At 67.9% G+C, this 57,671-nt stretch carries 43 protein-coding genes (1 of these 43 running past the window's edge); 8 read left to right on the top strand and 35 right to left on the bottom strand.

Annotated elements, in window-relative coordinates; all coding sequences use genetic code 11:
* The 10 genes from bcsA to AC5P9W_RS17890 all read right to left on the bottom strand — a co-directional run.
* Nucleotides 1-2,221, bottom strand: the 5' portion of a protein-coding gene (gene bcsA / locus AC5P9W_RS17935; RefSeq protein WP_495219382.1) for a UDP-forming cellulose synthase catalytic subunit. Its footprint begins 404 nt before the window's first position; only the first 2,221 of its 2,625 coding nucleotides appear in the window; the start codon lies at nucleotides 2,219-2,221; the stop codon falls past the left edge of the window.
* Nucleotides 2,221-2,976, bottom strand: coding sequence for a cellulose biosynthesis protein BcsQ (gene bcsQ, locus AC5P9W_RS17930; protein ID WP_021204329.1), 756 nt, complete (start codon nucleotides 2,974-2,976; stop codon nucleotides 2,221-2,223). The genes bcsA and bcsQ overlap by 1 nt, the downstream gene beginning before the upstream one ends.
* Nucleotides 2,973-3,152, bottom strand: coding sequence for a cellulose biosynthesis protein BcsR (gene bcsR / locus AC5P9W_RS17925; RefSeq protein WP_021204328.1), 180 nt, complete (start codon nucleotides 3,150-3,152; stop codon nucleotides 2,973-2,975). Before bcsR ends, bcsQ begins: the two co-directional genes overlap by 4 nt.
* Nucleotides 3,152-4,783, bottom strand: coding sequence for a cellulose biosynthesis protein BcsG (gene bcsG / locus AC5P9W_RS17920; protein WP_031270787.1), 1,632 nt, complete (start codon nucleotides 4,781-4,783; stop codon nucleotides 3,152-3,154). Before bcsG ends, bcsR begins: the two co-directional genes overlap by 1 nt.
* Entirely contained in the window at nucleotides 4,780-4,959 is a 180-nt protein-coding gene (gene bcsF / locus AC5P9W_RS17915; RefSeq protein WP_021204326.1) for a cellulose biosynthesis protein BcsF, read from the bottom strand. The genes bcsG and bcsF overlap by 4 nt, the downstream gene beginning before the upstream one ends.
* Complete coding sequence (locus AC5P9W_RS17910; RefSeq protein ID WP_111098852.1) at nucleotides 4,956-6,494, bottom strand: BcsE family c-di-GMP-binding protein; 1,539 nt, start codon at nucleotides 6,492-6,494, stop codon at nucleotides 4,956-4,958. Before AC5P9W_RS17910 ends, bcsF begins: the two co-directional genes overlap by 4 nt.
* Nucleotides 6,495-6,710: 216 nt before the next feature.
* Nucleotides 6,711-7,745, bottom strand: coding sequence for a fimbrial protein (locus AC5P9W_RS17905; RefSeq protein ID WP_021203174.1), 1,035 nt, complete (start codon nucleotides 7,743-7,745; stop codon nucleotides 6,711-6,713).
* A complete protein-coding gene (locus tag AC5P9W_RS17900; RefSeq protein ID WP_111098853.1) occupies nucleotides 7,736-10,300 on the bottom strand; it encodes a fimbria/pilus outer membrane usher protein in 2,565 nt (854 codons plus the stop codon). The genes AC5P9W_RS17905 and AC5P9W_RS17900 overlap by 10 nt, the downstream gene beginning before the upstream one ends.
* 92 nt (nucleotides 10,301-10,392) lie before the next feature.
* Nucleotides 10,393-11,121 (bottom strand): fimbrial biogenesis chaperone, encoded by a 729-nt coding sequence (locus AC5P9W_RS17895; RefSeq protein ID WP_111098854.1) that lies wholly within the window; start codon nucleotides 11,119-11,121, stop codon nucleotides 10,393-10,395.
* A gap of 85 nt (nucleotides 11,122-11,206) precedes the next feature.
* Nucleotides 11,207-11,746 carry a fimbrial protein gene (locus tag AC5P9W_RS17890; RefSeq protein ID WP_019661017.1) on the bottom strand — a complete coding sequence of 180 codons (540 nt, stop codon included), beginning with the start codon at nucleotides 11,744-11,746 and terminating at the stop codon, nucleotides 11,207-11,209.
* Nucleotides 11,747-12,205: 459 nt separating this feature from the next.
* Between AC5P9W_RS17890 and AC5P9W_RS17885 the strand changes: the two genes are divergently transcribed.
* On the top strand, nucleotides 12,206-12,571 hold the full coding sequence (locus AC5P9W_RS17885) for a hypothetical protein (protein WP_021203171.1): 366 nt from the start codon (nucleotides 12,206-12,208) through the stop codon (nucleotides 12,569-12,571).
* Nucleotides 12,572-12,581: 10 nt separating this feature from the next.
* Here the strand turns inward: AC5P9W_RS17885 and pncB are convergent, their stop codons facing one another.
* The 17 genes from pncB to purL form a co-directional block, all read right to left on the bottom strand.
* Nucleotides 12,582-13,760 carry a nicotinate phosphoribosyltransferase gene (pncB, locus tag AC5P9W_RS17880; RefSeq protein WP_021203170.1) on the bottom strand — a complete coding sequence of 393 codons (1,179 nt, stop codon included), beginning with the start codon at nucleotides 13,758-13,760 and terminating at the stop codon, nucleotides 12,582-12,584.
* Nucleotides 13,761-13,861: 101 nt separating this feature from the next.
* Nucleotides 13,862-14,701 (bottom strand): glycosyltransferase family 2 protein, encoded by an 840-nt coding sequence (locus AC5P9W_RS17875; RefSeq protein WP_019661014.1) that lies wholly within the window; start codon nucleotides 14,699-14,701, stop codon nucleotides 13,862-13,864.
* A complete protein-coding gene (locus tag AC5P9W_RS17870) occupies nucleotides 14,698-15,549 on the bottom strand; it encodes a glycosyltransferase family 2 protein (RefSeq protein WP_021203169.1) in 852 nt (283 codons plus the stop codon). Before AC5P9W_RS17870 ends, AC5P9W_RS17875 begins: the two co-directional genes overlap by 4 nt.
* Before the next feature lie 568 nt (nucleotides 15,550-16,117).
* Nucleotides 16,118-18,325 (bottom strand): type II secretion system secretin GspD, encoded by a 2,208-nt coding sequence (gene gspD / locus AC5P9W_RS17865; RefSeq protein WP_329859338.1) that lies wholly within the window; start codon nucleotides 18,323-18,325, stop codon nucleotides 16,118-16,120.
* A 9-nt stretch (nucleotides 18,326-18,334) separates the two neighbouring features.
* Nucleotides 18,335-19,129: a type II secretion system protein, XpsN-like gene (locus tag AC5P9W_RS17860; RefSeq protein ID WP_010482014.1), complete on the bottom strand. Its 795-nt coding sequence runs from the start codon at nucleotides 19,127-19,129 to the stop codon at nucleotides 18,335-18,337.
* Nucleotides 19,119-19,826: a type II secretion system protein GspM gene (gene gspM / locus AC5P9W_RS17855; RefSeq protein WP_241745020.1), complete on the bottom strand. Its 708-nt coding sequence runs from the start codon at nucleotides 19,824-19,826 to the stop codon at nucleotides 19,119-19,121. The genes AC5P9W_RS17860 and gspM overlap by 11 nt, the downstream gene beginning before the upstream one ends.
* Nucleotides 19,807-20,952, bottom strand: coding sequence for a PilN domain-containing protein (locus tag AC5P9W_RS17850; protein ID WP_021203165.1), 1,146 nt, complete (start codon nucleotides 20,950-20,952; stop codon nucleotides 19,807-19,809). The genes gspM and AC5P9W_RS17850 overlap by 20 nt, the downstream gene beginning before the upstream one ends.
* A complete protein-coding gene (locus AC5P9W_RS17845; RefSeq protein ID WP_134735097.1) occupies nucleotides 20,949-21,812 on the bottom strand; it encodes a type II secretion system minor pseudopilin in 864 nt (287 codons plus the stop codon). Before AC5P9W_RS17845 ends, AC5P9W_RS17850 begins: the two co-directional genes overlap by 4 nt.
* Nucleotides 21,809-22,441, bottom strand: a complete 633-nt coding sequence (locus AC5P9W_RS17840; protein ID WP_019661007.1) for a type II secretion system protein J — start codon at nucleotides 22,439-22,441, stop codon at nucleotides 21,809-21,811. The genes AC5P9W_RS17845 and AC5P9W_RS17840 overlap by 4 nt, the downstream gene beginning before the upstream one ends.
* Nucleotides 22,438-22,857 carry a type II secretion system protein XpsI gene (xpsI, locus tag AC5P9W_RS17835; RefSeq protein WP_019661006.1) on the bottom strand — a complete coding sequence of 140 codons (420 nt, stop codon included), beginning with the start codon at nucleotides 22,855-22,857 and terminating at the stop codon, nucleotides 22,438-22,440. The genes AC5P9W_RS17840 and xpsI overlap by 4 nt, the downstream gene beginning before the upstream one ends.
* Nucleotides 22,854-23,348 carry a type II secretion system protein XpsH gene (gene xpsH, locus AC5P9W_RS17830; RefSeq protein WP_019661005.1) on the bottom strand — a complete coding sequence of 165 codons (495 nt, stop codon included), beginning with the start codon at nucleotides 23,346-23,348 and terminating at the stop codon, nucleotides 22,854-22,856. Before xpsH ends, xpsI begins: the two co-directional genes overlap by 4 nt.
* A 6-nt stretch (nucleotides 23,349-23,354) precedes the next feature.
* Nucleotides 23,355-23,798, bottom strand: a complete 444-nt coding sequence (gene gspG / locus AC5P9W_RS17825; protein WP_021203164.1) for a type II secretion system major pseudopilin GspG — start codon at nucleotides 23,796-23,798, stop codon at nucleotides 23,355-23,357.
* A 49-nt stretch (nucleotides 23,799-23,847) separates the two neighbouring features.
* Nucleotides 23,848-25,068, bottom strand: a complete 1,221-nt coding sequence (gene xpsF / locus AC5P9W_RS17820) for a type II secretion system protein XpsF (protein WP_329859335.1) — start codon at nucleotides 25,066-25,068, stop codon at nucleotides 23,848-23,850.
* 24 nt (nucleotides 25,069-25,092) lie between these two features.
* Nucleotides 25,093-26,814: a type II secretion system ATPase GspE gene (gspE, locus tag AC5P9W_RS17815; RefSeq protein WP_058980469.1), complete on the bottom strand. Its 1,722-nt coding sequence runs from the start codon at nucleotides 26,812-26,814 to the stop codon at nucleotides 25,093-25,095.
* A 136-nt stretch (nucleotides 26,815-26,950) separates the two neighbouring features.
* A complete protein-coding gene (locus tag AC5P9W_RS17810) occupies nucleotides 26,951-28,804 on the bottom strand; it encodes a S8 family peptidase (protein ID WP_495219381.1) in 1,854 nt (617 codons plus the stop codon).
* A gap of 157 nt (nucleotides 28,805-28,961) precedes the next feature.
* The gene (locus AC5P9W_RS17805; RefSeq protein WP_495219380.1) at nucleotides 28,962-36,485 is read right to left on the bottom strand and encodes an ESPR-type extended signal peptide-containing protein; all 7,524 of its coding nucleotides are present in this window, start codon (nucleotides 36,483-36,485) and stop codon (nucleotides 28,962-28,964) included.
* A 437-nt stretch (nucleotides 36,486-36,922) separates the two neighbouring features.
* A complete protein-coding gene (gene purL, locus AC5P9W_RS17800) occupies nucleotides 36,923-40,807 on the bottom strand; it encodes a phosphoribosylformylglycinamidine synthase (protein ID WP_478408351.1) in 3,885 nt (1,294 codons plus the stop codon).
* A gap of 811 nt (nucleotides 40,808-41,618) precedes the next feature.
* Here purL and AC5P9W_RS17795 point away from each other — a divergent pair.
* The gene (locus tag AC5P9W_RS17795; RefSeq protein ID WP_495219379.1) at nucleotides 41,619-43,718 is read left to right on the top strand and encodes a glycosyl hydrolase family 18 protein; all 2,100 of its coding nucleotides are present in this window, start codon (nucleotides 41,619-41,621) and stop codon (nucleotides 43,716-43,718) included.
* A gap of 119 nt (nucleotides 43,719-43,837) precedes the next feature.
* Here AC5P9W_RS17795 and AC5P9W_RS17790 read toward each other — a convergent pair whose 3' ends face one another.
* Nucleotides 43,838-44,626, bottom strand: coding sequence for a DsbC family protein (locus tag AC5P9W_RS17790; protein ID WP_021203463.1), 789 nt, complete (start codon nucleotides 44,624-44,626; stop codon nucleotides 43,838-43,840).
* Between the two features lie 100 nt (nucleotides 44,627-44,726).
* On the bottom strand, nucleotides 44,727-45,704 hold the full coding sequence (gene xerD / locus AC5P9W_RS17785) for a site-specific tyrosine recombinase XerD (protein ID WP_021203464.1): 978 nt from the start codon (nucleotides 45,702-45,704) through the stop codon (nucleotides 44,727-44,729).
* Between the two features lie 56 nt (nucleotides 45,705-45,760).
* Here xerD and AC5P9W_RS17780 point away from each other — a divergent pair, with 56 nt between their 5' ends.
* The gene (locus AC5P9W_RS17780; RefSeq protein WP_021203465.1) at nucleotides 45,761-46,252 is read left to right on the top strand and encodes an RDD family protein; all 492 of its coding nucleotides are present in this window, start codon (nucleotides 45,761-45,763) and stop codon (nucleotides 46,250-46,252) included.
* Nucleotides 46,253-46,431: 179 nt separating this feature from the next.
* On the opposite strand, the gene lptG is transcribed toward AC5P9W_RS17780, so the two are convergent.
* Nucleotides 46,432-47,538: an LPS export ABC transporter permease LptG gene (gene lptG / locus AC5P9W_RS17775; RefSeq protein ID WP_019660994.1), complete on the bottom strand. Its 1,107-nt coding sequence runs from the start codon at nucleotides 47,536-47,538 to the stop codon at nucleotides 46,432-46,434.
* Entirely contained in the window at nucleotides 47,535-48,617 is a 1,083-nt protein-coding gene (gene lptF / locus AC5P9W_RS17770) for an LPS export ABC transporter permease LptF (protein ID WP_019660993.1), read from the bottom strand. Before lptF ends, lptG begins: the two co-directional genes overlap by 4 nt.
* A gap of 104 nt (nucleotides 48,618-48,721) precedes the next feature.
* On the opposite strand from lptF, the gene AC5P9W_RS17765 reads away from it, so the two are divergent.
* The 4 genes from AC5P9W_RS17765 (at nucleotide 48,722) to AC5P9W_RS17750 (ending at nucleotide 54,509) form a co-directional block, all read left to right on the top strand.
* Nucleotides 48,722-50,200, top strand: a complete 1,479-nt coding sequence (locus AC5P9W_RS17765; RefSeq protein ID WP_021203467.1) for a leucyl aminopeptidase — start codon at nucleotides 48,722-48,724, stop codon at nucleotides 50,198-50,200.
* Between the two features lie 82 nt (nucleotides 50,201-50,282).
* Nucleotides 50,283-50,708, top strand: a complete 426-nt coding sequence (locus AC5P9W_RS17760; RefSeq protein WP_021203468.1) for a DNA polymerase III subunit chi — start codon at nucleotides 50,283-50,285, stop codon at nucleotides 50,706-50,708.
* Between the two features lie 71 nt (nucleotides 50,709-50,779).
* The gene (locus tag AC5P9W_RS17755) at nucleotides 50,780-53,608 is read left to right on the top strand and encodes a valine--tRNA ligase (RefSeq protein WP_495219378.1); all 2,829 of its coding nucleotides are present in this window, start codon (nucleotides 50,780-50,782) and stop codon (nucleotides 53,606-53,608) included.
* 79 nt (nucleotides 53,609-53,687) lie between these two features.
* Nucleotides 53,688-54,509 (top strand): EamA family transporter, encoded by an 822-nt coding sequence (locus tag AC5P9W_RS17750; RefSeq protein ID WP_021203470.1) that lies wholly within the window; start codon nucleotides 53,688-53,690, stop codon nucleotides 54,507-54,509.
* Between the two features lie 66 nt (nucleotides 54,510-54,575).
* Here the strand turns inward: AC5P9W_RS17750 and rimI are convergent, their stop codons facing one another.
* Genes rimI through pssA form a run of 3 tightly spaced genes read right to left on the bottom strand, consistent with a single transcriptional unit; the run spans nucleotide 54,576 to nucleotide 56,352 of the window.
* Complete coding sequence (gene rimI, locus AC5P9W_RS17745) at nucleotides 54,576-55,073, bottom strand: ribosomal protein S18-alanine N-acetyltransferase (RefSeq protein WP_019660988.1); 498 nt, start codon at nucleotides 55,071-55,073, stop codon at nucleotides 54,576-54,578.
* Nucleotides 55,070-55,579, bottom strand: coding sequence for a hypothetical protein (locus AC5P9W_RS17740; RefSeq protein ID WP_058980477.1), 510 nt, complete (start codon nucleotides 55,577-55,579; stop codon nucleotides 55,070-55,072). Before AC5P9W_RS17740 ends, rimI begins: the two co-directional genes overlap by 4 nt.
* A complete protein-coding gene (gene pssA / locus AC5P9W_RS17735; protein ID WP_019660986.1) occupies nucleotides 55,576-56,352 on the bottom strand; it encodes a CDP-diacylglycerol--serine O-phosphatidyltransferase in 777 nt (258 codons plus the stop codon). Before pssA ends, AC5P9W_RS17740 begins: the two co-directional genes overlap by 4 nt.
* 80 nt (nucleotides 56,353-56,432) lie before the next feature.
* Between pssA and AC5P9W_RS17730 the strand changes: the two genes are divergently transcribed.
* Nucleotides 56,433-56,807, top strand: a complete 375-nt coding sequence (locus tag AC5P9W_RS17730; protein ID WP_111097818.1) for a DUF4124 domain-containing protein — start codon at nucleotides 56,433-56,435, stop codon at nucleotides 56,805-56,807.
* Nucleotides 56,808-57,235: 428 nt separating this feature from the next.
* Here AC5P9W_RS17730 and AC5P9W_RS17725 read toward each other — a convergent pair.
* Nucleotides 57,236-57,671 (bottom strand): IS3 family transposase (locus AC5P9W_RS17725; RefSeq protein ID WP_495214189.1); only part of this gene is annotated, 436 nt, incomplete at its 5' end.

Genomic DNA, 57,671 nt, shown 5'->3' with positions numbered 1-57,671 from the left:
GCTGTGCGTCTTCGCCGAGTTCGACGCCCACGCCATCGTTGGAGTAATCCTGCAGCACGCCGCGCAGGCGGCGGCCATCGGGCACCTGCAGCGCCATCGGCAGACGGGTGGTGACGCGATGCGTGCGTCGCACCTGCTGCACTTCGGCCGCCACCGCCAGCGCACCGCCGATGATCAGCAGGTTGTACAGCACCCACAGCGAACTCACGATCACCGTGCCACGCTCGTCAAGTGGGCCGTGCACGAAGCGCCACAGGGCAAAGCACAGGCCCAGCACGTTCAGCAGCGCCAGCACCAGGTAGGGCTGCGCCACGCGCCAGTCGAAACGATCGCCGGCCTGGGTACCGCCCTTGTCGGTGACGTTGAACTTGCCGCGGCCCGGACTGAACAGCGCCACGGTGGTGGGCCGTGCGATGTACCAGGCCAGCACCGTCTCGTACACCTCACCCCAGAACGGACGCCGGTACTTGCCCTGGATGCGTGCGTTGGTCAGGCTGGCGTGGGCCATGTGCGGTACCACGAACAACAGGATGGCCAGCGCTGGTGCGTAGATGATGTACACATGCAGCAGCAGGAACGCCAGCGGCGCAGTGAGGAACACCAGGCGCGGAATGCCAGCCAGGAAATGCAGCATCGCGTTGGCATAGCAGAAGCGCTGGAACAGGCTCAGGCCCTTGCCCAGCAACGGGTTGTCGATGCGGAAGATCTGCACCATGCCACGCGCCCAGCGGATGCGCTGGTTGACGTGCGCGCCGAGGCTGTCGGTGGCCAGGCCGGCCGCCTGCGGAATGCGCAGGTAGGCCGAGTTCCAGCCCTTGCGGTGCAGCCGCAGCGCGGTGTGCGCATCCTCGGTGACGGTCTCGGTGGCAAACCCGCCGATGGCATCGATGGCTTCGCGCCGCAGCACCGCGCAGGAGCCGCAGAAGAACGCCGCGTTCCACAGGTCGTTGCCGTCCTGCACCAGGCCGTAGAACAGCTCGCCTTCGTTGGGATCGCTGCGGAACACCTGCAGGTTGCGTTCGAATGGATCGGCCGAGAAGAAGTGGTGCGGGGTCTGCACCAGCGCCAGTTTGGGATCGCGCAGGAACCAGCCGCAGGTGATCTGCAGGAACGACCGCACCGGCAGGTGGTCGCTGTCGAAGATGGCCACCAGCTCGCCATCGATCAGGGTCAACGCATGGTTGAGGTTGCCGGCCTTGGCATGGCGGTTGTCGGCACGGGTGATGTAGTTGACCCCGGTGCGCTCGGCGAATGCGCGGAATTCTTCGCGCTTGCCATCATCAAGGATGTGGAGGCGCAGCTTGTCGGCCGGCCAGTCCAGGCCCATCGCCGCGTACACGGTGTGCCGCACCAGCGCCAGGTCTTCGTTGTAGGTGGGGATCAGCACATCCACCGTCGGCCACTGGCGGATATCGGCCGGCAACGGCGCCGGGCGGCGCCGCAGCGGCCAGGCCACCTGCACGTAACCGAGCATCAGCACGAGCCACGAGTAGGTTTCCGCCGCCAGCAGCACCACGCCACAGACCAGGTCGAAGGTGCTGTTCCAGTTCAACGTGGCCGTATAGCGCCACCACAGGTACCGGCAGGACACGGTGATCGACAGCACGACCAGCACCAGCGTCGCATAGCGCCCCTGCATGCGCCGCACCAGCAGCGCGATGGCCCACAGCAGCACCACGAACACGAACTGCGCCAGATAGGTGAACGGCTGGGTGATGCACAGCGCCGCCAGCCCCAGCGTGGCCAACCCGACCAGCAGGGTCAGCAGGTGCCGCGAACGCGGCGACAGGCTGCCCATCTTCCGGCCGAACCATGCCGCCACGCGGCTGTTCCAGAATTCACTGGGTGCATCGCGCATGGCGCGCAGGTAGCGCAGGCGGCCGCGACCGGCCGCACCGCGCAGTTCGGCAATGCGTTCGCGACGGGCCCGGGCCAACCGTTGCCGCCTCAGCGAGGGCTGCGGTACCAACCGCACCACCGACAGCCACATGGCCTGGATCAACAACCGCAGTGGATCGCCCGGGCGCCAGCGGCGGTCACCCTGGATCTGCGGGAAGGCGTTGCGCAGGCGCGGGGCCTGTGCCTGCCATGCCGGCCCTTCCAGGCGCAGGAACGCCCAGCCCACGCACTGCAGCAGCCACAGCAGCGAGCGGGTTGGCCAAGGCGCATGCACGCGTTCGCGCAGGCGCCCCCAGTCCAGGTAGTAGACGCGGGCGCCCATCAGCGTGTCCCCGCAACGGGCTGGCGCCGTGCGGCCTCGGCCAGGCACCACAACACCAGGCCATCGACATCGGCAGCGGCCAGCGAATCGGTCGCATAGCGCCCCAGTGGCTGCTTGCTGGCCAGCGCGGAGGGCACCCGCGCATCCTCGTGCAGCGGCTGCGGCACCAGCCGCGGGCCGTGCGCGTGAAGCCACAGCTGCATCAGATCGCGCTGCACCGGGATGACCGGGTCATAGCGGTTGGCCAGCAACAGGCGTGTGTCCTCCGGCTGCCGCTGCAGGAACACGTGGCTGACCGGATCGACACAGGCCAGGCGCAGCGGCAGCGTGCAGCGCACGTGCTGGTTGATGGCCGCTGCATGCGCCGGCAGGCGCTGCGGCAGGTCGAACAGGATCCAGTCGAACTGGGTCTCCAGCAGCGGAATGCGTTCGGCCCAGGTGCCCGGTGCCTGTTGCAGCTGCTGTTCGATGCGCATTGCGGCCTCGCTATCGACGCGACCATAGGGCAGCACCGCAAGTCCTGCTGCAACGGCGTAGGCGGCATCACGCCAGTCCGTGCCGTCCAGCTGCGCGCGCCCCCAACCGTTGTCCACGTCGGCAGGCAGCCCCAGGTGCAGGCCGAGCATCTGGTCCGGACTGCATTCGACCAGCAGGACGCGCTGGCCCTGCGCGTGCAAGCCCTGGCCGAGTGCGGCCAGCACCGTGGTGACACCGGTTCCGCCATGGATGCCCTGCAGCGACAGCACGGTGCTCATCGGCGCGGCTCCAGTTCGGCCAGCAACGGCCAGCGCGCCAGCGCCTGGGCACGCTCATGCTGGGCAGAGAAGTCCACGTAGGGCAGCCCCGGCATGCCCAGGCTGCGGCGCAGCAGGTCGATATCGTCCTCTTCCACGGACAGCGTGACCGGTACGGCAAGGATGTCGGCAGGCATCAGCGTGCCTCCTCGGGGTAGGGGCTCCAGGCCTGGCTGCCCTGCAGCTGCAGCCAGGGCTTGCCGGCGTACTCGATGACCTTGGCGCCTTCGTTTTCCGACACCGACGGTGTCTGCGGCAGCCCCTTCAGCAGGCTGTCCCAGTTGCGCTCGCTCGGCGGCGACTGGGCGTTGAGCGCGTACACGCGCGAAACCAGCTCGGACACGGCCAGGTAGCTGCTCGGTTCGGGGACATGACGCGGGCCGCCGGCCGCCGGCGCGCCCATGCCGATCAGCTTCACGCCCACCGGCACGTGGGTGATCGACGGGCTGGGAATCTCGCGCATGCCCGGAATCTGCATGCGGTCGCCATGCAGGGCCGCGCCATGCTCGGGTACCACCACGATCATTGCGCGGCGGCCACTCTTCTCCACCGCATCGACGAAACCGGCCATGTCGCCCAACACCATTTCCGCACGTGCCTTGTAGTCGGCGGCATTCGAACGGCCATCGGCGCCGACGATGCGGTTGCCATCGTGCAGCGAAATCGTGTTGTAGAACAGCGCCACCTGCTGGCTGGACCCGGCCAGCCGCTGTTTCCACCACGCCATCAGCACATCGCCATCGCGGCGCAGCGGCGACTTGTCGAACGCCACCAGCGCTTTAGGAAACGCGCTGATATCCATCGGCTGTGCCTGCAGCCCGCCGTACTGGTGCAGTTCACCGATGAAGTCGTCGAAGTGACCGTCGTGGTTCATCGCCAGCTCGCTCTGGAAGCCCAGACGCTGCAGGTTCGAGAACAGCTGGCACTCGGCCGGCACCGGATCGAACAGCCCGGTATGCGAGGTCTGGCCACAGCTGGCGCGCAGCAGGCGGATCGCCGCCGGGCCGCTGTAGGCGGTTGCCGAGTTGAAGTCGTCGAACACCACGTCCATGTGGTCGAGCAGATTGTTCTGGCGCAGCCCCACTTCATCCAGATCGCTCCATGCCAGCGAGCAGATGTTGAGGATGATGACGTCGAACGGCGCGCCGCTGCCCGGTGCCGGGAAGCTGGTCTTGAGGCTGGCCTGCTGCTGGTAGAAGCCTGCCAGCCATGCGTTGAGCGTCTCGTTGTTGGCCGGCGGCAGGCCGCCACCTGAAGTGCCTGCGACGCTGGTGGTGGCCGCGGTGGCGGTACCCTGCCCCCAGTTCCAACCCGCCGGCATCGGTATCGCCATCACAGCCAGGCCAAGCATGCCCAGCACGCTCAGAGTGGTGATGCGCAGCCACGGCTTGAGCAGTACGTAGGCCAGCACCAGCATCGCCAGTACCGCCACCATCTGCCAGTTGATGAAGCGCTGGGCCAGCTCGAGCCAGTAATCCGCCGAGAAGTCCAGCACGCCAGGTTGCACCAACAGGCGCCGGAATGGCGGCCACCAGGTGTCCTGGTAGTACAGCGCCACGCCCACCGGTACCGCAGCGACAGTACGCGCGATGCGTGCCCAGCGCCAGCGCAGTGGAACCAGCAGCGCGCCCAGGAACAGCAGGTTGGGCAGGATCTTCAGATCCAGCGCGCCCATCCAGGCCAGTACCACCTTGGACAGGAAATACAGGTTCCAGCCGCGCAGGTCGGCCCAGGCGAAGGGCGATGCGGGAGCCACCTGCGGACTCATGCAGCCCCCCGCGGCGCACGCAGGCGTACACCGGCGCGGCGCAGGTGGCGAGGGGGCAGCCAGCGCGCGGCACGGCGGCCCAGCGCACGCCACAGCGTACCGAGCATGGCACCGAAGGGAATCATCACGAGCGCACAGGCGACGATCAGGGTCCAGAGTTGCTGGTCGGTGGTCATGCGCGATCTCCCAGTCGCAGCGGCTTCGGGACAGTGAAAACAGGCGCCTCCAGCGCCGGGGCCACCGGCGGCAGCACGGCGGGGGCTTCGGGCAGGACCTCGGCCTCCGGATCGCTGCTGCCGGCGTTCATCGCTGCAATGTCGTATTCGGCCAGACGCTGGTAGCCATCGAACAGCTCCCGCCAGGGCAGGCGGAACAGATTGCCCAGGGCCTGTTCGACCGCATCACGCCGGCACCCGAACAGGAACAGGCGCACCTGCCCGCGGTAGACACAGGCCAGATCGCCCTGGCGGCGGATGCGCAGCTGCTGCAACGTCTGCTCGGCGCGCAGGCCGGCCACCGGCTGCAACGCCAGCACGGCGCTTTCCACCGCGCTGCCGTCCTGGTCGATGCGTTCGCCAGCGATCTGGCGGAAGCGTGCGGCGTTGACCAGGCCGCTTACCGGTGGCGGCCGATGCGCACGGATCAGCGGCTCCGGATCGTCAGCCAGCTGGCCCTGCCAACGCTGACGCTGCACGGTTTCCAGCAGGGTCAGCAGGCGCGGCAACGGCGTGGCTGACGGCACTACCAGGCTGCAGCCGCACTGCATCAGCAGCCGCTCATCAGCGTAGCGCAGGCAGGGCTGCAGCTCGCGCACCACCAGTTTCAGGGCATTGCCACGTTCCCGGCGCAGGCGGTGCAGCAGTCGGGCCAGTGCATCCACCTTGGCGTTCTCGTCGATGGCCAGCACTACGGTGGCCTCGCGCGCCTGCAGCGCGGCCGGCAACAATCCAGCCCAGCCGTCATACAGGTGCCAGGCTGCCGACAGTGGCGGCGCACCGTCCAGTACTTCGGTCTGGGCCAGGAAGACATCGCGATCACTGCCACTGGTGGCATCGACCCCAGTCCCGGCGGCATCGGCCTCGGCCAGATGGCGCAGCCCGCGGCTTTCCTGCTCGACGCCGAACGATCGCTGGGCCACCACGCCATGGCTGTTGGACCAGTAGTGCAGCAGCAGCTGCAGGGCACCACGATGCGGATGCAACTGGGCCACACCGGCGCAGCTCCGGTTCAATGACAACAGGCGCGGGGCCAGGGTCGCCACTTCGCCATGGCACAGCAACAGCAGCACCTGCTGCGCCTGCCCGGCCCAGTCCTGCAGCTGCTGGCACCAGCGCGCCAGCCGGGCATCATCCCAGCCGTCCAGCGCCGCCACCGGGAACTGCACCACGCTGAGCCGGGTGCGCACCGAGGCGGTGCGCGGCAGATCGGCGGTCAGCCCGCGCAGCGCCTGCTGCATGCCGTGATGCGACCGCTGGAACAGCCGCAGGCGGGCCGGCCCCTGATCGGCCGGCAGCAGCGTCAGCATCGATTCGGGCCCCCGCCCCAGCGTGACCAGCACGGCCTCATCCAGTGCGTCGGCCGTGGCCAGCACACCGGCACCGAGCAGATCCGTCGGCGCGCTGCCCGCGGCAACGACCCAATACAGGCCCCCGCTGCGCATCTCCACCAGTTCGGTGGGCAGTCCGGCAATGGCAAGGTGTGTTGCTGGCACGCCGGATCCTTTCATTGCCCCTCACCCAGGCCGACGGCCCGGCAGCGGGGGCGCTGCAGTGGAGAGGGGATCATTTCCATGACGCACATCACATTCATGTGTCTGTACGGCAATGATAGCCCTGATCTTCACGTCTGCGGGATCAAGACGCAGTCAACGCCCCCCCCGCGGAGCGGGGGGGGGGGAGGCTCCAAACTCAGCAATGGGAGACCTGCGCTACTCGTACTGGATGGTGAACGTCGCCTGCCCGTTGGCGGTGCCCGCACCGACGGTACCTGCCTGGGTCTGCACATAGCGCGCGCGCAACGGCAGCGCCATGACGCTGGTACCCGGCGCCGTAGTGCCGACGTTGATGGTCTGGCCGAAGCGCACTTCTCGCTCGGTGCTGCCGTCGCGCTGGACCATCTGGATGCCGATGCGCGTGGCGCTGTTGCTGGCCGCGCTGAGCTTGAGCACGCCCGGCATGTTCGAGCTGTCCTGGTCGGCGTCGAGGCGGATGCCGATCTTGCTCTGGTAGGCGGCCACGTTGCTGCCCTGGCAGTTCAGGCGGATCTCGAAATCGCGATCAGCGGCCTTGGAGCCGACACCGGTGAAGGTGGTGTTGGGCACGCTGCCGAAGTCGACGGCGATGTTGCGGCTGCCGGCCTGCACTTCGCAGGTCGGGCTGACCACGGTGGTGCCCGAGCCCTTGAAGGTCGAGGTCAGCTCCGGACGGCCAGGACCGTCGCCGTCGAGATAGTAGGTGGTGAAGCGGCCGTTGGGCGCGATGATGCCCGAGCCCGTCTGCGCGGCGGTCTTGATCAGCTCCACGCGGAAGCGGCCACCATTGAGGGTCAACGTCCGGTTGCCCCCCAATTGCAGCGTGTGCGGGTAGTAGGTCTGGATGGTGCCCGAATCACGATAGACACGGATACCCACTCCCGCTACATCGGTCGCATAGACGTTGCTGAAACCCGGGACTGCGTTTTGCTGTGCGGCGTTGACGAAACGCCCGTTGGCACTACCGCCCCAGCGATCGCAGTAGCCGATGCTGTCGCGCTGGTTGATCGGCACGATCAACTCCTTGATCACACCACCGACGGGCAGGCTGGGCAGGATCACGATCTGCCCCATGTCCATCTGCACGTCCTGCGCGACAAAGCCCTGCTGGGTGATATAGCAGGTCGCCAACGCCGGGCTGGCCACGGCGATACCCCCCATCACGGCCATGGCGGCAAGCAGCGTGCGGCTGCGGGAAGAAATCATCGGCATGCTGCCTCCAGCGGGATGAAGCCGGTCTTGGACGCATCGGCGCCCGCCGGAACCTGGTAATCGATGGTGCAGCGCTGGTCTGCACCGGCGCCCCACTCCACCAGCAGGCGGCCCTGGCTCTTTTCACTGCGCACGTACAGGCGGCCGCCCTGGCTGACCATGCCCACCGGCTGGCCCTGCTCATCCTTGACCTGCGCACCGAACGGCATGCTGCGGCCATCGGCATTGCGTACCTGGATCAGCAGCGCATTGCCTTTGCGGGTATCGAAGCGCAGGTAGCTGATGGCACCGGCGAACGGCGCGATCGACTGGCTGGTGCTTTCCAGCTCGACGTCATGGGCCATGCCCTGCGGGTCGAGGGTGACGGTGTTGAGGCGGTACGGCGACACGTACGGGACCACCGCGTAGCCGCGGCCATCGACGCGCAGGCCCGGGGCGTTGCTGACGATCGCATCGCGCGCACCCGGCGCTTCCACCAGCACCATGGTGTCGCCCCGCTGCGGAGTGAAGGTGAAGCCGCCCGGATGCACGACCACGCTGCCGTTGGCACCGACCGAGGCCTGGCGGAAATCACGCGAGTGGCTGTAGGTCGCGTTCAACGCGGAGTAGCGGCTGCGGTACTCGGCGTTGCCGACCGCCGTGGTGCCACCCTCGCGGGAATCGGACAGCGCCACGCCGTAGCTGAAGTTGTTGTCGACGCCGGCCGACCCGGTGATGCCGACGCGGCTGTTGTCGTAGCCACCGCGATCGCGCATGCCCAGGTCGGCGCTGAACGATACCGGGTGAGTGCCACGGCCCAGCGGCACGCTCATCGACAGCAGGTACTGGGTGTCGGAACGGCCGAGCACGCCCTCTTCGGTGCGCAGCGCCGAGAAGCCGTAGTTCACCGAACGCCAGGCGTTGTTGTAGCCCATCTGGTACTGCTTGGAGGTGCCGGAACGGTCGTAGAAGTCACGCACCGAACCGGTCACGTACAGCGCGCCGCCGCGACGTCCCAGCGGCTGGTTCAGCGTTATCTGGAACTGGCTGCGCTGACGGCCACGGGTGGTCGGATCGATGCCGCGCGTGTCCGAGTCACGGCCGTACAGCGCATCCTGCAGGCTGTAGAAACCTTCGGTCGAATAGCGGTAGGCGGCCAGGGTCAGGTTGGTCCCGGTCTCGCCGATCATGTTGCTGTAGCTCAAGCGCACGCTGGCACCGGTGTGGTTGCCGTAGTGGTCGAACGTCGTACGTGCGTGGGTGACGTCGGCGGCGAACGCGCCAACCGGCGTGGACAGGCCGACGCCGTACAGCAGCGACAGGTAGCCGTCGCTCAGTGCACTGCCGCCGTACAGGGTCAACTGGTTGCCGATACCGCGCTGGTAGGTGCCCTGCACCAGCCACGGCTCATCGGCCAGCAGCTTGTTGCGCACCTGGCCGGCCGTCAGCGAGTAACGCGACACGCCTTCGCGCAGCATCTGCGGCACCGAGCCGAACGGCACCTTGAATTCGCGGCGGCGGCCATCGGCCTCGATCACGCTCACTTCCAGATCGCCGCCGTAGCCGGTCGGGTACAGGTCGTCGATGACGAAGCTGCCCGGCGACACGGTGGAGGAGTAGATCAGCTGCTCGTTCTGGCGCACTTCGATGCGCGCGTTGGTCTCGGCGATGCCGCGCACGACCGGCGCGTAACCGCGCAGCGAATCGGGCAGCATGCGGTCGTCGCTGGCCAGGCTGGCACCGCGGTAGCCGATCGAATCGAACAGTTCACCGGTGGTGTAGGCCTCACCGATGGTGAGCATGCCGCGCACCTGCGGGATGCCGCGTTGTGCGTAGGTGGCGATGCTCTGCCAATGGCGGCCGTCACCCTCGGACCAGGTCAGGTTGGAATCATGGCGGAACTGCCAGCCGCCCAGGTTCACGCCGGCGTTGAGGCCGAGGTAGGCGCTGCGGTTGCGCTGGCCACCTTCCACACGGCTGTTGCTGTCGATGGCGTTGAAGCTGTAGCCGACGAAGCCGGCATTGATGCCACGGTCCCACAGCGCCGGGTTGACGTAGCCGCGCGCCTCACGGCGCAGGAACACCTGCGGGATGCTGAGGTCGTAGCGCAGGTTGCCGCTGTCATAGACACCATAGGCATTGGCCATGCGCTGCTGGACCGGCACGCAGCTGGTCTTGTCGGTGGGCACGGACGGATCCTGCTGCAGCAGCACGGCCTCGCTGTCCACGCCCATTTCTTCCAGCATCGGCAGCGGCAGGCAGGCGTCGACACGGCCCTGCGCATCGGCCTTGAACTGCAGATCGCGACGGCCCTGCCAGGCACCGTTGACGTAGACGTCGACACGATAGTTGCCGGCCACCATCGGATTGCCGTTGCTGAAGGCCGCCAGGTCGACCTGCTTGGCTTGGCCAGACAGGAAGCTGGAGTTGAACTGGGCCGATTCCGGTGCACGCGCATTGGCCGCACCACTCTGCGCCATCAGCGCCTGTTCGCCGAGATTGGCCGGGGCAGCCAGCGCCCATCCTGGGCAGGCCACACCAGCAACCAACAGGCAAAGCGCCTGATGGATCGACAATGTCAATCTGTTTCCGATCACACTGACATTCCTTCAATTCGCCGCACAGCGGCGGTGGCGGGATGCGCAGGCCAGGGGCCGGCGCGGCGCGTTCAGCCCCCGGTGCTGCCGAGGCGGATGGTGTGTTCCACCCGGCCGCCGTAGTCGTTGATGGTGATGAAGCGGACCTGGTCGGTGCCCGCCGGTGCGGCGAACTCCAGGCTCTGCTTCGGCGCGACCATCGCGCCCTTGTCCTCGACGGCCTTTTCACTGCTGCCGGTCACGGCATGTACTTCGGCCAGAGTGACGTGGAAGGGGCTCGGGTTTTCCACCCGCAGGCGGTCGCCATTGCGGGTCCAGCGCAGCGCTGCCGGCGCGTCGTTGGCGACGCCCTTCAGGCCCTGCGGCCGGTAGAAAAGCTTCAGGCGCGAACGGAACGCGACCTGCAGGTAATTCTGTTCGCCGCTTTCGGCGTTGTCCGGGGACGGCGGCACATCCAGCACGTTGAGCCAGAACACCGACTCACGGTCGGTCGGCAGCTGCGCGCCGGAGAAGATCAGTCGCAGCGCCTGGCTGCGGCCCGGCTCGACACGCGCGATCGGCGGTGTAAGCACGAACGGGGCATCGCTGGTATCGGCGGTCTGGTTGGCGTCGCCGCTGTCGATCCAGGCCTGCACCAGCGCCGGCGAATCGCCCACGTTGTCGACCTGCACGGTGACTTCGCGCGCCTGCGCCGGATAGATCACCCGCGTGCCATTGACCACCACGCCGGCCAGTGCGTTCTGGCAGAAGGGCAGCGTGAACGCTGCCAGCAGCAGCGCCCGGGGAAAGAATGCTTTCATCGGAAGTACTACGCTCGAGGGGTGTGGCCAGCGGCCGCGGAACACCGGCCGGCGCGAACGCCGGCCAGTGGGGGCATGACTGCGATCAGTTGTAGATGATCGTGTACTTGACGCTGCTGGTGACGTCGCCCGGGGTGGCGGCGGCAGTGGCGTAGTACTCAGCGTAGTAGTTCAGGTCGGCCGAGCCGTCGGTGCCGACGGTGACCCACTGCGAGTTGGTCTGGGCCAGGCCAGCACCAGCCGCCTTGATCGGCAGGAACTGGTTGTTCGAGCCCAGCAGCTGCAGCTGCACGTTGGTGGCAGCGTTGGCCGAGGCCTGGTTGACCAGGCGGCCACTGTTGAAGTCGACGGTCGAACCCGGCTCGAAGTAGGTGGCGACGTTGCCGGCGCTGCACTTGGTCAGGTTGATGGCGAACGGGGTGCGGCCCGCAACGGCGCCGGCGGTGGCCAGGGTGTTCTTGGACACGGTCGGCAGCGTCACGGCGAAGTCCTTGCCGCCCGGGGTCGAGATGGTGCAGGTCTTGTCGGTCACCTTGCCATTGAAGGTGATGGTGCCGTCGGCGGCGTTGGCGGCCAGCGGAGCGGCGGCCAGCATCAGAGCGGCGATGATATTGATCTTGTGCATTCGCTTTTACCTAACCCTACTGAAGAGATGAGAAGTAGAGGAGGAAGCAAGGAGCACTGCCGGGCTAACAAGACCCATCCTTGCGTCTCACCTGTGGCCGGACTCGGACGTAGCTTTCCCTGAATCCGTGACGCAAGTATAGGTACAAGTGTGATGAAAGTCTCATTATTTTTCTGAACGCCAATTCATTGACGCTGGAAATGTGACGTGATAGCCGAAATCAGGACCCACGGGGGTTCGGGAACCCGACGGTCGCCGGATCAGGTCAGAAGCGACCCTGGATGACGCTTCGGGTGGCGCGTTCGGCATGCACGGAAACAAACCTTTTCCCGGCGGAAATCGGCTTCTTTGATGCGCATCACTCTTTCTTGGTGATGTCCCTAGCAGATTCGAAATCGTCCTGTTAAAGGCTGATCGAAGCTGTCGCTAACTAGGACACACCGAACCAGAGAACGTGTCATGAGGAATTCCATTCTGCTGTGCGTGGCCCTGATGTCCGTCAGTGCGCTGGCCCAGGCCAGCAGCGGCAGCATCCGTTTCAGTGGCCGCATCGCCGAGCCGGGCTGCACGACGAATCTGTCCCAGGGCGAGCTGAGCCTGGCCGCCTGCCCGCCGTCGGCCAAGGGCTCGACGGTGGAAGTGACGGCGCTGGCCGACGGCCCGGCCGCGACGCTGCGCAACGGCAAGCGCCAGGGCCAGAAGCTGTCGGTGTCGGCCAGCGCGCTGCGCGCCGGCGATATCGCCTTCTCCGAGCGTTACAGGGTGCAGGCGTCGACGCAGCAGCCGCTGCAGGGCGCCTACCTGGTGGTGGTCGACTACCTGTAAGCCGGCACGCTTACGCCGGCGGCAGCTCGAACACCTGGCGCAGGTAGGCCAGGTAGCCCGGGTCGTCGCACATGCTCTTGCCTGGCGAATCGCTGAGCTTGGCCACCGGCTGGCCATTGCAGCGGACCATCTTGATGACGATGTTGAGCGGCGTTGGCCCCAGATCATTGGTCAGGTGGGTGCCGACGCCGAAGGCGACCTGGCAGCGACCACGGAAGTAGTCGTACAGGCGCATCACCTTGGCGATGTCGAGCCCATCGCTGAACACCAGCACCTTGGTGCGCGGATCCACCCGGCGCTGCTGGAAATGCGCCAGCATGCGGTCGCCCCAGTCGAACGGATCGCCCGAGTCGTGGCGGACACCGTCGAACAGCTTGCAGAAATACATGTCGAAATCGCGCAGGAACGCATCCAGGCCGACCACGTCGGACAGCGCGATGCCGAGGTCGCCGCGGTACTCGCGTGCCCACGATTCCAGTGCCGCCACCTGCGAATCACGCAGGCGCGGGCCAAGTGCCTGGAATGCCTGCAGGTACTCATGGGCCATGGTGCCGTGCGGGGTCATACCGTACAGGCGGGCGAAGTGCACGTTGCTGGTGCCGACCAGTTGCGGGCCGAGCGCATCGCGCAGCAGCGGCAGCAGGCGCGCATGCCAGTCACGCGAATAACGGCGGCGGCTGCCGTAGTCGGCAATGCGGCACTGTTCGAAACCGGGAGTATCACGCAGCAGCGCGGCCTTGGCCTGCAGCCGACGCTCGCCCTCGGCAAAGTCGGCGGTGGTGGTGTTGCGGAACCAGACTTCGTTGATGATCGCCAGCAGCGGGACTTCGAAGAGGATGGTATGCAGCCACGGGCCAGTGATGTCCAGTTCGATTTCGCCGGGCACGGCCGTCGACGCGCGCAGCTGGATGTACTTGCGGTCCAGATGGAACAGGCCGAGGAAATCGGCAAAGTCGGGCTTCACGAAGCGCAGGCCGCGCATGTAGTCCAGTTCCGCGTCGCTGAAACGCAGGCTGCACAGGTGGTCGATCTCTTCGTCGATCTGGTCGATGTAATGGGCCAGGTCGATGCCGGGCGTGCGGCACTTGAACCGGTACTGCACCTGGGCACCGGGGTGCTGGTGGAGCACCGCCTGCATCATGGTGAACTTGTACAGGTCGGTGTCGAGCAGGGACTGGATGATAGGCATGAGGCGGATTATGCGCCCGGACGGGTGAACCGGGGTGGCCGCGGGCACGCTCGGCTCTCCGCGTGGGTAGATCCGCGCCATGCGTGGATGCAGGTTCGGCCCTACAACGACCTGCGCAACAGGCGCGGTACCAGCATCAGGGCGTGCCCCCAGATCGCGGCCCACACCGCCACGCGCACCGGCAGCGAACGCTGCCTGGCCTCGAACTTCTGAAAGTAGCGCCACAGGCCCCTGTGCTTGTGCCATTCAACGAAGAATGGCCGCGATCGGCTCGAGACGCCACGTACATGGGTGACCTGCAGGTCGTTTGCAATCGCCACCACGGCCCCGGCTTCGCGTGCACGCCGGCACAGGTCCAGGTCTTCGGCGTGCAGACGATACCCGGCGTCCCAGCCTCCGATCCGGTCGAACAATGCACGCGGCATCATCAGCAGTGCGCCAGACAGTGCCGGCACCCGCTGCAGCACCTGCTGCGGGTCACGCGGCAGCGCCAGCTTCGAGCCCTTTCCCGGCGAGCGCAGCATCATCAGGAAATCCGGGTCGCGGCGGCGCACGGCTTCGTCGGCATGGCCCTGCTCGTCCACCTGCTCGACACCGAGCAGGCAATCGCCCAGTGCTTCCGCCCGGCTGCGCAGTGCGGCCAACGTCTCCGGCTCGACCATCAGGTCCGGGTTGATGAAGGCCAACCAGGGGCTGCGCGAATCGGCCACGCCCTGGTTGTTGGCAGCGGCGAAGCCGGGATTGTCCGGGTTGCCGACGAAACGCACGCGCGGATCGTGGCTGGCATGGCGCTGCACGATGTCCAGCGTGCCATCCATCGAGCCATTGTCGATCACCCGGATCTCGGCCACGTCCTGCGCCTGGCGCAGGCGCGAGAGGCAGGCATCGATGGTGCTGGCGCTCTGGTAGGTCACGACGATGGCGGCGATGGCAACATTCAAGCGAGTGACTCCGGCGCGGAAGGAACGAACAGGTCGCCCTGTTCCTTCGGCATTATCGCCTGCCGCATGCGCTGCTGCAGGTCGGCGCGCAGCCCGTGCAATGGATCGTGCATCAGGAAATCGGCCAGGCGCGGCACCCAGCCAGGCCAACGCGCAGCCAGCGCCTCAAGGTCGCCATCGCGGCTGGCCGCCTCGCCCGCCCGGCTCACAAAGGCGGTCTCGCACAGTACGTTGCGCCAGCCCAGGCCGGCCATGCGCAGGCTGAGGTCGACCAGGGCCGCGTTCCAGCCAGCGTAGCTGTCCACATCCAGGCCACCGGCGCGCCGGCGCGCATTGCCACGCACCAGAACCGCATGGGTGACCGCCGATGGCAGTTCCGGGTGCAGCGCCGGCAAGGCGGCGCAGGTCTGTGCCAGCAGCGCCGCATCTTCGGGCTCGGGATTGATCTCGCCCAACCGTGGCCACGCTGCGGTTTCGCCGGCATTGCACCACGGGGTTGCGGTCGCGATGGCGGCATCGCGGGCGAAGGCGTCCTGCAATTGTTGCAGCCAACCCGGCGCAGGCACGCTGTCCGGTGCCAGCACGGCCACGTCCAGGCCATCGCAGGCGCGCAGCATCTCGTCCAGATGGGCGACCTCGCCCAGTGGCCGCGCGCGCCGGGTGTACTCGGCCTGTAGTGGCGTATGTGCCAGCCAGTGTTCCACCACCGCCTGCGCACGCGGCCCGGTCTGCGCATCGTCGGCCAGCCAGACTGCAGTGCCCGGCGCGGTGCCCGCATCCAGTGCGGCCAGGCAGCGGTCGAGCGCGGCATCGTCCACGCACAGCGGCAACAACACGATCGCCCCCATCCCGCCTCCGTGGTTGTCGGTGGCCACAGCCTAGCACCGGGAGGGTACCGGCCGGGTTGCTCCCGGCACCCGCTTCAGGCCAGGGCAACAGCAACAGCCGAAGCAAGAGCTGGGTTCCTGGGGTTGGCGGGGTGGGTCCGGTTGCGGGGGACGCTGCAAGTACGTCCATGTAGGTCGGTCGCCGCATCCATGCGGCTCACGCCCCACAACCGGACCCACCCCTCCGTCGACAGTTTTCCGCGACCTGCCTGCTCTTCTGTAGAGCCGAGCCGTGCTCGGCTCAGATCTCACAGATATCGAAATATTCGATTTCGATGGAGAGTCATCCACGCATGGCGTGGATCGTGTCGACCAAGGTCGACACCTACCAACAGCAAGCAGGAAACTGTCGAAGGCGGGGCACTGTGGGTTTGCGGGGTGTGAGCCGCATGGATGCGGCGACCAAGCCTACATGGACGTATTCACGGCGTCCCCGCAAACCCACAGTGCCCCGCCATCCCTCAGTAAACCCGCTGTTGCTGTTGCTCCGGCCTCGGCGGGTGCCGGGCGCAGCCCGGCCGCAAACCCCTTACTTCTTTGCGCGCGGCTGGTTCAGTGGCTCCATCGCGCGGAAACGCTGGCTGTACTCGTCGGTCAGATTCCGCGCTTCCAGGCTGTTGCGCACGATGCTCGGGGTCAGCAGCACGATCACTTCGGAACGCCGGCTGGAGCGGCTCTTCTGCCCGAACAGCGCGCCAACCACCGGAATCCGGCTCAGGCCGGGAATGCCGCTGCTGCCATCGGTGCCCGAATCGGTGATCAGGCCGGCCAGCATGATGGTGTCGCCGCTCTGCACCGCCGCTTCGGTCGACAGCTTCTTTGTGGAAATGCGCGGGTTGCAGTTGCGCTCGGTCGGATTGCAGTTGTCGGGCACGTTCGAGGCGCTGCTCACTTCCTGCACGATGTCGAGGAACACCGTGCCGTCGCGGGTCACGCGCGGGCGCACCTTCAGGATCACGCCGGTGTCGATGTACTGCACCGAGCTGTAGCTGCTGGTGCCGATGCCGGTATTCACCGTGGTGGTGTTGATCGGCACCTTGTCACCGACGTTGAGCGTGGCCTCGGCGTTGTTGCGCACGAACACCGAAGGCGTCTGCAGCAGGCGTACATCCGTGACCTTGTCCAGCGCACTCACCACCGCCGCGCCATTGTGGCCGGTGAATGCCCAGCCCAGGCCTTCGCCGCCCGTTGCGGCACCGGCGAAGCTGCTCCACGAGCCACCCGCTGCCGCCGGCAGGGTCACGCCGCCCAATGCGCCCGTCAGGGCACGCCCGGCCACGGCGTTGTCGAAGAACCAGTTCACGCCGTACTTCAGGTCGCCATCGAGCGAGACCTCGGCCACCTGGGCTTCGATGTGCACCTGCAGGGGCATCACATCCAGCTTCTCGATCACCTCGCGGATCGACCGCCAGGCCTGCGGGGTCGAACGCACCAGCAGGGTGTTGGTCTCCTCCACCGCCGACACGCCCACGCGGTCGCCTTCCACTTCCAGGCTGACACTGACGTTGCCGGACTGGCGCTGCGGCAGGTTCATGCTGCCGTTGCCACCGCCACTGGAGCTGCTGCCCGGGACCGAGCCGAAGCTGCTGCTGTTGTTGTTGGTGCTGTCCATGCCACGATCGGAGTCGCTGCCCAGCTGCGACGGCATCGCCCCCGGGGCCAGCGAGGCCGGACTGGAACCGCCGCGGTTGCCACTGCTGGCAAATGCTTCACTGAGCCGTTCGGCCAGGTCACGCGCCTTGATGTAGCGCAGCTCGTAGGAAAACAGGCGGGCACTGCCACCGGCGGTATCGATGCGGTCCAGCCACTGCTGGATCTGGTCCAGGTAACGCACCTGCGGGGTGATCACCAGCACCGCGTTGGCGTTTTCCAGCGGCAGGAAGCGGAACATGCCGGCACTGGGCGTCTTGCTCTCCTCGCCGAATACTTTCTCCAGGTCGGCAGCCACCTGCTCGGCCTTGCCCGACTGGATCGGGAACACGCCCACCGACATGCCCGACAGCCAGTCGACGTCGAAGATCTCGACGGTGCGCATGTAGTTTTCCAGCTCGGCGCGGGTACCACCCAGGGTGATCACGTTGCGGCCGCTGTCGACGTTGACGATCGCATTGGGCCGCGCATACGGCTCCAGTACCTTCTTCATTTCGGTGGCGGAGATGAACTGCAGCGGGATGACCCGTACCTCGAAGCCTCGCGCACTGGCAGCGGGCGCCGTGCTCGGCGCGACCGTACCGGCCAGCGCCTGGTCGGCGGCGACGATGTTGTAGCGGCCACCGCTGTAGACCATGCGTGCGTTGTTCCAGCCCAGCACCATCTCCAGCAGGTTCAACGCCTGCGCCGGCGACACCGGCTTGGGCGTGGCCAGGGTGACCGTGCCCTGCACCCCCGGTGCGATCACGTAGTTCTGGCCCAGCATGTCACCGAGGATGGCCTTGACCACCGCATGCACCGATTCGCCTTCGAAATTGAAGGTTGCTTCACCGGTGCTGGCGCCATGCAGTGCCGGTGCCGGTGCGCGTGCTGCTTCGCGGTTGATCATGGTGCCGGTGCCACGGCGGATCACCGCCTGCGGAGCGCCCTGCGCGTCACGGGCAGCATCCGCGGCGACATTGGCCGCCTGGCCGGCCTCGGCAGTGGGCGACAGATTGCCCTTGCGCTGCACGTGCGGCGCGGACACGGTGCTGCAGCCGACCAGCAGCGCGAGGGCAAAGGACCAGGGAAGGAAACGCAGGCTCATGCATTCACTCTATCGGTTGGTGCCATCGCCCGGGGGCGGCGACGGTTGTTGCTGCTGTTGTTGTTGCTGCAGCTGGCGGCGACGGGCCTGGATGCGTTCGCGGATGGCCTGCATCTGCGCTTCGCTGGGGCCGTTGTTGGTGGCAGGCGGTGTGGCGGCCGCCGCAGCCGAGGGCGCTGGCGTACTGGCAGCAGGCGACGGCGATGGGGTTGCCGCAGCCGGCGGCGGTGTCGGCGGAGCACCTGCCGGGGGCGGCACAACGATCGCACCTGCCGGCGGCGCACCGTTGGCGCCGCGCAGCACGGTCGGCGGCTCACCGCCCTGGCCGTTGAAGACCGCCAGTTCCAGCACCTGGTTGCCACCGGGGCCGATCACGGTGGCCTGGCGCGGCTGCAGTGCCACCAGCTGCCAGCCGTCGACGGCTTCACCGTTGAGGCGCAGGCGCAACGAACGGTTCTGTTCGGTGGTGAAGGTGGCCATGCCGAAGTCGCCGGTCAGCAGCACGCCGGTCAGGCGCAGCGCGGCGCTGGCGGCAGGCTCGCTGCCACCGAGCAGATAGGGCTTCGGCCTGCGGTCCTCGGCGAACAGCGGTCGCTCGCCGATGGCACTGTAGCTGTCGGCGCTGGCCATGCGTTCTGCGGCCAACGGCGGCAGCACCGGCAACGAAGGCACCGCATCGGCATCGCCATCCGCACCTGGCAGCTGGCTGCCCAGGCCGAAGCCGGTGGCCAGCCAGACCGCTGCCGCCCAGCCGGCCAGTGCCAGCAGGAAACCGGTGCGCAGGCTGATCTGCTCAAGCTTCATCGGCCACCTCCTGCCCCTCTTCCGGCGCAGCCGGTGAGGGTGCCGGTGCAGCCGAAGGCGGTTGCGGCGCCGCGCCCGGCTCGGCTGCCGGTGCCGCCGCAGCGCCATCGGCAGCGGCACCGGGCAGCAGGTAACCGGCCAGTTCGAACGACACGTCCAGGCCGAGCCCGGATTCATTCGGCGACTGCTGGAAGCGCTGCGCGATCAGGTTGAGGTTGTCGACGAACAGGCGCGGGCTGCCGGTTTCCAGGCTGTGCAGCACCGTGGCCAGTTCGGCCACACCGCAACGCAGGCGCACCTGCATGGCCACGCGCACGAACTCGGCGTCACGACGGTTGTCGGCCAGTGGCGTGCGGTTGCTGATGGTGCAGCTGCGGTTGCCCGGGCTGGCCATCGCCACCGCATCCTGCAGCCTGGCGCCAAGCGCAGCGGCTGCAGCTTCGGCGGTGGCTTCACGCAGGAAGCCCGGCCGCTGCTGCAGTGCCTCGCGGGTGGCGCGCAGGCGTTGTTCGATCTGCGGCTGCTGCTGCAGCTGCGCCTGCACGCGCTGTTCGCGCTCGCGCAGGGCGGCCACGTCGGCGTCGATTTCACGCAGTGGCCGGGTGAACCAGGGGTGCACCAGCAGCAGGTAGGCCAGGCCCAGCACTGCCAGCAGCAGCGCCAGTGCCAGCCAGCGGTCACGGCGTGCGCTTGGCATCGGCATCGGCCGCCTCCCGGGCCGGGGCTGCAGCCGGCAACGGCTGCAGTTCGGCAGTCATGGTGAAACGGTCACGGCCGCTGGCAGCACCATCGGCCTGCAGTACGCCGGTCAGATTGACCTTGCGCCACTGCGGTGCGTCCTGCAGCAGCTGCACCAGCTGCGACGCCTCGCGGCTCAGGCCGATCAGCTGCAGGTTGTTGTTCTCGATGGCCAGCTTTTCCAGATAGGTGCCCTCCGGCAGGCGCCGGGTCAGTTCATTCCAGATTTCCACCGTTCCGGCACGCTGGCTGCGCTGCTTTTCCAGGAATGCGGCACCATCGATCAGCGCCTGCAGCTGCGCGCGTTCGCTGGCGACACCACGCGCACTGCGTGCACTGCGCTCGACCTGCGCACGCAGCGCATCGGCAGCGTCACGGCGGTTGTCGAGCAGCTGCACGGCGGCCAGCACCAGCATCACCAGCGCGGCCACGGCCAACAGCACGTTCCAGCGCCGCATGGGATCCGCGCGCAACTGGCGCTGCGCCGGTGGCAGCAGGTTCACCTGCAGAGGCTCACCCTCGCTGTCGATGGCATCGACACCGGCCAGTGCATCGGCCCACTCGCCCACGCTGGCCCGCCACGCTTCCAGCTGGCGCAGCGGCCAGGCGATCAGTTCGACCTGCAGCTGGCCCTCGGCTGCGCCCCCCAGCTCACGCACGTCAAAGCTGACCTGGCTCGATTCGAACGGCGTCTGGCGGTCGATCTCGAAACCGACCACGGCGCGCAGGCGGTCGGCCGCAGCCGCGGGCAAGCGCAGATGACGACGCAGTACCTCGCTGGCCGGCAGCAGCCACACCCGTGGCAGGCTGCGCAGCCGCGGTTCCAGCACGCGGTCCAGTTCCACCGGCGACAGCGGCCATGGCACGCTGGCAACCGCTTCGCGGCGTTCACCGGCCTCACGCCAGACCTGCAGCTGGTCACCCTGGCGCTGCAGCAGCAGGCGCGCCTGTGCCCAGCCCAGCGCCCACTGCCAACGGGCCGGCACCCACGCCAGCAGCGATTGCCGCCACCAGCGCAGGAAACGACCGGCGCCCGGGCCGATCCGGCCCTGCACCTGCCGCACACTGTCCTGCCATGCCGTCATCTTGCTGTCATTCCCTGCTCCCAGCGAAGCACTGTGTAGGACCGCCCGGGAACCCCGCCCGAGCCATTGCGTACCACTGCCTGCAACACCGACCGGCGTCCACTGCTGTCGGTTGCACGGGACTCGATACTATAGGTGCCGCTGCTGCTGGCAAGCGTTGTCGCACCGCCAGCGGTATCTGCGTCACGCTCCTGCTGGGCGCGCTGCGCCAGCACGGTATCCGCATCCAGCCCCAGTGCGGTCAGCACCGGCGCGCTGGCGAACTGGGGATCCGGGCGCGCCTGGCGGCTGTACAGGGTCAGGTGGGGCAGCATGGCCTTGTACAGCGGGCCGCGCATGCCCAGCACCCGCTGCAGTTCGCCGAGTGTCTCAAAGCGCTTGTTGCGCGGGCCATACGGCAACCCGGCCGCCGCGTAGTCCGGCGCTTCGGCACCGCCACCGGGCTGCAGCAGGCTGTCTTCATCACGCCAGTCAACAATGGCGCCGGCCATCTGCCGGGCAGCGCCTTCGTCTTCACCGAGTGCCTTGAGGAACGCCGTCAGCAGGGTCACGTCGGCCAGGTTGAGGTTGATCTTGCCATTCTCGTCCAGCACCTTGATCTCGATGCTGGCGTCATCGAACTGCCAGCGGTAGGTGCGGCCATCGGCACGCCAGGGCGCCCGCAGCGGATCAGCGGACAGGCGCAGCAGCGCGTACTCCAGGCCGGCGCGCGCACGTTCCTGCCCGCGTGCCTCGTCATCCAGTACCCGCTGCTGCAGATGCTCGACCCGTGCGCTCAGCGCGAACGCACCGACCAGCGCGGTCATCAATGCAATCAGCCACAGCACCAGCACCAGCGCCGCACCGTGTTGCCGGTTCATCGCGCACCTCCACTGCCACCGGCGCGCGGTGCCACCACCAGCAATGGCCAGGGCGCGCCCTTGGCGGGCACGATCCTGATCTCCACCAGCATCGGCAGCCGCCGGGTATCGTCCCAGCGCGGCATCCAGTCACTCATCTGACCGGTGCCCGCATCGATGCCGCGATAGCGCAGCTGCACCGACTTCAGGTTCTCAACCAACACCTCCGGCGGGCGTGGCGGATTCTCGGCGATGCGCTCGCCTTCCTGCAGCAACACCAGGTCCAGCAGCAGGCGCTGTTGCCCCTCGCGTCCGTCCACCTGCAGCGCGTGCAGGTAGGAGCCTCCACGGCCGAGGTAGCCGGGCAGGTCGGCGGCGAACAGCATGCGCTGTTCTTCGCCCTGGAAGAACACCGGTTCGCGGGTGGGGTCCGGGACCTCCAGCGGGGTGCGCAGTGCGCCGGCCAGCTGCCTGCGCAGCAGAGACTCGACCGCCCGCATGCGTTCACTTTCGGCGGCGATCTGTTCGCCGCGCTGGCTGACCGCCATCGCCGAGCGCACGCTGGCAAAGGCCAATGCCAGGCCGCCGGCCAGCAGCACGGTGGCCAGCATTACTTCGACCAGGGTGAACCCTGCGGCGCGGCGCTTCACCGCGCATTCTCCAGGTCGGGCGGCAACAGGCGCAGGCTGCGCCAGCGCAGCTGTTCGCGCTCGCTGTCACCCCAGCGCACCTGCAGCTGCAGTTCGGCCAGCCAGGGGGTTCCCGGTGACGTTGCCTGCGCGACATTGCCTGCGCGCGGCTCCGCCCACGGCTGGACCTGCAATTCCCAGTGGTAGCGCCCCTGCTCCCAGTCTCCCTGCTGCCTGCCTGCCTGCAGCGGCGAGGCGACGCCGGTTTCGGCCAGCAGCGACTGCGCATGCAGCACCGCGCGCGTGCGCAGCTCGGCATCGCGCACCTGTTTTGCGCCGCCGGACAGGCTGCCCAGCAGCAGCGTCAGCGCCAGGCCCAGCAGGGCGAAGGCGATGATCACTTCCAGCAGGGTGAAGCCGCGGGCGCGCCGCTTCATTGCGCCCGCCAAGGGCCAGAGCGGACCTCACCGGTCAGCCAGCCCACGTCGATGCGCCATTCGGCGTCGTCACGCTGCAGCCGGATGCGGCCACCGCTGGAGCCGCCATCGGGGTGGAACTCGATCACGCCCTGCCCCGGCGCGGTGGCCAGCTGCGCGGCGCCTTCGAACTGCACCTGCAGCTGTGCCGGCACGTCACCGTGGCGCTGGTTGGCGCCTTCCCAGCGCCGCTTGGCCGGCTCGATGACAAAGCGCTGCGGCTCGCCGCGGGTGATCGCCTGCGCGCGCACCATGCGCAGCTGGTTGGCGATGTCCTTGCCGGCGCTGCGCAGCTGCATGCCAGCGAAACCGCGTGACAGGCCGGCAGCGGTGATCAGGCCGATCGCGGCGATCAGCGCGATCACCAGCAGCATTTCCAGCAGCGACAGGCCCGCTGCGCGCCTGCCGGGCAGGCGCGGGCGTTGCAACCGGCGCGGCAGGAAACGCGACATGCCCGGTTACGGCTGGTAGCGGATGTCGGCGTCGACACTGCTGCCACCGGCCTTGCCGTCCTTGCCCAGGCTGATCAGCTCATACGGCTGGCCCTCGCCCGGCGTGCGGTATTCCAGCGCATGGCCCCACGGATCGTTCAGATCGGCCGGCTTGGCATAGGGCCCCAGCCAGCCAGCCACGCCAGCCGGTGCAGTCACCAGATCATTGAGCGAGCCGGGCAGCTTGCCGGTATCGATCTGGTAGTTGTCGACCTTGGATGCGACGGTCTGCACCTGTGCCTTGGCAATGTTGGCCTTGCCGCGGTCGGCGCCACCCAGCACGCGGCTGGCGACCAGGGTCAGCACCGCGCCGATCAGCACGATGACGATGATGATCTCCAGCAGGCTCATGCCCGACTGGTTGCGCGCTGCGGTGAAGGAAAGGCGGATCGGTCGACGGGAAGCAATCATGGTCGGTCCTTTCAGTTGCGGAGTGTCGGGGTTGCGTAGGGATCCATCGTCAACCGATGGCATTGGTCAGGTCGTACAGCGGCACCAGCACGGCAACGATCACCGCACCCACCACCGAGGCCAGCACCAGGGTGATCGCCGGCACCATCGCCGCCAACAGGCGGTCGATGCGGCGGGCGCTGTCCTGTTCGAAGGTGTCAGCCGCTTTCAACAGCATGGTATCGAGCGCGCCGGACTCCTCGCCAACCTGGATCATCTGCAGGGCCAGGCGCGGGAAACGCCTGCCTCGCGACAGTGCCAGCGACAGGCCGGCACCGTTCTTCACTTCATCGGCGGCGGTTTCCACATCGGCAGCCAGCGCGCGGTTGCCCAGCACGTTGCGGGCGATGCCCAGGGCACCCAGCAGCGGTACGCCATTGCGCAGCAGGGTACCCAGCGTGCGCGCCAGCCGGGCAGTCTCCAGTTCACCCAGCAGGCGGCCGATGCCGCGACGCTGCAGCAGCCAACCATCCAGCGCCAACCGGAAGGCCGGCTGCCGCGCCTTGCGTTCGAAGAACAGCGCCACCAGCGCCGGCACCACCAGCAGCAGCACCCACCAGTCACGCACGAACAGGCCCAGCTGCAGCACTGCGTTGGTGAACCACGGCAGCGCCACGTCCAGGCTCTCGTACATCTGCGCGAACTGCGGCACCACGTAGCCAAGCAGGAACAGCAGCGCACCACCCACCACCACCAGCAGGATGGCCGGGTACACCAGCGCGTTGATCACCTTGCCCTGCAGGGCCCGGCTGCGTTCGAGGTAGTCGGCCAGGCGCTGCAGGGTTTCGTGCAGGCTGCCGCCGGCCTCACCGGCACGCACCATGTTCACATACAGGCGCGAGAACAACCCATGCTGGCGTTCCAGTGCGATCGACAGCGGCGCGCCACCGCGCACCACATCGCGGATGTCGGTGATCGCGCGACGCGAACGATCGTCTTCGGGCAACCCGAGCAGGATCGACAGCGCGCGGTCCAGCGGCTGGCCCGCACCGAGCAGTGTCGCCAGCTGCTGGGTGAACTGCAGCAATGCCGCGCCCTGCAGCGGCCGTTGGCGGAACAGGTTGCGCCAGGTACCGCCACCGATCGCACCGCCATCGGCCAGCTGTGTCTCCATCGGCAGATGGCCCTGGTCCTGCAGGCGCGCGACCAGCTCGGCCTCGCTGGCCGCTTCCATCTGCCCGTCGAAGATCTCGCCGTGCGGATTCAGTGCCTTGTAACGGTAGGTCGGCATGTCAGCCCCGTCGTCCTGCGCGCATCAGCTTTCCTCGGTGACACGCAGGACTTCCTCGATGGTCGTCTGCCCACTGAGGGCCTTGGACAGGCCGTCTTCGTACATCGTGCGCATGCCGGCTTCGCGGGCAATGCGTTCGATCTCGCCCATGCCGTCGCGGCGCATCACCGCACGCCGCAGCGCATCGTTCATCACCAGGAATTCCATGATGGTGGTACGACCGAGGTAACCGGTCGGCGCCAGCGCCGAGGGCCTGGGGCGGAACAGATGGATCGGCCCTTCCGGCTGCAGGCGGCGCAGCTCGAAGCGTTTGATTTCCTCCGGCGAAGCCTCGTAGCGCTCGGCGTGGGTCGGTTCCAGCCGGCGCACCAGGCGCTGGGCCAGAATCCCGTTGATGGTGGAGGTGAGCAGGTAGTCTTCCACGCCCATGTCGAGCAGGCGGGTGATACCACCGGCGGCATTGTTGGTGTGCAGGGTGGACAGCACCAGATGGCCGGTCAGTGCCGACTGGATCGCGATGCGCGCGGTTTCCAGATCGCGCATTTCGCCGATCATGATGATGTCCGGATCCTGGCGCACGATGCTGCGCAGCGCGTTGGCGAAGTCCAGGCCGATCTGCGGCTTGGCCTGGATCTGGTTGATGCCCTCGATCTGGTACTCGACCGGGTCCTCGACCGTGATGATCTTGACGTCGGCGGTATTGAGCTGGCTCAGCGCGGTGTACAGCGTGGTGGTCTTGCCCGAGCCGGTCGGGCCGGTCACCAGCAGGATGCCGTGCGGCTGTTCCAGCACCTTGCGGAACTGCGGCAGGAACGCATCGGTGAACCCCAGCCGGTGGAAATCAAACACCACTGTCTCGCGGTCGAGCAGGCGCATCACCACGCTTTCGCCGTGCGCGGTCGGCACGGTGCTCACGCGCAGGTCCAGCTCCTTGCCCTGCACGCGCAGCATGATGCGGCCGTCCTGCGGCAGGCGGCGCTCGGCAATGTTGAGCCGGGCCATGATCTTGATGCGGCTGATCACCGCTGCGGTGAGGTTGGCCGGCGGGCTTTCGCCCTCCACCAGCACGCCATCGACACGGTAGCGGACCTTCAGGCGGCTCTCGAACGGTTCGACATGGATGTCCGACGCGCGCAGTTCCACCGCACGCTGGATCACCAGGTTGACCAGGCGGATCACCGGCGCTTCCGAGGCCAGGTCGCGCAGGTGCTCGATATCGTCGACCGCGCCGCCCTCGCCGTCTGCGGTCTCCACGATCGCGCCCATCGCGCTGCGGCCCTGGCCGAACCAGCGCTCGACCAGGTCATCGATCTCCGCGCGCATGCCCAGCACCGGTGTCACCGGAACCCCCAGCGCCAACTGCACGGCCTGCTGCGGATAGGCATCGTGGGCATCGGCCAGCCACAGACGCACCCCGTGTTCATTCAACTCCAGCGGGCACACATGGAACTGCTTCAGGAAGCGCAGCGACAGTGGCATGCCCTCGGCCAGTGCCTGTGGCGGGGCCTCCGGCACCTGCCTGCCCTCCAGCAGCGGCAGGCCCAGCACCTCCGCGCTGGTCTGTGCCTGGTCGCGTTCAGACACCAGGCCCAGGCGCACCAGCAGGCCCAGCAGGCTGCCGCCGGCCTCGGCGTGCAACGGCCGCGCGCGCGCCAGGTCTCCTTCCTTGAGCCGGCCGCGTGCCAGCAGCGCATCCAGGATGCGGCCTTCGGCATCGTCGGTAACGGTTGCAGCGAGCGCGTTCACGTGACTCTCCTGTCAATCGGACCGACTTTAGCAGTTAAGCCATGATTTCCGCCGCCCTGCGGCCAGCTTTCGTAAAAAGACGAAGCCCGTCACACAGGATGACGGGCCTCGGCCGTTCAACTACGACACGTCAGGCTTACTGCGTGGCGAGGATGCTCACGCCGTTGTAGGCCGCTTCGCCCACCACCTTGATGTAGTAGGTGCCTGCCACCGGCTTGTTCACCCGTACCGTTTCGGACGTGCCGGGACGGGTCGACTTGCCATCGTTGTCGCTGGCGCTCGGCTCGCGACCCTGGGCGATGTAGACCGACACGTTGCCGGTGCCACCGTAGGTGATCACGCTGAGCTGCTTGCCAGCGGCTGCCTCGAAGCTGTACAGGCGGCTGCTGCCGGCCGTGCCGTTCAGCCCCCCCACGGCGGCCTTGTTGGTCAGCGGCGTCGCCACCGGTCCACAGTTCTCGGTGCACGGCTCTTCCAGCGCCTTTGCCAGCGCCGCCTTGGCATCGACGATGCCGGTGCCGATCGGAGTGGCGGTCGGGATGCTGACCGGGAACGGACGCGCGGTTTCCTTCAGCAGGGTGCGCATCGCGGCGGGGGCCAGCGGATCCTTGCCCTTGGCGATCAGCGCGCTCTGCACCAGTGCAGCGACGGCAGCCACGTGCGGCGAGGCCATCGACGTGCCGCCCATGCCCATGTAGCTGTAGCTGCCCGACTCCGGCGTGGTGGCCGCATCGGAACCGGACTGCCAGACGTAGCCGCCGGGATTGCCGTCGACGCTGCCACCACCACCCGGACCGGACAGGTCCACGCGGGTGCCGTAGTTGGAGTAGTAGGTGATGCCGCCGGTAATGCGGGTGGCGCCGACGGTCACCACGCCGTCGCAACTGGCTGGACGGTATTTGGAGGCGTTGTCGGTCTCGTTGCCGGCCGCCACGACCACGGTGGTGCCACGCGAGATCGCGCCATTGATCGCTTCCTGGTAGGTCCCGTCGCAGCTGCCGCTGCCGCCGAGGCTCATGTTGATGACCTCGGCCGGGTTGGCATTGGCGGGTACGCCTGCCACCGTGCCGCCGGAGGCCCAGGTGATGGCATCGGCGATATCGGAAAGGTAGCCACCGCACTTGCCGAGCACGCGGACCGGCAGCACCTTGGCCTTGTGCGCGACACCGGCCATGCCGACGCCGTTGTTGGTCTGCTCGGCCACGGTACCGGCCACATGGGTACCGTGCCAGGAGCTGTCCTCGGCGACGGAGCCGGTGTAGCACTCGTTGTCGTTCTCGACCCAGTCACCATAGTCCTGCGCGCCCGGCACGCGGTCGTTGGTGGCACGGCGCGACGTCTCGGCATCGCTGATGAAGTCGTAGCCTTCCAGCAGGCTGCCGACCAGGTCCGGGTGCTGCGGCAGGATGCCGGTGTCGAGTACCGCCACCACCACGCCTTCGCCCTGCGATACATCCCACGCCGACGGTGCGTTGATGCCGCCGGTGGCGTTGTGCAGGTGCCACTGGTACTGCTGGTAGTAGGGATCATTCGGCGCCAGCGCCGGCTGCACGTCACCGGCACGCAGCTCGGTACGGCGCAGCTTCACATCGGCCTCGGCGTACTGCACGGACGGATCGGCCTTCAGTTCCTTCAGCACGCGCTGCAGTTCGGCAGGCGCCAGGCGCCCCTGCAGGCGGATCAGGTCGGCACCGACGCCCAGCCTGCGCACGACCTGCGGGCCGAGCGCGCTGGCGCGGGTAGTGCCACCGGACAGGCTGGCGCGGGTCAGCGCGGACTGCACGGTGGACAGCTTGGCCGACCGGTCGCCCGCCGCAGTGGTGCCGGCACGGTACTTGACGATGATGCGCTGGGTGCCCGGCTCGGCGGTGCTGGCCTGGCGCACCGGTTCACGGGTCGGCAACCCGGCGGCGTGGACGGCACCGACGGCGGTCATCGACAGCACGGCGGCGGCAAGCACATTGATGCGAAGGTTCTGCTTCTTGATCACGTCGAATTCCTCTTCTGGGTCATGGATCGAACCAACACTGCGGCCATCATTCCTTGACGACTCCCGGCCGGCCCAGCCGGGATTGCCGTGACCTCCCCCCAGGCCCTGTTTGCAGGTTTGGCGCCGGCGTGGGTGGCCGCCGGCGCAGTGGTTTGGCTTACCAGCCGAAGCCGGCACCGACGCCAACCGAGCTGTCGTCACTGCTGAAGGCACCGCCGAAGGTAACCGTGGCGCGATCGCTGATCGCACGCTGGTAGCCCAGCGACAACGCCGACTCGCCGCCCTGGAAACCGATGCCGACGCCGACCCGGTTCTGGGTGCGGATACCGGCGGCACTGGTGGCCATGTTGAGCATCGCCGCACTCATCGCACCCTGGCGGTCGATGCGGCGGTCCATGTGGCGCAGGCGTCCATCGATTTCACCCTTGAACACATCGAAGCTGTCGGCGACGGCCTGGACGCGGCTGTCGGTGTAGCTGTTCGCCGTGGCCACGCCACGGTCCAGCTGGCCCTTGTTGACGGCGTCGGTGGCGGTGGTGCCGGCGGCGACGTTGGTGACCTGGCGTTCGTTGCCTTCGCTGCCGACCGACACGGTGTTGGCACGATCAGCGACCGAACCCTGGCCCAGTGCCACGGCGTTGGCAGCCGTGGCACTGGCACCCTGGCCGACGGCGGTGGACGACGCGCCGCTGGCGACGGCGCCCTCGCCCATGGCCACCGCATTGGCGCCGGTCGCCGGGGTCCCGACCGGAATGCCAGCACCCGCCGCGGCGGCCGTCGGCGTGCCCTGCACCCGCGCGGTGCCGGCCGGTGCTGCATCGGCTGTTGCACGCGCATCCGCGGCGCTGGCCAGCGGGCTGTCATCCAGCGAGGCACTCATCGCGCGCAGGCTGGCGGTTCCGGCACGCGTGCCACCGGCGGTGCGACGGTCGATCTCGCTGACCTTGCGGTCCAGCGCGCCCAGCGCATCGCCGACGTTGCTGTAGGTAGCGCCCTGGATCACATAGTTCGGTGCCACGAACACGCCTTGCATGCCGACGCTGGCGCCACCGCCGAGGAAGCTGGCGGCATCACTTAGCGACTGGAACAGCTGCCCGCCGTTGATCGCCTGGCGGCTACCGGCGGCGATGCTGCCGGCACCGACGTTGTCGATGGTGGTGCCCTGGAAACCGGACAGGGTCAGTCGGTCACGGCTGGCGTCGTCGTAGCCGACCGCACTGGCCGCCGTGGTCTCGACCGTCGCGATGCGCGAGTCGAAGTCACCCACGCGGGTTTCCACTGCTCCCACCCGCTGGTTGGTGACGTTGAGCTGGGAGCCGGTGATCGCATCGGTGCTGCCGGCAGCGATGCGGCCGTCGGCAACGTTGACGATGCGCCGCGTGGCCGGACCGGCGGTGCCGTTGCCACCGCCGACCGAGACCACGTTGGCCTCCAGCGCGCGCGAACCGGCACCCAATGCCACCGAGTTGTTGCCGCTGGCGCCGCTGTTGGCACCCAGTGCCAGCGTCGCATTGCCGATGGCCGCGGCACCGCTGCCCAACGCATTGCTGCGGCCGCCACTGGCGTTGGCGTTGCCGCCAATGGCCACGGCATCGGTGCCGGTGGCACTGGCGGTACCCGAACCGTTGGCCTTGAAGCGTTGGCCGACCGCATCGGCGGTGGCGGCCACTGCATCGAGCTGGCCCTTGTTCACCGCATCGGTGGCCTGCGTACCCGCCGCGACATTGGTGAGCTGGCGGTTGATCGCGCTGTGGGTGACGCCGGCGGCATCGACCCACTCCTGCGCAGCACCCACCGACACCGTGTTGGCGCGGTCGGCCAGCGAGCCCGCGCCCAACGCGACGCTGTTACCGGCGTCCTTGGTGGTCCAGGTGTTGCTGCCGAGCACCGTCGCGTTGCTGGCCTGCGCATAGCTGTTGTAACCGACCACGGTGGCGCCATCTTCGGTGGCCCACGCTTCACTGCCGATGGCGGTAGTGAACTGGCCGGCGCTGGCGCTGGCGGCATCCTGTCCGGCCAGTGCGTTGAAGCCGACCGCCACGCCGTTCAACCCGGTGGCGGCGTTGTTGCCCAGAGCGGTGCCGTACTCGCCAGCCTTTGCCTGCACGCCGAAGCCGGCGCCGGCGATCTGCGCGATGGTGCCTTGGCCCACCGCCGTGGAAACATCGGCGGCCTGCGCAGCACTGCCTACGGCGGTGCCGAAGAAGCCGGCGCTGGCACCTGCACCAAACGCCGTGGCGCGCCAGCCGCTGGCCTGCGCGAAGTTGCCGACTGCGGTCGTTTCGCGGCCATCGGCGATCGCGCCGTAGCCCACTGCGGTAGCCGCAAGGCCGGCGGCCTCGGCCATGCCGCCGACAGCGGTCGCCCCGATGCCCTGCGACTGCGACTGCGCGCCGATCGCAATGCTGGCGGCGCCGCCGCTGCTGCTCTGTGCACCCAGCGCAACGGCACTGTCTGCGGTGCTGCTGGCACCGCTGCCGATGGCCACGCTCTGCTCGGCCGTGGCCAGTGCGTCGACGCCGACCGCCGTGGCATTGGCAGCGACCACCGTTGCGCCGCTGCCCAACGCGGTAGCGCCGTTGCCAATTGCATTGGCCGCATTGCCAGCGGCGAGCGCGTTGTCACCCTCCACCAGTGCGCCTGCTTCGCCATCGGCATTGCCGCTGGCCTGGAACTGGCGGCTGGTCTTGTCGGCAACGCTGGCCACCGCGTCCAGCTGGCCCTTGTTCACCGCATCGGTGGCTTCAGTGCCGGCTGCAACATGGGTCACCTGGCGCTCACCGCCCGCGGTTCCCACAGCCACGGTATTGTCGCGCTCGGCCTTGGAGCCGGCGCCCAGCGCCACGCTGTTCAACCCACTGGCGGTGGCACCGGCACCCAGCGCAGTGGCATCCGCCGCATCCGCCCACGAGTTCCAGCCGATCGCGGTCGCGTAGTCTTCGGTCGCCCACGCACCCGCACCGAATGCCGCTGCACCAGTGCCGCTGGCACGCGACGGGATCAAGCCGAAGAAGGTGCTGCCACCAATGGCCACACTCTCCTCGCCACTGGCCTCGCTGGACTGACCTACGGCCACGGCACCGGTACCGGCCGCGGCAGCGCCGAAGCCGACTGCCGTGGTGTTGGCACCACTGGCCGCCGAGCCATAGCCCAACGCGGTGCCGAGGCGTCCGCTTGCTTCGGCATAGCCACCGACGGCGGTGGTGCCATCGGCCGAGGCGGCGCTGCGGAAGCCGCTGGCCAGTGCCTGCGTGCCGCTGGCGTTGGATTCAGTGCCGGTCGCGGTGCTGTATGCACCACTGGCCTGTGCACGCGCACCCACGGCACTGGCACCCAGCTCGGTGGCGCTGGCGCCGGTGCCGAGCGCAAGGCTGTCTTCGCCGGTGGCCTGTGCGGCACTGCCCAACGCTGCGGCGTTGTCGCCGGTGGCCAGCGCATCGAGGCCCACCGCCGTGGCGTTGGCCGCCAGCGCATTGGCGCCGCTACCGAGTGCGGTGGCGCCGTTGCCGATGGCGTTGGCCGCATCACCGGCGGCCAACGCGTTGTCGCCCTCAACCAGGGCGCCGGTTTCACCATCGGCGTTGCCACTGGCCTGGAACTGCCTGCTGGTCTTTTCCGCTGCAGCGGCTACGGCGTCGAGCTGGTTCTTGTTGACCGCATCAGTGCCCTGCGTGCCAGCAGCCACGTTGGTGATCTGGCGGGTATTGCCACCACCGCCCACCGACACGGTGTTGTCGCGGTCGGCGATCGAATCGGCACCCAGCGCCACGCTGTTGGCCGCGCGCGATTCGGCGGCGTTGCCCAGTGCGGTGCTGTTGATGCCACCGGACCAGGCGCCACCACCGACGGCGGTGGAGTAGTTGCCCGATGCTTCGGTGGCCAGCACGCCGAACAGCGAACCGCCGACGGCAACACTGTTGGTGCCGGTGGCCAGGCTGCCCTGGCCGGTGGCCGTGCTGTAGGCACCGGAGGCTTCCGCATCGCCACCCACTGCCACACTGTTGGAACCGGAGGCATTGGCGAAGTTGCCGAAGGCGGTGGCGTTGAACGCCGAGGCCTGCGCATAGCCACCGATGGCGGTGCTGTAGCCACCGGTCGCTTCTGCACCGATGCCGAACGCTGCCGACGCGGTGCCGCTGGCCACGCTCTCGCTGCCGACAGCGGTGGCCGCATCGCCGCTGGCATTGCTGAAGTAGCCCACGGCTACGGCCTCTTCACCGGACGCTTCGGACAGAACGCCATTGGCAGTGCTTCCGGCGCCACTGGCAACGCTGGCCGCGCCGAACGCCGCGCTCTGCTCGCCGCTGGCTTCGCTTTCCGCGCCCTGTGCGGTGGCGTACTCACCGGTGGCCTGCGCGTTGGCACCGACGGCGCTGGCGTTGGCGGCGCTGGCCAGCGCGTTGAAGCCGATCGCCTGCGCGTTGTTGGCCAGCGCATTGGCACCACTGCCGAGCGCGGTGGCGCCGTTGCCGATGGCGTTGGCCGCATCACCGGCGGCCAGCGCGTTGTCACCGTCCACCAGGGCACCAGTCACGTCGTCGCCGTTGCCGCTGGCCTGGAAGAAGCGGCTGGTGGTGGTGGCGGTGGTCGCCACTGCATCCAGCTGTGCCTTGTTCACCGCGTCCGTGGCTTGGGTACCGGCAGCGACGTTGGTGACCTGGCGTTCGTTGCCGCTGCTGCCCACCGACACCGTGCGTGCACGGCTGGCAACTGAACCGGCACCGAGCGCGACAGCATTGCTGGCGCTGGCGTTGCTGCCGGCGCCCAACGCGATCGCACTTTCGCCGCCGGCCACCGTATTGGTACCGATGGCGATGCTGTTGATGCTGTTGCCCAGCGCCTGGAAGCCCAGTGCCACGCTGTTGTCGCCATAGCCGAACGCACCGCGGCCGACCGCAGTGGAACTGGCCCCATTGGCCCAGCTGTTGTAGCCGATGGAGGTTGCGCCGCTGCCACTGGCCCAGGCCGCGTTGCCAAAGGCCGACGCGTTGGTGGCGGTGGCCCACGCACCCGAACCGAACGCTGCTGCGCCACTGGCCGTCGCCCAGCTGTAACCCCCTACCGCGGTGCTGTCATCGCTGCTGGCGAAGGCGCTGTCACCAACCGCGACCGCATAGCTGCCGGTTGCACGCGACGTGCCGCCAGCAGCGAAGCTGTTGTCCCCGCTGGCCTTGGCCGCATTGCCGAACGCGCTGCTGGCGGCGCCGGTGGCCTGTGCGCCGCTGCCCACTGCGGTGGCGTTGGCGACGGCGGTGGTGCCTACCTGCTGCGCCGTGCCGTCGGCACCGATGATCGGCTGGTTGTACTCGTCGTAGGCCTGGCCGAGGCCACCGATGGCAACACCGCCGTTGCCGGTGGCGCTGCTGTTGCGACCCACCGCCACGCTGTCATCACCGATCGCCGAAGCGGCGGCGCCATGTGCAACCGCACCGGCGCCGATCGCATTGCTCGACGAACCGGCCGCCACCGCGCCTTCGCCCTCGGCGAGCGCACCGGCATTACTGCCCGCTTCCGGCTGGGCCTGGAAGAAGCGCGCGGTGTTGTCCGCGGTACTGGCCACGGCGTCCAGCTGCGCCTTGTTCACTGCATCGGTGGCTTCGCTGCCGGCAGCGACGCTGGTGATCTGCCGTTCGTTGCCGGCACTGCCGACGGCCACGCTGTTGGCGCGCACCGCTTCGGAATTCGCGCCAAGCGCGACGCTGTTGGCGCCACGCGCGGTGGCGTAGTACCCGACGGCCGTGCTCTGTGCGCCGCTGGCCCAGGTCTGCGCGCCGAGTGCGCTGGCATTCTCACCCGGGGCGTAAGCGAAGTAGCCGACGGCCGTGGCTTCCGCACCGGAGGCTTCGGTCAGGCTGCCGTTGGCCACCGCGCGGTCACCGCTTGCGATGGCACCGGCACCGACGGCTGTCGCCGCTTCGCCGCCGGCCTGGGTCTGCACGAAGAAACCCAGGCCGGGAATCAGGTCGGCCGGGCCACCGATGGCCACGCTGCTGGTGCCGGTGGCGTTGCTCTGCGTACCCAGCGCCGTGGAGTAATCACCGATGGCGTTGGCGACCGCACCGAACGCGGATGCCTGCGCGCCGGCGGCATAGGCACCTACCCCGTAGGACGACGCCGCAAAGCCGCTGGCTTCGGCACTGGCGCCCACCGCGGTGCCACCGACACCGGCACTGGTGGCGCCGGTTTCCACCGGTACGCCGCCACTGGTGATCAGCGGATTGCCATCGGCATCAACAGCGGCACCACCGACGGCGACGCTGCCCGGGCCGTTGGCCTGTGCGTTGTTGCCGAACGCGGCACTGTTCTGGCCCGAGGCCAGTGCGTTGTTGCCCACGGCGGTCGCATTCTGCGCAATGGCGTTGGCGCCCGCGCCCACAGCGGTGGCGCCGTTGCCGATGGCGTTGGCCGCCTCGCCGGCCGCCAGTGCCTCGTCACCTTCGGCCAGCGCGCCGGCATCGCTGTTGCTGCTGCCAGTAGCCTGGAACCGCTTGGCGGTGGCATCGGCCACGGCAGCCACGTCCTTCAGCTGGCCGACATTGACCGCGTCGGTATCTTCAGTACCTGCCGCAACGCTGGTGATCTGCCGGGTCAGGCCGTACTCGGTCGCACCGACGGACACCGTATCGACACGGTCGGCCAGCGAGCCTGCGCCCAGCGCCACGCTGCCGGTGGCAACCGCCGCCGAATTGGAGCCCAGTGCGGTGCTGTATTCGCCCACGGCGGTACTGAATGCACCCACCGCAATCGAGGCTTCGTTTGCGGCAGTGGCGCCTCGACCCAGTGCGGAACTGCCTGGGCCCATCGCCACAGCGCCACCACCTACGGCAGTGGCGCCGTCGGCGCTTGCTTCGGACAACGCACCCAGCGCGGTGGCCGCGCCGTTCTCGCTGGCGGCATAGGCGCTGGCGCCAACGGCGGTGTCACCGAGACCGAACGCTGCGGCGCTCTGCCCGACCACCACGCTGGCATCGCCGATCGCCAATGCGCCTTGTCCGAACGCACTGGCGCCGAGACCGGCGGCAATGGCCTGGGTGCCGACGGCGGTGGTGGCATTGGCCAAGGACTGGGCGCCGGCACCGGCGGCTACCGCGCCTTGCCCGTCGATCTTGGCCGCGTCGCTGTCATCACCTGCGCCATCAGCCTTGAAGTAGCGGTCCCCAGCTGCGGCGACATCCGCCAGCGCGGCCTGCGTGGCGCGCGCCTGCGCATCCAGCTGCCCCTTGTTCACCGCATCGGTGGCCTGGGTACCGGCGGCCACGTTGGTGATCTGCCGTTCCTTGCCGGCATCGCCGACAGACACCGTGTTGGCGCGCGTAGCCTTGGAGCCTGCGCCCAGCGCAACGCTGTTGGCTGCACTGGCGCTGCTGTTGCCACCGATCGCCACCGCGTTGCTGCCCTTGGCACTGGCCGTGCCTTCAACCAGGCACTTTTCCAGCAGCTTGCCGCTGAGTGCCACACAGGTGGCGCTGCCACCGATCTGCACCGACTGTGCAGCGGCGGAACTGCTCATGCCCAATCCCAATACCAGGCCCAGTGCCACCGCCAACAGCGCGGGCGTGGCCTGTGTCGTATCGCGGCGCTGGTCGACAACACCACCGCTGCTGTCGGAGGAGGCCAGCTCCGAGGCCACCACCAACTGACCCAATGCTTTGTTCCAGACCTTGCGATAAATCCGATTCATCGGTACGGCTCCTGATTGGACTGGTTTTGGGCAAAGCGACGCCATCGCCGAGCCTTCTGGCCCAGCGTCCCCTGGGGGCGTCTATTCGCGTGATTTACTGCGGGTAATGCCGAACGGCGCGCAGCGACAGAAACCCGAGCGCATGCGCCAAGCGGTTACTGCGAAATGAATGATTCTGAAACGGGCTTCAAGTGTTAACGGCAACTTTGCAGATCGTCAAGACTTTGACACGGCAAATCCTATTGCCGTGAAGCAGTTCACCATTTCGCGTGTTTATAAAAGAACTTCGTTATGCACACGTGACGAACTGCTGGCGCATGAAAACCGATGTAACTAGCGGACGCGACAAGGGTTTCGCGCGCGCAAAGAAAAACCCGCCGGCAACGCGGCGGGTTTTCCATACGCGATGGCATTGCGCCGTGCGCGCAATGCTGCGATCAGCCGCACCACACCCGTGCGTTGCGGAACATGCGCATCCACGGCGAATCACCCTGCCATTCGGCCGGCGCCCAGCTCATGTTGAGCGCGCGCGGGGTGCGCTCGGGGTGCGGCATCATGATGGTGACCCGGCCGTCGCTGCTGGTGAGGCCGGTGATGCCATCCGGCGAACCATTCGGATTCAGCGGATACTGGCTGGCAACGTTGCCATGGCCATCAATGTAACGCAGCGAGACGCGGGCCGCGGCCTGGTCGACGGCCGTGTCGAACACTGCCTGGCCTTCACCATGCGCCACCGCCACCGGCAGGCGCGAGCCGGCCATGCCACGCAGCAGGATGGACGGCGACTCCACCACTTCCAGCAGTGCGGTACGGGCTTCGAACTGCTCGCTGGCATTGCGGCGGAACTGCGGCCAGTGCTCGGCACCCGGAATGATGTTCTTCAGCTGGCTCATCATCTGGCAGCCATTGCACACGCCCAGCGCGAAGCTGTCTTCGCGTGCGAAGAACGCGGCGAAGGCATCACGCAGTGCGCTGCGCTCCAGGATCGAGGTAGCCCAGCCACGGCCGGCACCGAGCACGTCGCCATAGCTGAAGCCACCACAGGCCACCAGGCCGGTGAAGTCCTGCAGCGCCACGCGGCCTTCGATCAGGTCGCTCATGTGCACGTCGAAGGCGCGGAAGCCGGCGCGTTCGAAGGCGTTGGCCATTTCGATCTGGCCATTGACGCCCTGCTCGCGCAGCACGGCCACGCGCGGGCGCGCACCGCTGCTGATGAACGGTGCGGCCACGTCTTCGTTGAGATCGAAGCTGAGCTTCGGCTTCAGGCCCGGTGCGTTGAAGGCACGTGCCACCTCGCGCTCTGCGTCGGCATTGGCCGGATTGTCGCGGCGCTTCTGCATCGCGTGGGTAACCGACCACCACGCGTCGAACAACGCTTCCCAGCGCCATTCGGCCAGGTTTTCGCCACCCAGCGACACGCGCACCACCGGTGCGGTGGTCGGCTTGGCGATGCGCTGCGCGCATTCGGTCAATGCATGGCGTTCGACAAGGTCGGCAAACGCGGCGCGGTCTTCGCGTGCGATCTGCACCACCGCACCCAGTTCTTCGTTGAACAGGCTGCGGAACGGATCGTCACCCCAGGCATCGAGGGTGATGTCCAGGCCCAGGCGCGAGGTGAAGGCCATTTCGCACAACGCGGCGAAGGCACCGCCGTCGCTGCGGTCGTGATAGGCCAGCAGCAGGCCGGACTGGCGCGCATCGCGGATCAGTTCGAAGAAACCCCGCAGGCGCTGCGGATCGTCCAGGTCCGGGGCGGCACCGGCAAAGGCCGGCAGTTCGCTGTGGTCGGCATGCACCTGGGCCAGGATCGAACCACCCAGGCGTTGCTTGCCGGCCCCCAGGCCGATCAGCCACAGCTCGCTGTCCACCTCCCGGTCGAGCAGCGGGGTCAACTGCTGGCGCACGTCGGCCACCGGCGCGAACGCCGAGATCACCAGCGACACCGGCGACACGCTCTTGTGCGCCTCACCCTGGTCGTGCCACTGCGCCTGCATCGACAACGAGTCCTTGCCCACCGGGATGCTGATGTCCAGCTGCGGGCACAGCTCCATGCCCACTGCCTTCACCGCGTCGTACAGCAGTGCGTCTTCGCCCGGGTGGCCGGCCGCGGCCATCCAGTTCGCCGACAGCTTGATCTCATCCAGCGCATCGACCGGCGCCGCGCACAGGTTGGTCAGCGCTTCACCCACCGCCATGCGTGCCGAAGCAGCCGCATCGAGCAGGGCCAGTGGGGTGCGCTCGCCGATCGACATCGCTTCGCCGGCGACGCCGTCGAAGTCGGCCAGGGTGATCGCCACGTCGGCCACCGGCAGCTGCCACGGACCGACCATCTGTTCGCGTGCGGTCAGGCCACCGACGCTGCGATCACCGATGGTGACCAGGAAGTTCTTCGAGGCGACCGTCGGGTGCGCGAGCACGCGCAGGCCTGCTTCCTGCAGATCCAGGCCACCGGTCTTCAGCGCCGGCCAGCGCGGTGCCGGCGGGTGCGCAGTGTCGCGGTGCATCTTCGGCGGCTTGCCGAACAGCACGTCCATCGGCAGGTCGATCGGTGCGTCGGCCGGGGTGTGGCCCGGCACGGCGCCATAGGCCACCACCAGATGTTCCTCGGCGGTCGCCACGCCAACTGCAGCGAACGGGCAGCGCTCACGAGCACACAGCGCGGCGAACTCGGCCAGGCGCTCCTGGGCCACGCCCAGCACGTAGCGTTCCTGCGATTCGTTGCACCACAGCTGCATCGGCGACAGCGACGGATCATCGGTGGGCACCTTGCCCAGATCGATCACGCCGCCGACCCTGGAGTCGTGCAGCAGTTCGGGGATGGCATTGGACAGGCCACCGGCGCCGACATCGTGGAAGAACTTGATCGGGTTGTCGGCGCCCATCGCCACGCAGCGGTCGATGACCTCCTGGCAGCGGCGTTCCATTTCCGGGTTGTCGCGCTGCACGCTGGCGAAGTCCAGGTCCTCGGCGCTTTCACCGGAGGCCACCGAACTGGCGGCACCGCCGCCCAGGCCGATCAGCATCGCCGGGCCACCCAGCACGATGACCGCATCACCGGCCTGCAGCGGGATCTTGTCGACCTGCACGCGGTCGATCGCGCCGAGGCCACCGGCCAGCATGATCGGCTTGTCGTAGGCGCGCACCAGATCGGCGCCTTCGGGCAGTTCGAAACTGCGGAAGTAGCCGAGCAGGTTCGGGCGGCCGAACTCGTTGTTGAACGCCGCGCCACCGAGCGGGCCGTCGGTCATGATTTCCAGCGCCGGTGCCATGCGCGGGTTCAGCGCGCGCGGCGCCTCCCACGGCTGCGGCAGTTCCGGAATGCGCAGGTGCGAAACCGAGAAGCCGGTCAGGCCGGCCTTGGGCTTGCCGCCGCGGCCGGTCGCGCCTTCGTCGCGGATCTCGCCACCGGCACCGGTCGAGGCGCCCGGGAATGGCGCGATCGCGGTCGGGTGGTTGTGCGTTTCCACCTTGATCTGGAACGCGCTGGGCACCTGCGGCTCGCGGCGGTACTCGCCGCTGGCCGGATCCGGGCGGTAACGCGACGCCGGATGGCCTTCAATCACCGCGGCGTTGTCGCTGTACGCGCTGAGCGTGTGCTGCGGGGTCTGCTGGTGCGTGTTCTTGATCATCCGGAACAGCGAGCGGTCCTGCTCCTGGCCGTCGATGGTCCAGCTGGCGTTGAAGATCTTGTGGCGGCAGTGCTCGGAATTGGCCTGCGCGAACATCATCAGTTCCACGTCCGACGGCGACCGGCCCAGCGCAGTGAAACGCTCGCGCAGGTAGTCGATCTCGTCCTGGGCCATGGCCAGGCCGAGGCGCTGGTTGGCGGCCTCCAGCTGGTCCACCGGCACGCGCTCCAGTTCACCCCGGGCCGGTGCCGAGAACAGCGCCTGGCCCTGTTCCACGGTCTCCAGCACGGACTGCGTCATCGGGTCGTGCAGCGCCTTGACCAGCGCCTGCTGTGCGGCGGCATCGGCCGGCCAACCCTGCACGTCGATGCGCAGGCCACGCTCGACCCGGCTGACCGGCTGGCCGGCACCTCGGACCAGTTCGGTGGCCTTGCTCGACCACGGCGACAGCGTGCCCAGGCGCGGCACCACGATGCGGCTGACTGCGCCTTCGGCCACGGCTTCGGCCTGCGGCGCCGCTTCGAGGATGCGGCACAGCGTGGTCAGGTCGGGGGCGGCGCTGCCTTCGGGCTGCACGAAGTAGACGTGCCAGGCACCGCTGATGCGCAGGGAGGGAGCGATGGACTGCAGGCGGGATTCAAGACGTTCGCGGCGGAACAGCGACAGGGCGGGCGCGCCCTCGAGGACCATCATGTCCGGGGAACCGTAGTTGGGAAACGGGCCCGACATTGTACCGGAAGCGGGGGAAGGGCTCTGGCCGGGCGGCGCCCGGCACCCGCCGAGGCCAGGGCAACGGCAACAGCAACAGCAACAGCAAGAGCTGGCTTCCTGTGGGCTGGCGGGGCGGTTGGGGCCAGCAGGACACGCCGTAAACCCATCCATGGGGGCTCGATGGCGCCATCCATGGCGCCAACGGTCCTGCTGGCCCCCACCACCCCGCCCCCGACAGATTTCCGCGATCTGCGGCCATGCGTGAATGCTCCCCGGTAGTGCCGGCCGCTGGCCGGCACCCAGGAAATGTCAGAAATCAGGCATTGAAGAGCGCAGCGACCGGCTTTTGCCTTTGATTTTTTGTTCTGTCTTTCGTGGCTGGCCGCGCAGGAACCTGTCCGTGGCCGGGCGGGTGGGCTGCGCAGGGCGTGAGCCGCATGGATGCGGCGACCGAGCTTACATGGACGTACTTGCAGCGTCCCCTGCGCAGCCCACCCGCCCGGCCAACCCCCAGAAATCCGCTGTTCGCGGAAAGCCCCAGCCACGAGGGGCCCCGCCGATGGCCGCCGACCGCGCGCAGCGCGCTCTCCGCCCGATTCCCCGAACCATGCGCTTGCTCACGGATTGACCACGCAATTGATGACAACGTTGTCCCCACCTGGTGCCGGACTCTCTCCCCGGCCTCCCAGGTGCCCTCCGTCCGGCCCCTCCGTCGCCTTCCCCGGCGATGCCCGGACCTGCGTCACGCGCGGCGCCATCGGGGCCCGCGCGCCCTTTGATCGGAGACTTACCCATGTACGACCCGATTGTGCGCAGTGCCGAACGTTCGACCCAAAGCTGTCGTCCCCGCCGCCTGGCCTGGCTGCTTGCCTTCGCCGCCGGTGCCGCCGTCCTGCCCGGCCTGGCGCAGGCCGCCAGCTGTGCCGGGGTGGCCGAATGGGACCAGGCCAAGATCTACCGGGCCGGCGATACCCTGCAGAAAGGAGGCGTCCTCTATCGGGCGAACCAGGACATCTGGAACGCGCCGCCGGACCATCCGGCCGGCGCGCCCTACTACACCAACCTCGGCGCCTGCGATGGCGGCGGCGCCAACCAGCCGCCGGTGGTCAGCCTGACCTCGCCGGCCAACGGTGCCACCTTCAGTGCCGGCAGCACGGTGAACGTGACCGCCACCGCCAGTGATCCAGACGGCAGCGTCGCCAAGGTCGAGTTCTTCCGCGATGGCAGCACGCTCGGCGTGGCCACCAGTGCGCCGTATGCGGCCAGCTGGGCCAACGCCAGCGCCGGCAGCCACACCCTGCGCGCGGTGGCCACCGACAACAACAACGCCACCACCAGCACGGCGACCATCACCATCACCGTCAACGCCGCCAGCGGCGACACCACCGCGCCGAGCGTGCCGGGCGGGCTGGCGGTCGGCACCCGTACCGCCAACAGCATCGCGCTCAGCTGGAGCCCGTCCACCGACAACACCGGTGGCAGCGGCGTGGCCGGCTATGACGTGTACCGCAACGGCAGCCTGGTCGGTTCACCGTCCAGTGCCAGCTACGTCGATGGCGGGTTGACTGCATCCACCACCTACCGCTATCGCGTACGCGCCCGCGACAATGCCGGCAATGCCTCAGCGCAGGGCACCGAGATCAGCGCCACCACGCTGGCCGGCGACGGCGGAACCACCGGCAAGCGGGTCATCGGTTACTTCACCCAGTGGGGCATCTACGGCCGCAACTACCGGGTCAAGAACATCGACAGCAGCGGTTCGGCCGCGCGCCTGACCCACATCAACTACGCGTTCGGCAACGTGCGCAACAACCGTTGCGAAGTGGGCGTCACCCAACCCTCGGATCCGAACAGCGGTGCCGGTGGCGATGCTTTCGCCGACTACACCAAGGCCTTCAGTGCCGCCGAGAGTGTCAGCGGCAGCGCCGACACCTGGGACCAGCCGCTGCGCGGCAACTGGAACCAGCTCAAGCAGCTCAAGGCCAAGTACCCGAACCTGAAGGTACTGATCTCGCTGGGTGGCTGGACCTGGTCGCGCGGCTTCTCCAGCGCAGCGCGCCCGGAGAACCGCCAGGCCTTCGTCGCCTCGTGCATCGACGCGTACATCAAGGGCAATCTGCCAGTGACCGACGGTGCCGGTGGTGCCGGTGCCGCGCTGGGTGTGTTCGACGGCATCGACATCGACTGGGAATACCCGGTGGCCTGCGGCATCGAATGCGGCAAGCCGGAAGACAACGCCAACTTCACCGCGCTGATGGCCGAGTTCCGCCGCCAGCTCGATGCGGTGCGTCCGGGCCTGTTGCTGACGGTGGCGGTGGGCGCCGGCATCGACAAGATCCGCGTCACCGATCCGGCCGCGTACCACCCGTACCTGGACTACATCAACGTGATGACCTACGACTTCCACGGCGCGTGGGATGCGAAGACCAATCACCAGTCGGCGCTGTTCGATTCGCCCAATGATCCGTCCACCGGCGACCAGAAGCTGTACAACAGCAACGACGCCATCGAAGCCTTCATCAGCCGCGGCGTGCCCGCGGCCAAGCTCAACCTGGGCATCGGCTACTACGGGCGTGGCTGGACCGGTGTGGCCAACGCCAACAACGGCCTGTACCAGACCGCGACCGGCGCTGCCCCGGGCACGTATGAAGCCGGCATCGAAGACTGGAAGGTGCTGAAGAACCTGGCGTGGCCGGGCTACACCGACAACACCGCAGGTGCCACCTGGATCTACAACGGCAGCACGCTGTGGAGCTTCGACACCCCGGCCAACATCACCCGCAAGATGGGCTACGTGAAGACCCAGGGCCTGGGCGGCGCGTTCGTCTGGGAGTTCAGTGGTGACGATGCGCAGGGCACGCTGACCAAGGCGGTCAGTGATGGCCTGAAGTAAGAAAAAAGCCGGGGGTGCTGCGCGCCCCCGGCTTCCTACCTGTAGAGCCAAGCCCATGCTCGGCTGCGGAAACATCAGCCGAGCATGGGCTCGGCTCTACAGAAACAAGGTCGGTCGCGTCAGCGCTTGGCCGACAGCTTTTCCAGCGCCGCACGCAGCTGTGCCGGAGGCAGGTAGCCCCCCAGCTGGGTGCCGTCCGGCGCGAAGATCGCCGGCGTGCCGTTCACGCCCAGCTGCTGGCCCAGTGCGTACTGCATCGCCACCGGGTTGGTGCAGTTCTTGGCCGGCACGCTGCCACCGCGCTTGGCGTTGGTCAGTGCCTGGCGGCGATCAGCCGCACACCAGACCGAGATCATGTCGGTGTAGTCCTTGCTGCCGAGGCCCATGCGCGGGAATGCCAGGTACTCGACGGAGATGCCGTTGCGGTTGAGCTCGGCGATGTCCTGGTGCAGCTTGCGGCAGTAGCCGCATTCGATGTCGGTGAACACGCTGATGGTGTACTTGGCGTTCGGTGCGGCAAACACGATGCGGTCGCCATGGTTGGCCTTGGCCAGCAGATCGCGGCGGTAGCCGAGCAGGCCTTCGCTGTTGGCCGGGCCCTTGGCACGGGTGTCGTAAGGCTGCGACTGGAACAGGTAACGGCCATCATCGGACACGTACAGGAGCTGGCCGGAGACCACCACTTCACGGAAGCCCGGGAACGGTGCGGCACCGATGTAATCCACCTGGAAACCGGGATTGAGCGCGGTCAACGCGGCACGTACCGCCTGGTCGGCCGACGCGTTGGCGGCGGGGGCGGCCTTGGCCGCAGCGGCAGCAGCAGGCGCCTTGGCGGCCGGCGGGGCCGGCTGGGCGCAGGCGGTCAGGCTGAGCGCACCGAACACGGCGGCGATGGCAAATCGGAGCATGGAATGATCCGCGACAGAAGAAGACCCTGGATTCTGACACAGCCGGCGGTACCGGACAGCGGCACCGCCCATGGTTTGTGGCCGGGATTCAGGGGCCTGCTCAGCCGCGCGGATGGTGGCGGGCGTGCAGCTTCTGCAGGTGCTCGCGCGCTACCAGGGTGTAGATCTGGGTGGTGGACAGCGAGCTGTGGCCGAGCAGCATCTGCAACGCGCGCAGGTCGGCACCACGGTTGAGCAGATGGGTGGCGAAGCTGTGGCGCAGGCCGTGCGGGCTGATCCGCGCCGGGTCGATGCCGGCCACCTGCGCATGGCGCTTGACCAGGTGCCAGAACGCCTGCCGGGTCAGCGCATGCAGCGACGGCTCGATGAACAACGGCGTCTGCCCATCGGCCAGCGCCTGCACCTTGCCCTTCCCGACCAGCTGCGGCCGCGAGTGCTGCAGGTAGCGCTCCAGCCAGTGCTGGGATTCCTCGCCCAACGGCACCAGCCGTTCCTTGCTGCCCTTGCCGGTGACCCGCAGCACGCCCTGGCGCAGGTTGACCGCAGTCGCGGGCAGCAGCACCAGCTCGCTCACGCGCAGGCCGGCGGCGTACATCAGTTCCAGCATGGCGCGATCGCGCAGGCCCAATGCGCTGTCGGTATCGGGCGCTGCCAGCAGCGCGTCGATCTGGCTTTCGGCCAGCGCCTTGGGCAGCAGCCGTGGCAACTTCGGCGGGTCGAGCAGCGCGCTGGGATCCTCGCTGCGTTCGCCGCGGCGCACGCCATCGGCGAAGAACGCCCGCAACGCCGACAGCAGGCGCGCATTGCTGCGCGGCGACCAGCCATGCCGGGTGCGCCAGGCCAGATACTCGAACAGTCCGGGGCGCTCGATGCCGGCCAGGCCACCGTCGCGCCCATCCATCCAGCGCGCCAGCCCTTCCAGATCGCGCCGGTAGCTGTCGAGGGTGGCGCGGGCCAGGCCGTTCTCGGCCCAGATCGCATCAAGGAAGCGCTGGATGCGTGCGCTGTCGTCGGCGCGCAGTTCGGGCAGTTGCTGGACCAGCTGGCGGCGTTCGGCGGGGGTGGAAACATGGGCCATGCGTGCAGGATACGGGGGCCACTGCGGGCACGGCCAGCTTTGCGTATGCTCGACGCATGTCCCAGCCTGCCACCGACACGGCCTCTGCCGCTGCTACCGAAATGCCCCATCCGCGCGCATTGTTGCTGTGGCGCATGCTGGCAATGGTCTACGACGCACTGCCGGTGCTGGCACTGTGGATGCTCGCCGGCACGCTGTTCACCCTCGCCTACACCCTCAGCGGCCACGCGCAACGCGAGAACATCGCGCCATTCAGTGCCTGGCAGTGGCTGCTGTGGGCGGTGTGCTGGGCGATCACGGGGTGGTACGCCACGGCCAGCTGGCGCCGCGGCGGACAGACGCTGGGCATGCGTCCATGGCGGCTTAAAGTGCAATCGAGCGATGGCACGCCACTGCGGCGCAACCAGCTGTGGCTGCGCTTTGCGGTAGGTACGCTGTCACTGCTGCTGGGCGGGCTGGGATTCTGGTGGGCGTGGGTCGACCGTCAACGCCTGACCTGGCACGACCGCGCCAGCGGCACCCGTCTGGTGCGCATGCCGAAACGGTGATGCACGACCTGTAGAGCCGAGCCCATGCTCGGCTGGCAGGCGGTGCGCAAAAAGCAGCCGAGCATGGGCTCGGCTCTACAGAATCCAGCACGCTGGGCCGGGATGCTGGTGGTCCTGGCACGGATGCCGAAGCGGTGGATTGCCCCGGTAGCGCCGGGCATGGCCCCGCGCTACCAGAATCAGCCCGACTTGCGCCGGAACAACAGTCCGGACACCGCCAGCATCACGATCGGCGGCAACGCATAGGCAATGCGGTAGTCGAACTTCAACGCGCCGGCCATGCGCCCGAAGAACAGCTGCAGCAGCCAGAAGCCCAGCGCGAACAGGATGCCCAGGAACAGGCGCTTGCCCATGCCGCCGCTGCGCAGCGAACCAAACGCGAACGGCACCGCCGCCAGGCACAGTGCCAGCACGTTCACCGGGTAGAACCAGCGGCTCCAGTAGACATCCTCGAAATCGCGCGCATCCAGCCCGTTGCGCTGGCGGTAGGCAATGCTGGTGCTCAGCTCGGCAACGCTCAGGTTGCGCGGCTTGGCGATGCCGGTAGCCAGTGCCGCCGCATCGAGATTCGAGTTCCACGGCTCGCGCGCCACTTCCTGGCGGGTCGCCGAACGCTCGCCGAAGGTGTCGCGACGCACCCCGGTCAGCACCCAGCCGTCCTTGTCGTGCTCGGCGGTGGCGGCATGGGTCAACGAGGCGATCCCTCCGTTCCCGGCAATGCGGTAGAGACGCACGTCGCGCAGGATCAGGCGGGTGCCCTTGTCACCGACCAGCTGCTCCTCGCCGCTCTGCGCGTTGAGGAAGGTATCGCCTTCGCGTGCCCACAGGCCGGAGTAGCGGCTGGTCGCGATATCCCGGCCCCACTTGGCGCTGGACTTCAGCGCATCGGCGCGGTCCTGGCCCCAGGGGCCCAGCGTCTCGGCGCTGAGCACCATCACCGCGGTCAGCAGTGACAGCGCGATCGCCACCGAAACGCTCAGGCGCTTGCGCGACAGGCCCAGTGCACGCAGCGCGGTCAGTTCAGAGGTCGCTGCCAGCTGGCCCAGGCCCATCAGTGCGCCGATCACCGCGGCCGTGGGGAACATGGTGTAGGCGCGGCGCGGCACCGTGTACAGCACCCAGGCGGCGGCATGGCCAAGCGTATAGCCGTTCTTGCCGATGTCCTTGAACTCGCCGGAGAAGGCCATCACCACGTCCAGGCCGACCAGCACCGCCCAGGTCAGCAGCACCGTGGTGAACACCGACCGGCCCAGGTACAGGTCGAAACGCATCGGGCGCAGCCTCATGCGCGGGCTCCCTTCGGGTGGCCCAGGCGGCCATCACGTGCATACATCCAGATCGCCAGCGCCAGCAGCGGCACCGTCAACCACCACAGGCCCAGCGCGGCCGGAATCTTGCCGTTGGCAATCCAGCCACTGCCGATGAACATCAGGTTGGTACCCACCATGTAGGCCATCAGGGCCAGCATCATGCGGCCATAGCGCTGCTGCCGCGGCGAACTGCGGCCCAGCGGCACGGTCAGCAGGGCGAACGCCAGCGCGATCAGCGGCGGTGCGATGCGACGGTGCAGCTGCGCCTGCGCCTGCGGGCGCGCATCGCCGATCAGCTTCAGGGTCGGCATCAGTTCCGGGTCGTCCTCGGTGCGGGTCTGTGCGCCGTCGGGCAGGGCCACGTCATTGCGGGCGAAGGTCGCCAGCCGGTAGTCGAGCCCACCGGCCACGGGCCCTTCCACCTGGTGGCCATCATCCAGTTCCAGGAAGCGCTGGCGGGTGCCCTCGAAGTACATGCGGCCACTGTTGGCCGACACCACTTCCAGGCGATCATCCTTCTGCCGCTGCAGGAACACCTTGCCCAGCTGGGTGCCGTCGGGCGAGATCGAGGACAGGTAGACCACGCCGCCGTTGGGCAGCGGCGTGAAACGGCCCGGCTCCAGGCCGGCCATCAGCACGCTGCGGTTGGCCTCGATGACCATCTGCTCTGCCACCCGGCCGGCCCACGGGCCCAGCCACAGCGAGCAGGCGCCGACCAGCAGCACCACCGGCACCACCAGCATCAGCAGCGGCCGCAGCAGCCGCTTTGGGCCTACCCCGATCGCGGTGATGACCGCCATCTCCGAGTCGCGGTACAGGCGGGCGATGGCCAGCAGCAGGCCCAGCATCAGCGCCAGCGGCAGGATCAGCGGCAGGTAGGCGATGAACTGCAGGCCCAGCTGCGAGAACAGCAGCTTGGCCGGCAGGCGCCCGTCGGCGATGTTGCCGAGGATGTCCACCAGCACGCCGCCCACGCTGACCACCAGCAGGACGATCAGGGTAGCCAGGAAACTCTGGACGAAATCGCCCAGCAGGTATCGGTCGAGCTTCAGCATGGGGCGGTGGTTTAAACTCTGGGGTTCGTTCGCGGTGCCGCCCAGTCTACTGTCTGGGCGTAAACGGCCTGCGATTGTACGGACTCGCCAATGGAATCTGCTCAATGGCCCTCGAATTCACCCTGAACCACGTTGCTCCGGCCGCCGCCACCGTTGATTGCCTGGTGGTCGGCGCGTATGCCGACCATACCCTGACCCCGGCCGCGCAGGCGCTGGATGCCGCCAGCGGTGGCCGCCTGGCTGCCCTGGCCCAGCGTGGCGACCTGTCCGGCAAGACCGGCGCCACCACCCTGCTGCACGACCTGCCGGGCGTGAGCGCGCCGCGCGTGCTGGTGGTCGGCCTCGGCGACGCCGCCCGCTTCGGCGTGCCGCAGTACCTGAAGGCCGTGGGCGACGCCGTGCGTGCTTTGAAGGCCGGCGCTGCCCGCAGCGCACTGTTCACCCTGTCCGAAGTGGCGGTGAAGGACCGCGACGCGGCCTGGGCGATCCGCCAGGCGGTGATCGCCGCCGATCACGCCGCCTACCGCTACACCGCCACCCTGGGCAAGAAGAAGGCCGACGACGCCGGCCTGGCCCAGCTGGCCATCGCCGGTGACGACGCGCAGGCCCTGGCCCAGGGCCAGGCCATCGCCGCCGGTGTCGAGTTCGCCCGCGAGCTGGGCAACCTGCCGCCGAACTACTGCACCCCGGCCTACCTGGCCGAGGTGGGCGTGAAGTTCGCCGGCGAGCATGACGGTGCCGAAGCCGAGATCCTCGACGAGCACCAGATGGAAGCGCTGGGCATGGGCTCGCTGCTGGCCGTGGCCCGTGGCTCGGCCAACCGCCCGCGCCTGGTCGTGCTGAAGTGGAACAATGGCGGTGACGCCAAGCCGTACGTGCTGGTCGGCAAGGGCATCACCTTCGATACCGGTGGCGTCAACCTGAAGACCCAGGGCGGCATTGAAGAGATGAAGTACGACATGTGCGGTGGCGCAAACGTCATCGGCACCTTCGTCGCAGCGGTCAAGGCCAAGCTGCCGCTGAACCTGGTGGTGGTGGTGCCGGCGGTGGAAAACGCCATTGACGGCAATGCCTACCGCCCGTCCGACGTGATCACCTCGATGTCGGGCAAAACCATTGAAGTGGGCAACACCGACGCCGAAGGCCGCCTGATCCTGTGCGATGCGCTGACCTACGCGCAGCGCTTCGAACCGGCGGCGCTGGTCGATGTCGCCACCCTGACCGGTGCCTGCATGGTCGCCCTGGGCCACCAGACCGCCGGCCTGATGAGCAAGCACGACGACCTGGCCAACGAGTTGCTGGCCGCCGGCGAGCAGGTATTCGACCGCGCCTGGCGCCTGCCGCTGTGGGACGAATACCAGCCGATGCTGGATTCGACCTTCGCCGACGTCTACAACATCGGCGGCCGCTGGGCCGGTGCGATCACCGCCGGCTGCTTCCTGTCGCGCTTCGCCGAAGGCCAGCGCTGGGCCCACCTGGACATCGCCGGCGTGGCCAGCGATGAAGGCAAGCGCGGCATGGCCACCGGCCGCCCGGTGGGCCTGCTGAGCCAGTGGCTGCTGGACCAGGCCGCCCGCGCCTGATGCCGTACCCGACCCTGGCCGGCAGACGCCGGCCCGGGCCTCGCCCGGCACCGCCGGAACCCTGCCTGCCCCGGACCCTGCCATGCCCCGCGCCGACTTCTACCTGATCGCCAAGCCCCGTTTCCTGACCGAGCCCCTGCGCCTGGTCTGCGAGCTGGCGCGCAAGGCCAACGATGCCGGGCTGTTCACCCTGGTACTGGCCCGCGACCAGGCCCAGGCCGAGGAGCTGGACGAACTGCTGTGGGCGTTCGACAACGATGCCTACATCCCGCACCAGATTGCCGGCGAAGACATGGACGAGGAAGAAGCCCTGGTGCTGATCACCGTGCCCGGCACCGAGGCACCGGTGCGTCCGCTGGTGATCAACCTGCGCGACGAGCCCTGGCTGGGCCAGTGCGAGCGCGTGCTGGAAGTGGTTCCGGCCGATCCGGAAGCGCGCGAACCGCTGCGCGAACGCTGGCGCCAGTACAAGGCCGCCGGTTACGACCTGAACAAGCACGACATGTAAGCGCGCCCCGGTCCCTTGATGGGCCGCCGCCGCGCCCTGATCCTTCAACGATTACCTCCTGGTTCCCCCGCATGACCCAACTCGCCTCCAGCTACGACCCGACGTCCTTCGAGACCGACCTCTACGAGGCCTGGGAGAAGGCCGGCCACTTCAAGCCGTCCGGCACGGGCGAGCCCTACACCATCCTGCTGCCGCCGCCGAACGTGACCGGCACGCTGCACATGGGCCATGCGTTCCAGCAGACCCTGATGGACGCGCTGGTGCGCTACCACCGCATGCGCGGCTACGACACGCTGTGGCAGGTCGGCACCGACCACGCCGGCATCGCCACCGAAATGGTGGTCAGCCGCAACCTGGCGCTGGAAGGCAAGGGCGAGACCCGTGATTCGCTGGGCCGCGAAGGCTTCATCGGCAAGGTCTGGGAGTGGAAGCAGCAGTCCGGCGACACCATCGAACGCCAGATGCGCCGCCTCGGCACCTCCGCCGACTGGTCGCGCAGCACCTTCACCATGGACCCGCAGCCGTCGGCGGCGGTCAACGAAGCCTTCGTGCGCTGGTACGAGCAGGGCCTGATCTACCGCGGCCAGCGCCTGGTCAACTGGGACCCGGTGCTGAAGACCGCCATTTCCGACCTGGAAGTGGAGAGCGCCGAGGAAGACGGCTTCCTGTGGTCGATCGCCTACACGCTCGATGACGGCCTGAGCTACGAACACGTCGAGCGCGATGCCGACGGCGTGGAAACCCTGCGCGAGACCCGCGACTACCTGGTGGTGGCCACCACCCGCCCGGAAACCCTGCTGGGTGATACGGCGGTGATGGTGCATCCGGAAGACGAGCGCTATGCGCACCTGATCGGCAAGCAGGTGGTGCTGCCGCTGACCGGCCGCCGCGTGCCGGTGATCGCCGACGATTACGTGGACCGCGCGTTCGGCACCGGCGTGGTCAAGGTCACCCCGGCGCATGATTTCAACGACTACGAAGTGGGCGTGCGCCACAGCCTGCCGATGATCAACCTGTTCACGCCGGTGGCAGCGCTGAACGAAAACGCGCCGGAGCGCTTCCAGGGCCTGGACCGCTATGAAGCGCGCAAGGCGGTGCTGGCCGAACTGGAAGACCTCGGCATCCTGGTCGAGACAAAGGCGCACAAGCTGCAGGTGCCGCGCGGTGACCGTACCGGCCAGGTGATCGAGCCGTACCTGACCGACCAGTGGTTCGTGAAGATGGACGACCTGGCCAAGCGTGGCCTGGAACTGGTCGAGGACGGTTCGATCTCCTTCGTGCCGCCGAACTGGATCAACACCTACCGCCACTGGATGAACAACATCCAGGACTGGTGCATCAGCCGCCAGCTGTGGTGGGGCCACCGCATTCCGGCGTGGTTCGACGAAGCCACCGGCAGCTGCTATGTCGGTCGCAGCGAAGACGAAGTGCGCGCCAAGAACAACCTCGGCAGCGACGTGGTGCTGAACCAGGAAAGCGACGTGCTGGAGACCTGGTTCTCCTCGCAGCTGTGGCCGTTCTCCACCCTGGGCTGGCCGAATGAGCAGGCCATGGCCGAGCGCGGCTTCGACCGCTACCTGCCATCGTCGGTGCTGATCACCGGCTTCGACATCATCTTCTTCTGGGTGGCGCGCATGATCATGGCCACCGACAACCTGGTCGGAAAGATACCGTTCAAGGACGTCTACTTCACTGGCCTGATCCGCGACGGCCAGGGCCAGAAGATGTCCAAGAGCAAGGGCAACGTGCTCGACCCGCTGGACATCATCGACGGCATCACCATCGACGACCTGGTCGCCAAGCGTACCGGCGGCCTGATGCAGCCGAAGATGGTCGAGAAGATCGAAAAGGCCACCCGCAAGGAATTCCCGGACGGCATTGCTGCCCACGGTGCCGATGCGCTGCGCTTCACCATCGCCGCGCTGGCCACCCACGGCCGCGACATCAAGTTCGACATGAACCGCGCCGAGGGCTACAAGAACTTCTGCAACAAGCTGTGGAACGCCAGCCGCTTCGCCCTGATGAACACCGAAGGCGCTGCGTTCACCGGCGTGCCGAAGCCGCGTACCGATGCCGAGCGCTGGATCCTCGCGCGCCTGGCCGCCACCACCGCCGAAGCGCAGGGCCATTTCGCCGCCTACCGCTTCGACCTGCTGGCGCAGTGCCTGTACGAGTTCGCCTGGAACGCGTTCTGCGACTGGTTCCTGGAACTGAGCAAGCCGGCACTGAACGGTGCAGACGCCGCCGACGCCGAAAGCACCCGCCACACCTTGCTGTACGTGCTGGAAGCACTGCTGCGCCTGCTGCACCCGCTCACGCCGTTCATCACCGAACAGCTGTGGCAGCAGCTGGCCCCGCGCCTGGGCCTGACCGAAACCACGCTGTCGCTGCGCCCGTACCCGACCGCCGCCGAGTTCGAAGGCGATTTCGCCCAGGCCGAGGCCGACGTGGAATGGCTGAAGGCGGTGATCAGTGCCGTGCGCCGCGTGCGCAGTGAGCTGAACGTCGCGCCGTCCAAGCTGGTGCCGCTCCGCCTGCAGGCCGGCCTGGCGCAGGACCGCGTGCGTATTGAACGCTTCAGCGCCTCGCTGTCGTTCCTGCTGAAGCTGGACAGCGTCCAATGGCTGGCCGAAGGCGAAAGCGCACCGCCGGCGGCCGCCGCGATCGTGGGCGAGCTGAAGCTGCTGGTGCCGCTGGAAGGCCTGGTCGATCTGGACGCCGAGCGCGCACGCCTGGACAAGGAGATCAAGCGCGTGGAAGGCGAGCAGGAAAAGAGCGAAACCAAGCTGGCCAGGTTCACCGACAAGGTTCCACCGGCGGTGGTCGAGCAGGAGCGCGTGCGATTGGCCGACTGGAACACCCAGCTGGCCGGCCTGCGCGAACAGCGCGCGAAGCTGTAACACCTCGCCCTGGTGGGTGCCAACCAAGGTTGGCACCCACCAAACCCGGAACATTTTCCCGGCATGGCATCATCACCGGATGCCGCTTTCCATCTTCCTGCTGGTCCTCGCCGCCGCGGCACTGCATGCCAGCTGGAATGCAATCGTCAAACGCGGGCCGGACAAGTTCCTCGGCACCGTGCTGGTGACCGGCAGCGCTGCGCTGCTGTCGGCGGTGGCCCTGCCCTTCCTGCCGTTCCCGGCCGCGCAAAGCTGGCCCTGGCTGGCTGCGTCCGTGCTGCTGCAGGTGACCTACTACGGGCTGGTCGCACGCTGCTACCAGCGGGTCGACATGAGCCTGGCCTATCCGCTGATGCGTGGCAGCGCGCCGATCCTGGTCGCACTGGCGGGCTCCCTGCTGGGCGAGCAACTGCCCCCGGCGGCGTGGCTGGGCGTGGTGCTGGTGAGCACCGGCATCCTGTGCATGGCACTGGGTGCACGTGGCGGCCAGCTGCGCCTGCCGCTGCTGACTGCGGCGATGATCGCCACCTACACCCTGGTCGATGCGCACGGCGCGCGCCAGTCCGGCAGCGCGCTCAGCTACACGCTGTGGTTGTTCCTGCTGTCGGGCATTCCGCTGCCGCTGTGGGCGTTGTACACCCGCGGCGGCGCGGTATTGGACTATGCGCGGCAGCATTGGCCACTGGGCCTGGCCGGTGGCGTCGGCACCACCGCCTCCTACGCGATGGCGTTGTGGGCCATGACCCAGGCACCGGTGGCGATGGTTTCGGCGCTGCGCGAATCCTCGATCCTGTTCGCGTTGCTGATCTCGGTATTCGTGCTGCGCGAGCGGATTCCGCGTGCGCGCTGGCTGGCAGCGGCGTTGATTGTGGGTGGCGTGCTCGCACTGCGGATGGCGTGAGAGAAGCGTGCCAACCAAGGTTGGCGGCTAGCGGTAGTGCCGGCCGCTGGCCGGCACCCTTCTCCGTCACAACGGCGGCATCGCCTGCAGGTCACCATCGACCAGCTCGATCGCCATCACCACCGCGTCCTCGCGGCCCTGTGCGGCCGGGTAGTAGCGCGGGCGGCGGCCGATCTCGTTGAAGCCTTCGCTGTGGTACAGCGCCAGCGCCGGCGTATTGGACGGACGCACTTCGAGGAACACACGCTGTGCCCCCCGGTCGCCAGCCAGCTGTACCAGCGCGCGCAGCAGTTGACGACCCAGCCCACGCGACTGCGCCAGCGGATCGATGCAGATGTTCAATACATGTGCCTCATCGGCCGCGATGCTGAGCACCCCATAGCCGATCAACTGGCCATCGCGCTCCATGGCCAGGCCGGGATAGCCCGCACGCAGGCAATCGACGAAGATGCCGCGGGTCCACGGAAACGGATACCCGCGTACCTCAATCGCCATCACCGCGTTGAGGTCACTCTCGCGCAGCGCGCGCAGGCTGACCGGACCAGGCTGGCTGACCGCACTCACGGTGCGCCCCGCTTGCGCAGGGCACGCAGCTGCGGCCACAGCGCGCGCTTGGCGGCGGGATCCTGGCGCAGCTGGTCCAACGGCCAGCTGTCCATCAGCGCCTGCGTGGCCGGATCATTGGGATTGCAGCCGGACGCGCGCAGCAAGGCGATCTGCAGGCGATCCGGCAGCCGCACCACCGGCTGCCGGGCATTGCCGCCGGGCAGCGGGCGGGCCGCCGCCGGCGCGGTATCCGGTGCGTTGACCGGGGTCTGGCGACGTGGTGGCGCCTGGCGTTCCTGCCGGGAAACCGGTGTTGGCGCAGCCAGAGGTTCGCGCGCGGGCGCGGTGGGTGCCCGCGCCTGCTCCACCGCTGGCGCGGCAGCCGCCTCGGCTTCGGCCACGCTCAGCTGCAGCGCGGCGTCCAGCTCGGCGGCCAGCTGGCCGTCGTGATAGACGGTGTAGCCCATGGCCTGCAGCCAGGCCTGCTGGGCCGGAGACCACAGCACGGGCAGGTCCTGGCTCACGCGGCCTCGGGCTTCTTGCGCAGGCGCTGCACGGCCCACATCACCGGGCCGGACAGGGCGTACAGGATGCCCACCGCGAACAGCACGCGCGGCAGGTCGATGACCGCGATGGCGATGGCCACTGGTACCAGGGCCAGCACCAGGAACGGCACGCGGTCGGAACGGGTACCCTTGGCGCCGCCGCCCTTGAAGCTCCAGAAGCGGATGCGGCTGACCATCAGCAGCGCCGCGATGATCGTCACCGCCAGCGCCACGTAGCGCAACTGGTTGCCGTCCCAGCCCAGGTTGCCATCTGCGAACGCCCAGACGAAGGACATCATCAGGCCGGCCGCGGCCGGGCTGGCCAGGCCGACGAACCAGCGTTTGTCGACCACCGCCACCTGGGTATTGAAGCGGGCCAGGCGCAGTGCCGCGCAGGCCGCGTACAGGAACGCTACGGCCCAGCCAACGCGGCCGAGCAGCGGATCGTCGAACTTCAGCCACGACAGCGACCAGTGATACATCACCAGCGCCGGAGCCATGCCGAAGCTGACCAGGTCGGCCAGCGAGTCGTACTGCACGCCGAATTCGCTGCTGGTGCCGGTCAGGCGCGCCACGCGCCCATCCAGCCCATCCATCACCGCCGCCACGAACACGGCGATGCTGGCGTTGACGAAATCCCCATTGGCCGCGGCGATGATCGCGTAGAAGCCGGCGAACAGTCCGGCAGTGGTGAACAGGTTGGGCAGCAGGTAAATCGTGCGCGAACGCGGCGGCGGTGTGATCGGGTCCATGGAATCCAGTTTAATCGACTTGCCAGTGCTCGGCGCCAATGCTGCAATCGGCGTTCTACGCCCATTCCGCGGAGTTTGCCATGCGTGCCCTGTCCTGCCTTGGATGCCTGCTGCTGGCCAGTGCCAGCGCCGTGGCTGGCCCGGTCTATAAATGGAAGGACGCCCATGGCGTGACCCAGTACTCGGAGACCCCGCCGGCCGGCAAAAAGTACGAGACCCGGGAGCAGGCGCGCAGCCCGCAGACTGCAACCAGCACCCAGACTCCGGCTGCACCGGTGCCCGAGCAGTGCAGCACCGCCCGTGCCAACCTGGCCTTGCTGGATGGTGGCGGCCAGGTGATGCAGGACACCGATGGTGATGGCAAGGCCGATACCCCGTTGAGCCCGGAGCAGCGCACCGCGCAGAAGGGGCTGGCGGAGGCCGCGATCAAGGCGTACTGCCCACCGGCAAGTTAAGGGGGTCGGCAGGGCTGCGCCCTGCACCTGCAGAGGCTGCATGCAACGGCAACGGCAACGTCAAAAGCGGGCATTCCGTGTAATGGCGGGGCGGTGTCGGATTGCGGGGACGCCGCAAGTACGTCCATGTAGGCTTGGCAGCCGCATCCATGCGGCTGACACCTCGCAATCCGACACCGCCGCACCCCCGACAGATTCCCGGTGGCCAATAGATCCACGCCATGCGTGGATGAAATCTGTCGGATCTCGAATTGAATCCGGGGTCAGATCCGTTTTCCTGCGGAAAACGGATCTGACCCCAGGAGCCATTCCGACAGCTCGCAGGAAACTGTCGAAGGCGGGGTGGGTCCGGTTGCGGGAGTGTCCGCGGCATGGATGCCGCGGCCAAGCCCCCAGGGATGAAGTGACCCCCGAGACTTGGACAGGGGTCAGGCGGCCGATTGGGCCTGTTGGGTCTGCTCCCGGTACTGTACCGGGCTCAGGCCCTTCAATTTCAATTTGATTCGCTCTTGGTTGTAGTACTGGATGTATTCCACCAGCCCCGCCTCCAGACTCTCGATGCTGTCAAAGCTGTTCAGGTAAAAGAACTCCGACTTCAGCGTCCCAAAGAAGCTCTCCATCGCTGCATTGTCCAGGCAGTTGCCACGCCGGGACATGCTTTGTTTCAAAGAGTGCTTTTCCAGCATGTGCCGGTAGTTTTCATGCTGGTACTGCCAGCCCTGATCGGAGTGGATCATGGGGCGCTCATCCGGCGAAAGCTTCTTGATGGCCTCCTCCAGCATCTGACCTACCAGATCGAACACGGGCTGGCGCTTGATCTGATAAGCCACGATTTCGCCGTTGTAGAGGTCCATGATCGGCGAC

The sequence above is a fragment of the Stenotrophomonas sp. YJH_SMC_33 genome (assembly GCF_059372295.1).
The sequence above is the reverse complement of the archived record's forward strand: the minus strand, read 5'-3'. Positions and strand labels throughout refer to the sequence as shown.

Bases quoted from the DNA above. Each gene is read 5' to 3' on its own strand.
- bcsQ (WP_021204329.1), bottom strand. From the start codon at position 2,976: ATGAGCACCGTGCTGTCGCTGCAGGGCATCCATGGCGGAACCGGTGTC.
- bcsR (WP_021204328.1), bottom strand. From the start codon at position 3,152: ATGCCTGCCGACATCCTTGCCGTACCGGTCACGCTGTCCGTGGAAGAG.
- bcsG (WP_031270787.1), bottom strand. From the start codon at position 4,783: ATGAGTCCGCAGGTGGCTCCCGCATCGCCCTTCGCCTGGGCCGACCTG.
- bcsF (WP_021204326.1), bottom strand. From the start codon at position 4,959: ATGACCACCGACCAGCAACTCTGGACCCTGATCGTCGCCTGTGCGCTC.
- AC5P9W_RS17905 (WP_021203174.1), bottom strand. From the start codon at position 7,745: ATGCCGATGATTTCTTCCCGCAGCCGCACGCTGCTTGCCGCCATGGCC.
- AC5P9W_RS17895 (WP_111098854.1), bottom strand. From the start codon at position 11,121: ATGAAAGCATTCTTTCCCCGGGCGCTGCTGCTGGCAGCGTTCACGCTG.
- AC5P9W_RS17890 (WP_019661017.1), bottom strand. From the start codon at position 11,746: ATGCACAAGATCAATATCATCGCCGCTCTGATGCTGGCCGCCGCTCCG.
- AC5P9W_RS17885 (WP_021203171.1), top strand. From the start codon at position 12,206: ATGAGGAATTCCATTCTGCTGTGCGTGGCCCTGATGTCCGTCAGTGCG.
- pncB (WP_021203170.1), bottom strand. From the start codon at position 13,760: ATGCCTATCATCCAGTCCCTGCTCGACACCGACCTGTACAAGTTCACC.
- AC5P9W_RS17870 (WP_021203169.1), bottom strand. From the start codon at position 15,549: ATGGGGGCGATCGTGTTGTTGCCGCTGTGCGTGGACGATGCCGCGCTC.
- gspD (WP_329859338.1), bottom strand. From the start codon at position 18,325: ATGAGCCTGCGTTTCCTTCCCTGGTCCTTTGCCCTCGCGCTGCTGGTC.
- AC5P9W_RS17860 (WP_010482014.1), bottom strand. From the start codon at position 19,129: ATGAAGCTTGAGCAGATCAGCCTGCGCACCGGTTTCCTGCTGGCACTG.
- gspM (WP_241745020.1), bottom strand. From the start codon at position 19,826: ATGCCAAGCGCACGCCGTGACCGCTGGCTGGCACTGGCGCTGCTGCTG.
- AC5P9W_RS17850 (WP_021203165.1), bottom strand. From the start codon at position 20,952: ATGACGGCATGGCAGGACAGTGTGCGGCAGGTGCAGGGCCGGATCGGC.
- AC5P9W_RS17845 (WP_134735097.1), bottom strand. From the start codon at position 21,812: ATGAACCGGCAACACGGTGCGGCGCTGGTGCTGGTGCTGTGGCTGATT.
- xpsI (WP_019661006.1), bottom strand. From the start codon at position 22,857: ATGAAGCGGCGCGCCCGCGGCTTCACCCTGCTGGAAGTGATCATCGCC.
- xpsH (WP_019661005.1), bottom strand. From the start codon at position 23,348: ATGTCGCGTTTCCTGCCGCGCCGGTTGCAACGCCCGCGCCTGCCCGGC.
- gspG (WP_021203164.1), bottom strand. From the start codon at position 23,798: ATGATTGCTTCCCGTCGACCGATCCGCCTTTCCTTCACCGCAGCGCGC.
- xpsF (WP_329859335.1), bottom strand. From the start codon at position 25,068: ATGCCGACCTACCGTTACAAGGCACTGAATCCGCACGGCGAGATCTTC.
- AC5P9W_RS17805 (WP_495219380.1), bottom strand. From the start codon at position 36,485: ATGAATCGGATTTATCGCAAGGTCTGGAACAAAGCATTGGGTCAGTTG.
- purL (WP_478408351.1), bottom strand. From the start codon at position 40,807: ATGATGGTCCTCGAGGGCGCGCCCGCCCTGTCGCTGTTCCGCCGCGAA.
- AC5P9W_RS17795 (WP_495219379.1), top strand. From the start codon at position 41,619: ATGTACGACCCGATTGTGCGCAGTGCCGAACGTTCGACCCAAAGCTGT.
- AC5P9W_RS17790 (WP_021203463.1), bottom strand. From the start codon at position 44,626: ATGCTCCGATTTGCCATCGCCGCCGTGTTCGGTGCGCTCAGCCTGACC.
- xerD (WP_021203464.1), bottom strand. From the start codon at position 45,704: ATGGCCCATGTTTCCACCCCCGCCGAACGCCGCCAGCTGGTCCAGCAA.
- AC5P9W_RS17780 (WP_021203465.1), top strand. From the start codon at position 45,761: ATGTCCCAGCCTGCCACCGACACGGCCTCTGCCGCTGCTACCGAAATG.
- lptG (WP_019660994.1), bottom strand. From the start codon at position 47,538: ATGAGGCTGCGCCCGATGCGTTTCGACCTGTACCTGGGCCGGTCGGTG.
- lptF (WP_019660993.1), bottom strand. From the start codon at position 48,617: ATGCTGAAGCTCGACCGATACCTGCTGGGCGATTTCGTCCAGAGTTTC.
- AC5P9W_RS17765 (WP_021203467.1), top strand. From the start codon at position 48,722: ATGGCCCTCGAATTCACCCTGAACCACGTTGCTCCGGCCGCCGCCACC.
- AC5P9W_RS17760 (WP_021203468.1), top strand. From the start codon at position 50,283: ATGCCCCGCGCCGACTTCTACCTGATCGCCAAGCCCCGTTTCCTGACC.
- AC5P9W_RS17755 (WP_495219378.1), top strand. From the start codon at position 50,780: ATGACCCAACTCGCCTCCAGCTACGACCCGACGTCCTTCGAGACCGAC.
- AC5P9W_RS17750 (WP_021203470.1), top strand. From the start codon at position 53,688: ATGCCGCTTTCCATCTTCCTGCTGGTCCTCGCCGCCGCGGCACTGCAT.
- pssA (WP_019660986.1), bottom strand. From the start codon at position 56,352: ATGGACCCGATCACACCGCCGCCGCGTTCGCGCACGATTTACCTGCTG.
- AC5P9W_RS17730 (WP_111097818.1), top strand. From the start codon at position 56,433: ATGCGTGCCCTGTCCTGCCTTGGATGCCTGCTGCTGGCCAGTGCCAGC.